The organism is Micromonospora rosaria, from assembly GCF_001567585.1.
GTDB classification, from domain to species: domain Bacteria; phylum Actinomycetota; class Actinomycetes; order Mycobacteriales; family Micromonosporaceae; genus Micromonospora; species Micromonospora rosaria.
Window position 1 is genome coordinate 1 of the sequence record NZ_LRQV01000011.1, and the last position, 56426, is coordinate 56426.

Genomic DNA, 56426 nt, shown 5'->3' on the forward strand with positions numbered 1-56426 from the left:
CGACCGGGACGACGGTGCCGCGCAACGGTGCCACTCCGGCCGGTCCGTTCGGGCACGGCCCGGTGGACGCGGGTGCACCGCGCGACGTCGGGCGGGCCCAGCCGGCGGGTCGTCCGGCCGGCTCGACGGTCCCGCCGTCGGTGGTGGTCGGTGCCGCAGCGGCACCGCCGGGCTCGCTGAACCACCCGGACGCCGACGACGAGCCGGGCGCGGAGGGCCGCCGCGGGCCGGGCCGGCGTCGCTCGTCGGAGCGCCGGGGGCGGATTCCGCTGGTGCTCGTCGGCCTGGTCGTGGTGGTGACCGGGGCCACCCTGCTCGTGCCGGCGCTCACCCAGGAGTCGGACCCGCCGCCGCAGGTGCTGCCCACCCACCAGCCGGCCGAGGAGCCGCCGCCGTCACCGCCGGCGCCGAGCAGCCCGGCGGCGTCGGCGTCGCCGTCCGCGCCGGCCGCCAGCGTCCCGCCGCCACCGGCGACGACACCCAGCCGGACGGCCACCTCCGCGCCACCGACCCGGAGCGCCCCGTCAGCACCGGCGGTGGACGCGGTCACCCTGGTCGGCCAGCTCATCGACGAGGGCGTGGCCTCCGGCGACATCCGCGACGACGTGGGCACGGACCTGCGCAACCTGATGCGCAACCTGAACTACGACAGCGATCCGGAGACGTTGGCGGCGGCGGTGAACTCGGTCCGGGGGAAGGTCGCCGAGCGCCGCCGGGAGGGCAGCATCACCCCGGCGTACGCCCGTGAGCTGGACGCCGCGATCGCCCGGCTCACCACCGCGCCCCTCTGACCGTCGTCCCCGCCGACCCCGTCGCCCGCCGCTGGCCGTCGTCCCGGTGCGGGTCGCCCGCGCTGCCGGCCGTCACCAGCCGGCGACGCGGACCGGGTCCCGGGCCGCCACCGAGGCGGCGAGGAAGCTCCGGTACACCGCCGTGTAGCCGAGCGCCATCCGGTAGGTGGAGAAGTTCTCCGCCACGTGCGCCACGCACTCCGCCGGGTCGATCCGGGTGACCGCCCGCAACGCGCCGGGCAGTTCGTCGGGCTCCGTGCAGATCAGCCCGGTCCGCCCCGGCCGGAGCAGCTCCGGTACGGCACCCCGGTCGAGCGCCACCACCGGCGTACCGGTCGCCATCGCCTCGACCATCACCATGCCGAACGGCTCCTCCCACTGGATCGGCATGATCAGGCACCGGGACTCCACCAGCAGCCGCAGCGCGGCGTCCCGGTCGGCGTTGAGCACCACCCGCACGTCCGGGCCGAGCATCGGCTCGACCACCTGCTCGTAGTACCGGCGTTCGGCCGGCTCGGTGCACTTGCCGGCGAGGATCAGCGGCAGGCCGGCCGCCCGGCACGCCCGGATCGCCAGGTCCGGACCCTTGTCCGGGCTGAACCGGGCCAGCCAGAGCACCGGCCCGGTGCTGGGCACGGACTTGCGCGGCACGTCCCGGGCCTCGAACGCGTTGTGCACCGTACCCACCCAGGGCAGTCCGGGGTTGGCCCGGCGCTGGGCGTGCGAGATGGCGACCAGGCCCACCCCGTGGTCGGTGTCGCTGAGCACCTGGCCGTACTCGCCGACCGGATTGCCGTGCACGGTCGCCACCGTGGGTACCGCCCGCCGGCCGGCGACCAGGGGGCCGATGGTGGTGTGGTCGTGGACCACGTCGAAGTCCGCCGGGCTCACCAACTGGCGTACCCGGGCCAGGTGGGCCAGCTCGGGCAGGGCCTCGCCGAGCCGGTCGAACTGGAGGTGCGTCGCCGTGGAGACGAAGTCCGCCGGCGTGCCGTGCTGCCGGCCGGCACCGAACAGCGTCACCCGGTGCCCGCCCCGGACCAGCGCGTCCACCAGGGCGGCGACCATCTGTTCCAGACCGCCGTAGCCCGGTGGCGGGACCGACAGCCACGGCGGGACCACCATCGCGATGCGCAGCGGCGCCTCCGGTGCCCCGCCGGACTGACGGTGGTCTGCGGCCACGAGCCCCTCCCCGCTGGTCCCCTGAGCGCGTGACCGGCGGCGTTCCCCGTACCACCAGGGGTAAACCGGGCGTACCGACGCAGAAGGCGGCGGGTGGCGGGCCGACCCCCTCGGCCCGTCACCCGCCGCCCGGTCGAGAGGCGGCTCCGCGTCCGCTCTCCTGGCCCTGGCGGACCAGGTCCGCCTACGACTCGGTGAGCGTGACGGTGACGGTGTTCTCGTTGCCGTCCCGCTGGTACCGCACCTCGACCCGGTCACCGACCTTGCGCGCCTGGACCGCGCCGACCAGGTCGCTGGAATCGTTGACCGTCGTGTCCCCGAACCGGGTGATCACATCGCCCTGCCGGAGACCAGCCTGCTCGGCGGCGCTGCCCGGCAGCACCGAGGCGACGAGCGCACCGCCGTTCTGGGCCTCGGCCACACTCACCCCGAGGCTGGCGTGGCTGACCTTCTCGCCGCGCTGGAGCTTCTCGGCGACGTCCTTGGCCTTGTTGCTCGGGATGGCGAAGCCGACCCCGATGTTGCCGTTGCCCTGCCCGGCCGTGAGGATCGCGGTGTTGATGCCGATCACCTCGCCCCGGGTGTTGACCAGGGCCCCGCCGGAGTTCCCCGGGTTGATCGGGGCGTCGGTCTGGAGCAGCCCGGCGATCGAGGTGGCCCCCTGCTGCTGCGGGTCCTGCTGGCCGCTGCCGGCCCGGATGGTCCGGTCCCGGGCGCTGAGGATGCCCGCGGTGACCGAGCCCTGCAGGCCCAGCGGGCTGCCCAGGGCGAGCACCTGGTCACCGACCTGCATCGCGTCGCTGTCGCCGAAGGTCGCCGCCTTCAGGCCGCTGACCCCGTTGGCCTTGAGCACCGCGAGGTCGGTCTTCGGGTCGGTGCCCACGACGCTGGCCTGGGCGTTCTTACCGTCGGCGAAGGTCACCCGGACGCTGTTGGCGGAGCCGGACGCGATCACGTGGTTGTTGGTGAGCACGTACCCGTCGGCGGTCAGGACGACGCCGGAGCCCTCACCGCTGTCGGTGGCGATGGAGACCACGCTGTCCTGCACCGACGCGGCGATCCGGGGCAGGTCGGCGCCGTTGATCACCGGCGCGGCGGAGTAGGTGCGGGTGATCCCGCCCCCGCCCACCGCGAGGGCGAGCGCGCCACCGGCGAGCCCGGAGCCGAACATCAGCGCCACCACGGCGACACCCGCGACGACGTACCGGCCGGCGCGGCTCGGCCGTGGCGTGGGCCCCTGGGCCCACGGCGGCACCGGCTGACCCGGGTGACCGGGCTGACCCGGCTGGCCGGGGTGACCCGGCTGGCCCGGCTGGCCGGGGTGACCCGGCTGGCCCGGCTGGCCGTACCCGCCGCCCGGCTGGTAGCCCGGGGTGCCGTGCTGGCCGTAGCCGGCCGTGCCCTGCTGGCCGTACGGCGCGCCGTAGGCGGGGCCGGCGTTCGACCCGGCCCAGCCGCCGCGCTGCCCCGGCGCCCAGGGGCTGGGCTGGTACGCCCCGCTCGGGCCGGAGGCCGGGTACGGCGGGGCGGACGGGGTCGCGCCACCGGGGTGGTACCCACCCGGCCGGTACCCCTGGTCGGCCCCGGTACCGGCACCGGTGGACGGGCTGGCGTCGCCGGCCGACGGGCCGGGCTGACCCGCACCGGCGGCGGTCGGGCCGGGCTGGCCGGAGCCGGCGGCCTGACCACCGTCGGCGGCGGAGCCGGCGGGCTGACCACCGTCGGCGGAGCCGGCGGGAGCGGCCGGGGTGTTGCCGAGGGGACCGGAGGACGGGGGCGGTGTACCACCGGCGGGGGTCCCGGGGGTGGACCCGGCGGCGGCCGGGTCGGAGTGCCCGTGGTCGACACGGGGCAGCTCGGCATTGTGGGGCGACGGCTCGGCGTCGGCGGGAGCCGGCCGCCGCTGCGGGTCGGACTCGTACTCGGTCATGACTACACCTTGCCCCGTCGCACTGCGACCAGCCTGGAATCGACCTGGATGTTGCCTGAAAGTCACTCCGGCTCGCGGTCGGCGTCCGGGTCCAGCGGGAGCCGGACCCGGAAGGTGGCCCCGCCACCCGGGGTCTCCGCCACCTCCACGGTGCCCTGGTGCGCCGCCACCAGCGCCGCCACGATGGCCAGGCCCAGGCCGGTGCCGGTGACCCCGCCCGCCCGGCGGGTCCGCGCGGCGTCCGCCCGGTAGAAGCGCTCGAAGACCCGTTCCGACTGCTCCGGGGAGAGCCCCGGACCGGTGTCGGCCACCTCCACCACCGCCAGGTTCCCCGGCTCGGTCCGCAGCCGCAGGGTCACCCGGGCGTCGGGCGGGGTGTGGGTGAGCGCGTTGGTCATCAGGTTGCCGATCACCTGCCGCAGCCGGGCGTCGTCGCCGAGGACCACCAGCCGCCCGGAGCCCGGCGCGATCTCCAGCTCGATCCGACGGTCGGGGGCGACCGCGTGGGCGGCCTGCACCGCCTCGCTGGCCAGCACCGGCAGCTCCACCGGCACCAGCGCGAGCGGGCGTTCCCGGTCCAGCCGGGCCAGCAGCAGCAGATCCTCCACGAGCAACCCCATCCGGGCCGCCTCGTCCTCGATCCGGCGCAGCAGGCCGGCGGTCTGCTGCGGGTTGCGGGCCGCCCCCTGCCGGTACAGCTCGGCGAAGCCCCGGATGGTGGTCAGCGGGGTCCGCAGCTCGTGCGAGGCGTCCGCGACGAACTGCCGCATCCGCTCCTCGGAGCGGCGGGCCCGGGTCTCCGACGCCTGCGCGGCCAGGGCGGCGTCCCGGGCCCCGGCCTCGGCCTCGCGGGCGGCGATCTCCGAGGCGGCCCGCGCGGTGAAGGCGGCCTCGATCTGGGCCAGCATCACGTTCAGCGCGCGGGAGAGCCGCCCCAGCTCACTGGTGGCGTACGGCTGCCCCTCCTCGGGGTCGGGCACCCGGCGGCTGAGGTCACCCCCGGCGATCGCGGCGGCGGTCTGCTCGATCTCCACCAGCGGCTTCAGGCTGGTCCGCACGATCGCCGCGCCGATCGAGGCGAGCAGCACCAGCACCGCCCCGCCGACCAGCAGGTCGATCCAGACCAGTCGGGCCACCGCCCGGTCCACGTCGGTCAGCGGCTGGCCGAGGACGACCGCCTGCTCCCCCGGCAGGTCGACCAGGATCATCATCCGCCAACGGCTGTGCCCGTTCCGGGCCGACTCGGTGAACGGCTCACCCTCCGGGTGGCCGAACCCCTCGGAGGTGGTCGGCCAGTACGGCAGGTCACTCGGCTGAAAGCTGGGCTGGTAGTAGATCGGATCGACCCGGCCGCCGCCGCGATAGATCAGCATCAGGTTGTCGCTGGGCAGGCCGACATCTGCGGACGCGCCGGGCGGCAGCTTGTCCACGATCCGCTCGATCGCGCCCCGGAAGCTGTTCAGCTCGCTGTCCACCTGGTCGACCAGGTAGCTGCGCAGGAAGAACGTGGTCGACACGCTGATCACCAGCAGCGCGGCGGCGACCAGGGTGAGGACGGAGGCGACGAGCTTGACCCGCAGCGGTACCGCGCGCAGCCGCCCCTTCGCCTGGTCGACGGCGTTCACGCCGCCGGCTTGCGCAGTACGTACCCGACCCCCCGCAGCGTGTGGATCAGCCGGGGCTGGGTGTTGTCGACCTTGCGGCGCAGGTACGAGATGTACGACTCGACGATGTTGTCGTCACCGCGGAAGTCGTAGTTCCAGACGTGGTCCAGGATCTGTGCCTTGGACAGCACCCGGTTCGCGTTGAGCATCAGGTACCGCAGCAGCTTGAACTCGGTCGGCGAGAGCTGCACCCGCTGGCCGGCCCGGTGCACCTCGTGGGTCTCCTCGTCCAACTCCAGGTCGGCGAAGGTGAGCCGGGACGGCGCGTGCTCACCGGTGCTGGTGCGCCGCAGCACCGCCCGGATCCGCGCGGTCAACTCCTCCAGGCTGAACGGCTTGGTGACGTAGTCGTCGCCGCCCAGGGTGAGCCCACGGATCTTGTCGTCGGTGGCGTCCCGGGCGGTCAGGAAGACCACCGGGGTCCGGGTACCGCCCTCGCGCATCATCCGGATGACCTCGAAGCCGTCCAGGTCGGGCAGCATCACGTCGAGCACCACCAGGTCGGGGCGGTGGTCCTTGGCGGCGGTCAGCGCCGCGCTGCCGCTGGTCGCGGTCGCCACGTCGAAGCCCGCGAACCGTAGGCTCGCGGAGAGCAGTTCGAGGATGTTGGGATCGTCCTCGACGACGAGCAGTCGCGCCTCGGTCTGGGTAGCGGCCATGGCGCCATCATGCGGGACCCGGCTTCGACCCCGCTGGGCGGTACCTGGAAACACGCTGAGAAAACCTGTGCCCCACCAGCACGGTCCCGGGCGTGGCTCACTGCGGCTGTGGCGTCCTCCTCGACCGGCTCCCCAGGCGGCCTTCTCAGGCGGCGAGGCCGAGATCCGGTGGCGCCGCGGCCGGTACCCGCGGTCGGGCGGGTGCCGGGTGCACCGCCGACTCGGCGAGGCGGGCGAGGGAGCGGCGGTCGGCGTCCCGGGCGGGGTGCAGGGCGGCGGTGACGGTCACCGTGACCGTCAGCTCCCGGGCCGCCGCCACCCGCCGGACCGACCGCCACAGGGTCTCGTCGCCGAGGAAGGCCGCCACGCTGGCCCCGGCGGCACCCCCGCCGCCGGTGGTGCCCGTCGTACTCGTGGCACCCGTCGTGCTCGTGGTGCCCGTCGTGCTCGTGGTGCCGGTGGGGCCCTGGCCGTACTCGATCCGCAGCGGCACCACCGGCGCTCCGGTCTCGATCGCCGCCTGGAACATGGCCGGTCGGAACCCGCCGGGCGGCCGGCAACCGGCCCCCGCGTCCCGCCCCGGCCGGTGGCCGGCATCCCGGCCAGGGCGGTGGCCGGCGATTCCATCGGGGTGGCCGGTGTCGCCCTGCCCGCCGCACCAGGTCGTCCCCTCCGGGAAGACCGCGACCGGGTGACCGGCCCGCAGCGTCGCGGCGACCTGGCGGACCGTCGCCGGCAGGGCGCGGGGCCGGGACCGGTCCACCGACACCGTGCCGGCGGCGACGGTGAGCAGCCCGACCAGCGGCCAGCGCCGGACCTCCCGCTTCGCCACCATCCGGGCCGGCGCGGTGGCCAGCAGGGCCACCACGTCCAGCCAGGAGATGTGGTTGGCGACCAGGAGGGCCCGCCGCCGGGGCAGCCGCCCGCTCACCGTCAGGCGCACCCCGAGCGCCCGCAGCAGCCCCCGGGCCCACCGTCGCACCGCGGTGCGGCCCGTCTCGGCCGGCAGCAGCGGCAGCACGGCGGCCAGCCCGATCCCGGCCAGCAGGGCCACCAGCGCGGCGGCGAACCGGCCGAGCCGCCGGGCCACCGGCACCGGGCCGACGCCCGTGCCCGTGCCGGCGGCGGTGCCGGTGCCCGTGCCAGTGGCGGTGCCGGTGCCCGTGCCAGTGGCGGTGCCGGTGCCGGTGACAGCGGCAGTGGCAGTGGCGGTGGATTCCGGCAGGCACCACGGCCCGCACCCGGAGCGGGGCCGCCACAGGTCGTCGGCGCGGCTCACCACGCGGCCGTCGGCGCGGCCCACCGCCTGGTCGCCGACGTCACTCACCGCTCGGTCGTCGGCGCGGCTCACCACCCGACCGTCAGCGCGGCTCACCGCGCGGCCCCACCGAGGAAGTGCCGCAGGTGACGCGGGTTCATCCGGTCGAGGGTGAACAGCACGTAGAAGTCGGCGACCCGGAAGTCCGGGTCGTACGCCGGCTCGCCGCCGATCCAGGCCCCGAGCCGGAGGTACCCACGCAGCAGCGGCGGCACCAGCGACCCGGCGCGGGCCAGCGGGGCGGCGTCGGCCGGGGCCGGGCCGGGCCGGGCCCCGGCGGCCGGCTCGGCGTACCAGGGGCGCAGCGGGCGTACCCGCAGGGCCGGCGGGGCCAGGTGACCGGCCTGTGCGCGGGCCCAGACCTCGGCGACGGCCCGACCGCCGTCGTCGACCGGCACCGAGGCGCAGCCGCCGAGCCACCGGGATCCGCGCAGGTGCAGGTACCGGGTGATGCCCGCCCACATCAGGTTGATGACCGCGCCGGAGCGGTGGTCGGGGTGCACGCAGGAGCGGCCCGCCTCGACCAGGTCGTCGCGGAGCGGGGTGAGCGGGGTCAGGTCGAACTCCGACTCGGCGTAGCGGCGGCCGGTCCGCCCCGGCGGCAGCAACCGGTAGGTGCCGACCACGTCACCGGTGCTCTCCTGGACGACGATCAGATGGTCGCAGTGGGCGTCGAGATCGTCGACGTCGAGCCCGGGGACGTCGGGGCGCAGGGTGGCGCCCAGTTCGGTGGCGAACACCTCGTGACGCAGACGTTGGGCAGCCGCGACCTGGGTCGGGTCGCCGGCGATCAGCAGGGTGTATCCGCTGGTCGTCAGGGGTGCGCCAGCGGCATGCAGGACAGCCATGAGACCTGTGTAGGTGGCCCGGATGGACAACGGCTCCGGCGATCGGTGTCGATCCGGTGAACGCCGGCGGGCGGGGTCGGTGCACCCGGACGGGACAGTCCGCCCAGGCGGGACGGGCGGCCCGGAAGGGCCCGTCCGCCGCCGCGTGACAGGCTGCGCGGACGGTCCGGCGACGGGGCCGCACCGGGACGCGACGGAGGAAGCATGATCATCGAGCGGCGGTACGTCGGCCCACCCGACTCGGGCAACGGCGGCTGGAGCGCCGCCCGGTTCGCGGCGGCGGTCGATGGTCGAGCGATCGGTGGTGAACCGGTCGGTGGTGACGCGGTCGGCGGCGGTGCGCTCGGTGGCGGTGCGGTCGAGGTGACGCTGCGGCGGCCGGTGCCGGTGGAGACCCCGCTGACCGCCGTCGACGGCGAGATCCGCGACCCGGCCGGTCTGGTGATCGCCGAGGTACGCGCGGCGGCGGAGCCGTCCCCGGTGGTCGGGCCGGTGGACCTGGCGGTGGCCCGGGCCGCCTCGGCGGCGTACCCGGGGCTGCTTCACCACCCCTTCCCGGGCTGCTACGTCTGCGGTCCGGCCCACCCGGACGGGCTGCGGATCTATCCGGGGCGGCTGCCGGACGGGCGGACCGCCGCCCCGTTCCTGGTCCCCGCCGACGTCAGCGTCGCCACGGTCTGGGCCGCGCTGGACTGCCCCGGTGGCTGGACGGTGCTCGGCCCCGGTCGCCCGTACGTGCTGGGCCGGATCACCGCGCGGGTGACCGCGCTGCCCCGTCCCGGCGACGAGTGCGTGGTGACCGGCCGGGCCGGCGACGTCGCGGGCCGCAAGGCGCAGGCGGACTCCAGCCTGTACGGCCCGACCGGCACGCTGCTCGGGCACGCGCGGGCGACCTGGATCGCCCTGCCCGCCGGGTGAGCACCGCCACGTCATCTCCTTCCTCAGGAGGACCGGGGCGGGCCTCCTCCTGCCGAAGGCGGAGATGGATCTCCCGACCGCGCCTGATTGATTCGGCCCCCCGCACCGGTCAGGCTGGTCCGGCACCCTGCCACGTGTCCCTGGAAGGATCGGGCGCGGCGGTGCGTCCAGCGGGACCATCCGGCGCAACGGTGCGCCCAGCAGGAGAGGAGCGAGATGTCTGACGGGCAGCGGAGCCCCACCACCGGTAGCGGTCAGATCGTGGTGTCCGGCCTGACGAAGCAGTACAAGAACGTTCGGGCGGTCAACGATCTGTCCTTCACCGTCGAACCGGGGCGGGTGACCGGCTTCCTGGGCCCGAACGGCGCCGGCAAGACCACCACGCTGCGGATGCTGCTGAACCTGGTCACCCCGACCGCCGGTTCGGCCACCATCGGCGGCCGGCGGTACGCCGACCTGACCGACCCGCTGCGGCACGTGGGCGCGGTGCTGGAGGCGTCCAGCGCGCACAAGGGACGTACCGGCATCAACCACCTGCGGGTGATCGCCGCCGCCGCCGGACTGCCGAAGACGCGGGCCGACGAGGTGCTGGCCATGGTCGGGCTGACCCCGGCCGCGAAGCGCAAGTTCAAGGGGTACTCCCTGGGCATGAAGCAGCGGCTGGGCATCGCCGCCGCGATGCTCGGTGACCCCCGGGTGCTGGTGCTCGACGAGCCGGCCAACGGTCTGGACCCGGAGGGCATCCGGTGGATGCGCGGGTTCCTCAAGGCGCTCGCCACCGAGGGGCGCACGGTGCTGGTCTCCAGCCACCTGCTCTCGGAGATGCAGTTGCTCGCCGACGACGTGGTCATCATCGCGGCCGGGCAGTTGATCCGCCAGGGCCCCGTCGACCAGGTGATCGGGTCGATGGCCCAGACCACCCGGGTCCGGGTCCGCACCCCCCAGGCCACCGAGCTGGCGAAGGCGCTGCGGGAGCAGTCCGCCGTCGTCGAGGTGGACCCGCACGGCGCGCTGCTGGTCGCCGGGGTGGACGCCGCGACGGTCGGGCGCGCCGCCCTCGCCGTCCAGGCGGAGCTGCACGAACTCACCACGGAACGCCCCGACCTGGAAGGGGTCTTCCTGGAGCTGACGGCCGGAAAGGCGGGCATCCGATGAACCTCGTCCGATCCGAGCTGCTCAAGATCCGTACCACCGCGGCCTGGCTGTGGATGGCCCTGGGGGCGCTGCTGGCGGTGGCCCTGGCCTTCGTCACCAACGCCTGGCTCGCGCACACCACCCTCACCGGCGACGCCGACATGCTCGGCCTGCCGCCGGAGGAGGCGGCGGCCCAGCAGGACGTGGTCGGCCAGGCCGCCAACCTCTACACCTCGGGCCAGTACTTCGGGCTGCTCTTCGTGATGCTCATCGGTGTCCTGATGGTCACCAACGAGTTCTTCCACCAGACGGCCACCACGACCTTCCTCTCCACCCCGAAGCGGACCAGCGTCATCTTCAGCAAGCTGGTCGCGGCGAGCCTGATCGGGTTCGTCTTCTGGCTGGTCACGTCGGTCATCAACCTGGTGGCCGGGGCGCTCTTCATGAGCATCAACGACTTCGGCACCCAGCTCGGCGAGTGGGAGGTGCAGCGGGCCTTCCTGTTCAACCTGCTGGCGTACGCGCTCTGGACGATCCTGGGCATCGGCGTCGGCACCCTGATCACCAACCAGATCGGGGCGGTGGTCACCTCCGCGGTGGTCTACCTGATCGGCACGCAGGTGGCCAGCCTCTTCTTCTTCCTGCTCAGCAGTTGGCTGGACAGCGAGGCCGTGCTGAAGTGGCAGGTGGTCCTCCCCTCGGTCGCCTCCTCGGTCATGGTCAACAGCATCGAGTCGCCGATGCTGCCGGCCTGGTGGGTGGGGGCCCTGGTGCTGGTCGGCTACGCGGTGGTCACCGGCACCATCGGCATCCTGATCACCCGGCGGCGGGACATCTCCTGACCGGTACCCCCGCGTGAGCGTCGCCGGCCGGGCCCTCGGGCCCGGCCGGCGACGTTTACCAGGAGTCGGCCGACCACGGAGCGTTTCGTGAACTTCTGGCATCTTCTGTGAAACCGGCCACGGGTCGGAGGCAGAAATGCCTGCGGGAGTCGTACGGCGTAGCCTGGTGACTGTCGCGTGCCCCCGATTCGGGCGGCAACGGACGCCGCGTGACATACGAACCCGCGTGAAAGAGGCGATTACCGGCCGTGTCGACCCAGCAAACCTCGCAGGAGAACCCACTGGCGGGTTTCGGCCCGAACGAGTGGATCGTCGAAGAGATGTACCACCGGTACCTCGCCGATCCCAGCAGCGTCGACCCGGCCTGGCACGAGTTCTTCGCCGACTACCGGCCCGGCGCCGACGGCAGCAAGGGTCAGCCGGAGGCGCCCGCCGGAGCCCGCCCGGCCCCGGCGAAGACCGCCCCCGGCGCCGAGCAGCAGCCGGCCCCGGCGAAGAGCGCGCCGGCCACGGAGGCCCCGGCCGCCACCCGGACCGCCCCGGCCAAGGAGGCGCCGGCCAAGGCACCGGCGAAGCAGGCCGCCCCCGCCAAGCCCGCCGCCGCCAAGACCGCCCCGGCCAAGCCGGCCCCGGCGAAGCCGACCGTGACCGGCCCGCAGACCACCCCGCTGCGCGGGGTCGCCGCGAAGATCGTCCAGAACATGGACGCCTCGCTGACCGTGCCGACCGCGACCAGCGTCCGCGCCGTCCCGGCCAAGCTCCTGGTGGACAACCGGATCGTGATCAACAACCACCTCGCCCGGGGGCGCGGTGGCAAGGTGAGCTTCACCCACCTGATCGGGTACGCGATGGTCCGGGCGCTGGTCGAGCACCCGGAGATGAACAACTCCTTCGCCGAGGTCGACGGCAAGCCGACGCTGGTCCGCCCGGCGCACGTCAACCTGGGCATCGCCATCGACCTGGCCAAGCCGGACGGCAGCCGCACCCTGGTGGTCCCCTCCATCAAGGGCTGCGAGCAGATGGACTTCCGGCAGTTCTGGCAGGCGTACGAGGACGTGGTCCGGCGCGCCCGCAAGAACGAGCTGACCATGGAGGACTACTCCGGCACCACCATCTCGCTGACCAACCCGGGCGGCATCGGCACGGTGCACTCGATCCCCCGCCTGATGACCGGGCAGAGCGCCATCATCGGCGTCGGCGCGATGGAGTACCCGGCGCCGTACCAGGGCATGAGCGAGGCGACCCTGGCCGAGCTGGCGGTCAGCAAGATCATCACGCTGACCAGCACGTACGACCACCGGATCGTGCAGGGCGCGCAGTCCGGCGAGTTCCTCAAGGTGATGCACGAGCTGATCCTGGGCGAGCGCGGGTTCTACGACCAGATCTTCACCTCGCTGCGCATCCCGTACGAGCCGGTGCGCTGGATGCGGGACGTGGCGGTCAACTCCGAGGGGCAGATCAACAAGACCGCCCGGGTGCACGAGCTGATCCACGCGTACCGGGTGCGCGGCCACCTGATGGCCGACACCGACCCGCTGGAGTTCAAGATCCGCAAGCACCCGGACCTGGACGTCCTCCAGCACGGGCTGACCCTGTGGGACCTGGACCGCGAGTTCCCGGTGAACGGCTTCGCCGGCAAGCGGCGGATGAAGCTGCGCGAGATCCTCGGCGTGCTGCGTGACTCGTACTGCCGCCGGGTCGGCGTGGAGTACATGCACATCCAGGACCCGGAGGAGCGGCGCTGGATCCAGGAGCGGATCGAGCGCAAGTACGAGAAGCCGGCGGTCGACGAGCAGAAGCACGTGCTCAACCGGCTCAACGCCGCCGAGGCGTTCGAGACCTTCCTGCAGACCAAGTACGTCGGCCAGAAGCGGTTCTCGCTGGAGGGCGGCGAGTCGCTGATCCCGCTGCTGGGTGAGGTGCTGGAGGCCGCCGCCGAGGGCGGGCTGGACGAGGTCGTCATCGGCATGGCCCACCGGGGCCGGCTCAACGTGCTGGCCAACATCGTCGGCAAGCCGTACGAGAAGATCTTCTCGGAGTTCGAGGGGCACCTGGACCCGCGCTCGACGCAGGGCTCCGGCGACGTGAAGTACCACCTCGGCCAGAACGGCAAGTTCACCACCCCGGACGGCGACAGCTCGGTCAAGGTCTCGGTGGTGGCGAACCCGTCGCACCTGGAGGCCGTCGACCCGGTGCTGGAGGGCATCGTCCGGGCCAAGCAGGACCGGATCGACCTCAAGCTGGAGGGGTACACCGTGCTGCCGCTGGCGGTGCACGGGGACGCCGCCTTCGCCGGCCAGGGCGTGGTCGCCGAGACGCTGAACCTCTCCCAGCTGCGGGGGTACCGCACCGGCGGCACCGTGCACGTCGTGGTGAACAACCAGGTCGGTTTCACCACCGCCCCGGAGTACTCGCGGTCCAGCCTCTACAGCACCGACGTGGCCCGGATGATCCAGGCGCCGATCTTCCACGTCAACGGGGACGACCCCGAGGCCGTGGTCCGGGTCGCCCGGCTGGCCTTCGAGTACCGGCAGACGTTCAACAAGGACGTCGTGATCGACATGGTCTGCTACCGGCGGCGCGGGCACAACGAGGGCGACGACCCGTCGATGTCCAACCCCCAGATGTACAAGATCATCGACTCGAAGCGCTCGGTCCGCAAGCTCTACACTGAGGAGCTGATCGGGCGGGGTGACATCACCGTGGAGGACGCCGAGGAGCTGCTGCGGGACTACCAGGCGCAGTTGGAGCGGGTCTTCAAGGCCACCCGGGACGCCGCCTCGGTGCCCAAGCAGCCGGACCGCCAGCACCCCGGGGTGCAGCCGGAGCCGGAGGTGGAGACCGCGACCAGCGCCGAGGTGATCAAGTCGATCGGCGCGGCGCACGTCAACCTGCCCGAGGGCTTCACCCCGCACAAGCGCATCCAGCAACTGCTCGACCGGCGGGCCAAGATGTCCGTCGAGGGCGCCATCGACTGGGGCTTCGGCGAGATCATCGCGTTCGGCGCGCTGCTGAACGACGGGGTCACCGTCCGGCTCGCCGGGCAGGACTCCCGCCGGGGCACCTTCGTCCAGCGGCACGCCTCGATCGTGGACGCCAAGACCGGCGACGACTACCTGCCGCTCAAGTCGCTCACCGCCGACGGCGAGCGGTCCCGGTTCTTCGTGCACGACTCGCTGCTCAGCGAGTACGCGGCGATGGGCTTCGAGTACGGCTACTCGGTCGAGAACATCAACGCGCTGGTCTGCTGGGAGGCCCAGTTCGGCGACTTCGTCAACGGCGCCCAGTCGGTCATCGACGAGTTCATCTCCTCCGGCGAGGTGAAGTGGGGCCAGCGCTCCGCCGTCACCCTGCTGCTGCCGCACGGCCACGAGGGGCAGGGCCCGGACCACACCTCCGGCCGCCCCGAGCGGTTCCTCCAGATGTGCGCCGAGGACAACATGCGGGTGGCCGTGCCGAGCACCCCGGCGAACTACTTCCACCTGCTGCGCCGCCAGGCCCTGTCGCCGAAGCGCAAGCCGCTGGTGGTGTTCACGCCGAAGTCGCTGCTGCGGCACCGGCTCTGCGTCTCCTCGGTGGAGGACTTCACCACCGGCACCTTCCAGCCGGTGCTGGCCGACACCGCCGCGCCGCCGGCCGAGCAGGTGAAGCGGGTCCTGCTCTGCTCGGGCAAGGTCTACTACGACCTGCTCCAGGCCCGCCAGGAGCGGGGCGTCACGGACACCGCGATCGTCCGGATCGAGCAGCTCTACCCGCTGCCGGTGGAGGAGATCCGGGCCGCCCTCGGCGGGTACCCGAACGCGGACGACTTCGCCTGGGTGCAGGAGGAGCCGGCCAACCAGGGCGCCTGGTCGTTCGTCGCGCTCAACCTGCTGGAGCACCTCAGCGAGGTCCGGCTGCGGCGCATCTCCCGCCCGGCCGCCGCCGCCCCGGCGGTCGGCTCGGCGAAGATGCACGAGGTCGAGCAGAATGCGCTGATCGACGCGGCGCTGCCGCGTCCCTGACCGACGAGAAACCCGCCCCTGGGGCAGACCGACCGGCGACGGTACGGTCTGCCCCAGCGGCCTGTCGAGGAGACCCACGATGTACTTCACCGACCGCGGCATCGAGGAGTTGGTCCAGCGCCGGGGCGACGAGCAGGTCACCCTGGAGTGGATCGGCGAGCGGCTGCGTGACTTCGTCGACCTGAACCCCGAGTTCGAGACCCCGGTCGAGCGCTTCGCCACCTGGCTGGCCCGCCTCGACGACGAAGACGACGAGTAGTCCGGCGGGTGTTCCCGTTCCCGGTGGCACGAGCACCGGGTACCGTGTCGGCCGTGCCCCCTCTCCGCTCCGCGCACCGACGGTCCGCCCTGCTCAGCGGCCTGGTGCTGACCCTGCTGGCGGCCGGCTGCGGCCAGGCGGCGGCGGAGGGCCCCGGCGGCACCACCCCCCGCACCCCGGCTGCCGCCGTTCCGCTGCCCCCGGTCTTCTACGTCGATCCGGAGAGCGCGGCGGCCGGCCAGGTCGCCCGGTGGGAGCGGGCGCAGCGGGCCAGCGACGCGGCGGCGCTGCGCCGGATCAGCACCCGGCCGACCGCGCGGTGGCTGGTCGGCGGCTCCGACGCGGTCGGTGACGAGGTCGCGGAGTACCTGACCGGGGCGAGCCGTGCCGGCCAGACCCCGGTGCTGGTCACCCACAACCTGCCGCAGCGGGACTGCGGCCGGCAGTGGTACGGGGGCGCCGAGAGCGCCGAGGCGTACCAGGCCTGGATCCGGGAACTGGCCAGCGGCGTACGGGGCCGCCCGGTGACGGTCATCCTCGAACCGGGCGCGGTCCCGGACGCGGTCGACAAGTGCGTCGACGACGTCGACGGTCGGTTGGCCCTGCTGCGGGACGCGGTCACGGTGCTCAAGAGCACCGGCAGCGCCCGGGTCTACCTGGACGCCGGGCACCCCGGCTGGGTGAAGGACACCACCGAGCTGGCGGCGGTGCTGCGCCGGGCCGGCGTCGCCGAGGCCGACGGCTTCGCGCTCAACGTCGCCAACTTCGTCGGCACGACCGAGAACGTGACGTACGGTCACCGGATCTCCGACGCGCTGGGCGGCGCGGCCACCTTCGTGATCGACACCAGCCGCAACGGCAACGGCGCGCACCCGGCCAGGACCGTGCGCGGCGCGCCGAGCTGGTGCAACCCGCCGGGACGGGCGCTCGGCGCGGAACCCACCGCCGAGACCGGCCTGGACCGGGTCGACGCGCTGCTCTGGATCAAGTACCCGGGCGAGTCCGACGGCGCCTGCCGTCCCGGTGAGCCGGAGATCGGCGTCTGGTGGCCCGAGTACGCCCTCGGCCTCGCCGAACGCGCCACCACCTAGCCACCCGCCCCGGCGACCGCCGGACGAGGATGCCCCCTTCGCGGCGACATACCACTGAGGAATAAAAATACCTGAGTGGTATTCCGCTCGTCAGTGATACCCGCGCCAGCCCTCGCGAGGAGCCCGGCGCGGGGCGTCAGGGCCCGCCGACCCGGGTGGCGGGGCGGCCGGCGGGACGGCCTCCCGTGCCGGTGACGCCGTCCAGGCCGGTCCGGCGCAGCTTCTGCCACCCCAGGCGGCCCCCGGTCAGCGCGGTGACCACCGACTGGAGCAGCACCAGGTACATCAGTTGCCGGTAGACGAACTGCTGCAACGGCAGCACCCAGAGGACGCCCAGTTTCTCCCGGTCCAGCCGGAACGCCACGATCGCGGTGAGGAACTGGAGGCCGAGCATCGCCAGCCAGGCCAGCGCCGTCTCGGTCCGGTCCAGGAAGATCAGGCCGTACAGGGCGAGCAGGTCGATGACCGGGGCGGTCAGCGGGAGCAGCACCCCGAACAGGGTCAGGAACGTCAGGCAGCGGCGACTGAACCGGCCCGACGCGCCCTTGTCGAGCACCGAGCGGCGGTGCTTCCACATCGCCTGCATGGTGCCGTAGCTCCAGCGGTAGCGCTGCTTCCACAGCTGCCCGAGGCTGGCCGGCGCCTCGGTCCAGGCGCGGGCCCCCTCCTCGTACACCACCTTCCAGCCGGACCGCCCGAGGGCCATGGTGATGTCGGTGTCCTCGGCCAGGGTCTCGTCGGTCATCCCCCCGGCGTACTCCAGGGCCTCCCGCCGGAACGCGCCGATCGCGCCGGGGATGGTGGGCATGCACCGCAGCGTCTCGTAGAGCCGGCGGTCGAGGTTGAAGCCGATGACGTACTCGATGTGCTGCCACTTGGCGATCATGCTGCGCCGGTTGCCCACCTTGACGTTCCCGGCGACCGCCCCCACCTGCGGGTCCCCGAAGGGCTGGACCAGGCGACGGACCGCGTCGGGCTCGAAGACGGTGTCCCCGTCGACCATGACGATCAGGTCGTGCCGGGCCAGGGCGACGCCGGTGTTCAACGCGCTCGGCTTGCCGCCGTTCGGCTTGCGTACCACCCGGACGTTCGGCAGGCCGAGGCCGGCGGCGATGTCGGCGGTACCGTCGGTCGAGCCGTCGTCGACGACGACCACCTCGATCCCGCCCGGATGGTCCCCGGTGGCCAGCGAGCGGACCGCCGCCGCGATGCCCTCCTTCTCGTTGTAGGCGGGCACGATCACCGAGACCGGCGCGGTGACCGGCGGCCCCCAGGCGAAGTCCCGGCGGCGGCGCTTGCGGGCGTGCCGCAGGGCCAGCACGAACAGCAGCAGCGTCCGGCCGATGGTGAGCACCCCGACGAGCACGAAGAGGATGCCGAAGAGGACGAAGGTGAAGTCGGCGGCGCGGACCGCCATGACGAGCATCTGCCCGCGCCAGCGCTCCCCGGCCGTCGCCGGCACCGGGCCGGCCACGGGCGCGGAGACCCCGGCCTCGGCCAGCGCCAGGTTCAGCCCGCCGCTGACCGTGGTGAAGGTGTACCCGCGTTCCTTCATCATCGGGATGTACCGGTCCAGCGCCTCGACCGTCTGGGACCGGTCGCCGCCGGAGTCGTGCCAGAGCGTGATCGCCCCGGAGTAGCCCGGCGGGACGGTCCGCTCGATCATGCCGTCCGGGCCCTGCCGCTCCCAGTCCCGGCTGTCCAGGTCGTTGACCACGGTCAGGTAGCCGAGTTCGCCGGCCTGTCGCAGCAGCGGCCAGTCCTGGTTGACGAAGGCGTCCGACCGGGACGAGTACGGGAACCGCAGCAGGTTGGTCCGGACCCCGGTGGCCCCGGCGATGGCGAGCTGGGTCTGGGTGTACTCCAGCCGGCGCTGCCAGCCGGGGATCTCGGTGAGGTGCGGGTGGGTGAACGTGTGCACGCCGAGCTCGTGACCGCTGGCCACCAGGTCACGGACCAGGTCGGGCTGCCGCACGACCTGGTTGCCGAGGACGAAGAAGGTGCCGGGCACCTGGTGCTTGTCCAGGACCCGCATCACCTCGGGGGTCCAGCGCTCGTCCGGGCCGTCGTCGAAGGTGAGCACGACGGTACGGGCCGGCAGCCGGTACGACTGGGGGCGGTCGGCGGTGGTGTTGACGATCGGCCCGCCGGTCAGGATCTCGTCCGGTACCTCGTCCTGGCCGCTGCCGGTGGTGTTCTCCGCCCGGTAGTCGGGGATGAACGACCCGTTGGCGTACGCCTCGACGAAGAGGATGCCGCCGAGCAGGACGAAGACCATCGCGTAGATGGCCCAGCTCGGACGGGGTACGTAGCGCCGGGCGCGGGCCGCCGCGCCGGGCCGGGCGTGGTGCCGGGGCCGGTCGGGGATGCGGGAGGGTGCCTGGTGTCCCGGTCGGCCGGGCGGGTACGGGTGGCTCATCAGGGGGCGGGTGCGTCGATCGGGGTGGTCGGCTCCTCCGACGGCGACAGCGTGGGCGCCGGGCTGGTCGGCGCCGGGCTGCTCGCCGGCGGGCTGGTCGCCGGGCTCCCCGACGGCGTGCCGCTGGGCCGGGCACTGGTCGGCGGGTTCGCCTGGGACGGGCTCGGGGCGGGGCTGGTCGAGGTCGCGCCGGCGGAGGGCGCGGCGGAGCGGCTGGGCGTGGGCTGCGGCGGGGGCGCGACCCGGGTGGGTGACGGGGAGGCCGTGGTGGACGGCGAGGGGCTTGCCGTCGGTGCGGCCGAGGGCGGCTGCCACTGCTCCTCGACCGGCTCGACGAAGGGAATGATCGTCTCGGGGCGGACCGGACCCCCGGCGAAGCTGACCCCGACCATCGCGGTGTACGCCACCCCCGCCAGGCCCAGGAAGTAGGCGGTACGGCGCAGCCACCGCCGCCGCCGCCCGCTCGGATCGACGAAGACGGGGGGTGGCTCAGGTGCGACAGGAATGATCTGTGTTGGTCCCTCCACCTGGGCGAGTGTAAAGGTGAATAACGTTCACCTTCTCCCCCATGTGTCCCGTCTGACAAGGGAAAACGGCTGTTACCACCCAGAGCTGGTTGCCGGCTGACAATCAACCGGACCTAGTAGGTTGGCCGGGTGGCCCGCAGCGTCTACCTCACCAGCGTCGGTTCCGGCGGAGGAAAGTCGACGATCGCGCTCGGTCTCGCCGAGCTGCTCTCCCGACAGGTCGAGCGGATCGGGGTGTTCCGGCCGCTGGTCTCGGGAAACCGCCCCGACCCCATCCTCTCCCTGCTCCGCGACCGCTACCGCGTGGACGGTACCCCCGATGACCTGGCCGGGACCACATATGCCGAGGCCACGGCCCTGGTCGCGGACGGACGGCGGGAAGAACTGATCTCCCGGGTGGTCCAGCGGTACCGAACGGTCGAGCGGCGGTGCCCGGCCGTCGTGGTGGTGGGTAGCGACTTCGCCGACTCCGGTGACGGCGCGGCCCCCCGCGAGCTGGCCTTCAACGCCCGGCTCGCCACCGAGTTCGGCAGCGTCGTGGTGCCGGTCGTCGACGGGTACGGCCAGACGCCGGAGGCGATCGCGGCGGCGGCCCGCGGGGCGTACCACGACCTGGTGGACCTGGGCGCGACGGTGCTCGCGGTGATCGCCAACCGGGTGCCCGAGACGATGGGCGCCATGCCCGAGCTGCCGGTGCCGGCGTACGCGATCCCGGAGGTGCCGACCGTGTCGGCGCCGACGGTGGCCGAGGTGGCCGCGGCGCTCGGCGCCACCCTGCTCGCCGGGGACGACGCCGCGCTCGGCCGGGACGTGCTCGACTACGTCGTCGGCGCGGCGCACGTGCCGACCCTGCTGGACCACCTCACCGACGGCTGTCTGGTGATCACCCCGGGCGACCGGGACGACCTGCTGGTGGCGGCGAGCGCCGCGCACGTGGCCGGTCAGGTCTCGGTGGCCGGGCTGGTGCTCACCCTCGGCGAGCAGCCGGACGCGCGGGCGATGCGGCTGGTCGAGCGGCTGAACACCGGCCTGGCGGTGCTCAGCGTGCCCAGCGACAGCTACGACACGGTGGCCGCGTCCAGCCGGATCGAGGGGCGGCCCAGCGCGGCCAACCCGCGCAAGGTGGAGGCCGCGCTCGGCGCCTTCGAGGCCAACGTGGACACCGACGACCTGGCCCGCCGGCTGGCGGTCAGCCGGTCGGAACGGGTCACCCCGATGATGTTCGAGTACGACCTGATCGACCGGGCCCGGACGCAGCGCCGGCACTTGGTGCTGCCGGAGGGGTCCGAGGAGCGGATCCTGCGTGCGGCGGAGATCCTGCTGCGCCGGGGCGTGGCCGACCTCACCCTGCTCGGCCGCCCCGACGACGTCGCCCGGCGCACCCGGGAACTGGGCATCGACATCGGCGGGGCCACCGTGGTCGACCCGGCGACCAGCCCGTGGCGCGAGGAGTTCACCGAGGCGTACGCGGCGCTGCGCGCCCACCGGGGCGTCACCGCCGACCTGGCCCACGACATCGTGGCCCAGCCGAACTACTTCGGCACGATGATGGTGCACGCCGGGTACGCCGACGGGATGGTCTCCGGGGCCACCCACACCACCGCCGCCACCATCCGCCCGGCGTTCGAGATCATCCGTACCGTGCCGGGGCTCTCGGTCGCCTCCAGCGTCTTCTTCATGCTGCTGGCCGACCGGGTGCTGGTCTACGGCGACTGCGCGGTCAACCCCGACCCGGACGCCGCCCAGCTCGCCGACATCGCCATCTCCTCGGCCGACACCGCCGCCCAGTTCGGCATCGAGCCCCGGGTGGCGATGCTGTCGTACTCCACCGGCAGCTCCGGGGCCGGGGCGGACGTGGAGAAGGTCGCGGCGGCCACCGCGCTGGTCCGCGAGCGCCGGCCCGACCTGCTGGTCGAGGGGCCGATCCAGTACGACGCGGCGATCGACGCGCAGGTCGCGGCGACGAAGCTGCCGGAGAGCCCGGTCGCCGGCCGGGCCACGGTCTTCATCTTCCCGGACCTGAACACCGGCAACAACACGTACAAGGCGGTGCAGCGCTCGGCCGGCGCGGTCGCCGTCGGCCCGGTCATGCAGGGCCTGAACCGCCCGGTCAACGACCTGTCCCGGGGCGCGACCGTGCCCGACATCGTCAACACGGTGGCGATCACCGCCATCCAGGCCGCCGCCAGCGGGGAGGTGCCGTCGTGAGTCGGGTGCTGGTGCTCAACTCCGGGTCGTCGTCGGTGAAGTACCGGCTGTACGACGGGGAGTCGGTGACCGACCGGGGCACCGTCGAGCGGATCGGTGAGCCGGGCGGCGGGCCGCCCGACCACGCCACGGCGGTCCGGGAGATCCTCGCCCGGCTCGACCTCACCGGCCTGGTGGCGGTCGGGCACCGGGTGGTGCACGGCGGCCGGCGGTTCAGCGCGCCGGTGCTCGTCGACGACGCGGTCCTGGCCGGCATCGAGGAACTGGTGCCGCTCGCCCCGCTGCACAACCCGGCGAACCTGGCCGGCATCGTCGAGGCGCGGCGGGTGCTGCCGGACGTGCCCCAGGTGGCGGTCTTCGACACCGCGTTCCACCACACCCTGCCCGAGGCCGCCGCCACGTACGCGATCGACCGCGAGGTCGCCCAGCGGTACGACATCCGCCGGTACGGCTTCCACGGCACCTCGCACGGGTACGTCTCCCGGCGTACCGCCGACCTGCTCGGCCGCCCGTACGCCGAGCTGAACACCATCACCCTGCACCTGGGCAACGGCGCCAGCGCGTGCGCGGTCGCCGGTGGGCGCAGCGTGGCCACCTCGATGGGCATGTCCCCGCTCGAAGGGCTGGTCATGGGTACCCGCAGCGGCGACCTGGACCCGACCGTCGTCTTCCACCTGCGCCGCGAGGGCGGGCTCGGCGTCGACGAGATCGACGACCTGCTCAACCACCGCAGCGGGCTGCTCGGCCTGACCGGCGCCAACGACATGCGGGAGGTGCTGGCCCGACGGGAGGCCGGCGACCCGGCCGCCACCCTCGCCTTCGACGTCTACTGCCGCCGGATCACCGGCTACGTCGGGGCGTACTACGCCCTGCTCGGCCGGGTCGACGCGGTCACCTTCACCGCCGGGGTGGGCGAGCACGCCGCCGAGGTCCGGGCCGCCGCGCTAACCGGGCTGGACCGGCTGGGCATCGCGGTCGACCCGGCGCGCAACGCCGGCCACGGGGACCGGGTGATCTCGCCGGCCGGCGCGGAGGTGGCGGTCTGCGTGATCGGCACCGACGAGGAGTTGGAGATCGCCCTCCAGACCCGCGCCGTGGTCGCCGCCGCCTGACCCGCCGACCCGGGTGCGGCCCGGCGGCCGGTTCCCACCGGACCGGGTCCGGGCGGCTCGGGTTCCGTCCGGGTGGCTCGGGTTCCTTCCGGGTGGCCAGTTCCGGCCGGGTGGGTGAGGGCAGCCGACCCGGAAGGTGGGAACGCGCGACCGGCCCCGGCCCTACCGTGAAACGATGGGGGTCACGCGGCTGGTCGCCGTCCTGCTGACGGCACTGCTGACGGCCGGCTGCGCAACGACCGCGACCACGGCCGGCGGGGCACCGCCGGCGTCGCGGGCGCCCGGGGGAGCGTACGCCGTCGGCGTGCGTACGCTCACCCTCGACCCCACCTCCGAACGGCCCCTGCCGCTGACCGTCTGGTACCCGGCCGACGGGGCCGAGGTGGCCGACGGGCGGTTCCCGGTGGTCGTCTACAGCCACGGCCTGCACAGCCTGCCCGAACTGCACGCCGCGCTGACCACCCGGTGGGCCGCCGCCGGGTTCGTGGTGGCCGCCCCCACCTACCCGCACACCAACCGCCACGCCGCCCGGTTCACCCGGGCCGACGTCCGGCACCAGCCGGCCGACGGGTGGCGGGTGATCCGGCACCTGGTCCGCCTGGACGCCCGCCGGGGCGACCCGCTGGCCGGGCACCTGGACACCCGGCGGATCGCCGCCGCCGGGCACTCGGCGGGCGGCTTCACCACCGCCGGCATGTTCGCCGCCGGACACCACGCCCGGCTGCGCGCCGGCATCGTCATCGCCGGGGGCGCGCTGGCCGGCAGCTTCGCCGGCCCCGACCGGCCGGTCCTGTTCGTGCACGGCACGGCGGACCCGATCGTCCCGCTCACCGCCGGTCGCGCCGCCTACCAGCGGGTACGCGGACCGTCGGCGTTCCTCGGCCTGCTCGGCCAGGGCCACGGCGAGTACCTGAACCCGGGCCGGCCGGGCTTCGTCCAGGTGCTGGCGACCACCACCGACTTCCTGCGCTGGACGCTCTACGGGGACGCGGCGGCGGGACGACGGCTCCCCGCCAACGCCCGGCTGCCCGGGGTGACCACCTTCGAGAACCGCCTCGACCCGGCCGGGCCGACCGGCTGACGCCGCGCCGAGCCGCACCGCACCGCAGCCGCGTGACGCCGCCGGGAGCGGGTACGCGACCCGAGCCGCCGTCGACGCTGCGCCGATGCCGGGCCGGCGGTCCGCGCGGGCAGGGCACAATCGGAGCCATGCTCGCCCGCCGTACCCTCGCCCTGTTGACCAGCGCCGTCCTGACCGCCGGGGTGGTGGGCTGCGCGGATGCCGAACCGCAGGGGTCACCGGCCGCCCCGGCCGGGCCGTCGACGGCGGCGGCCACCCCGAGCCCCCGGGTCTCCGCCGGTACCGCCCCCACCCGCAGTCACGCGGTCGGCGTACGCCAGCTCCGGCTGAACCGGGACGGCGACCGCGCCCTGCCGACCACGCTTTGGTACCCGGCCCGGGGTGACGCCGGCGACGCCCCGCGACGGGGGGCGACCGCTGCGGCCGGGCGGTTCCCGGTGGTGGTGTTCAGCCACGGCCTGGGCGCCCGGCCGGACGACTACGCGGCGCTGCTGACCCGCTGGGCCGCCGCCGGCTTCGTGGTCGCCGCCCCGACCTTCCCGCGCACCGGTCGCGGCGGCGACGGCAACGTGCTGGACGTGCTCAACCAGCCGGCCGACGTGTCGTACGTGCTGGACGAGGTGCTGGCGCTCGACGACGCCGACGGCGACCCGCTGCGCGGCCGGCTGGACACCGACCGGGTGGCGGCGGCCGGGCACTCCGCCGGTGGGGTGACCACCATCGGGCTCTTCACCGCCGGCCGCGACGACCGGCTCGACGCCGGGGTGGTCTTCGCCGGTACCGCCCTGGGCGTGGGTACCGCCTTCGCCGGGGCCGCCGCCCCGCAACTGTTCGTGCACGGCGAACTGGACGAGGTGGTCGAGTACGCGGCCGGCAGGGCGGCGTACGACCGGGTGCCCTGGCCGAAGGCGATGCTCAGCCTGCCGGACGGCGACCACGGGCGCGGCCTGCTCGCCGACGGCGCCACCCTGCGGGTGGTGTCGGACACCACGGTCGGGTTCCTCCGCTGGTCCCTGTACGGCGACCCGGCCGCGAAGCGCCGGATGACCGCCGACGCCACCCGAGGCGGCCTCGCCACCCTCGACGACCGCCTGTAAGGAAGGGCCCCCTCTTAACGCATACGGTAGAGAGGGGAACCCTTCTCACCCACGGGCCCCGCGCCGGGCGCGGCGTGGCGGGCGGGGTGGCGGGAGCAGCAGGGGCGGGCGCTCAGGCGGTGTGGTCGACGACCAGCTTGCCGAAGACGGTCCCGGCGTGCAGCTGGGCGAAGGCGTCCTCGATCCGGCTGAACGGGACCACGCTGTCGACCACCGGCCGGACCTTCCGCTGCGCGCAGAAGGTGAGCAGGTCACGCAGCTCGTCGCAGGTGCCCATCGAGGTACCCACGATCTCCAGCTGCATGGCGAAGACCCGGCGCAGGTTGACCGTCGGCTCGTGCCCGGCGGTGGCCCCGGAGACGACGATCCGGGCCATCGGCGCGGCCGACTTCAGCGAGTGGTCGAAGGTGGCCGCGCCGACCGTCTCGATCACCACGTCGACCCGCTCCGGCAGCCGGGCGCCGGGCTCGACCGCGGTGGCCCCCAGCTCGGCGATCCGCGCCCGCTTGGCGGCGTCACGGCTGGTCGCGTACACCCTCTTGCCCATCGCGACGGCCAGCGCCACGGCGGCGGTGGCCACCCCGCCGCCCGCGCCCTGCACCAGGACCGCGGCGGCGTCGTCCACCCGGCCCTTGGTGGTGAGCATCCGCCACGCGGTCAACCAGGCCGTGGGCAGGCACGCCGCGTCGGTCAGCGACATCCCCGCCGGCAGCGGCAGCAGGCTCGACCGGGGTACGGCGACCCGCTCGGCGAAGGTACCCGGGAAGTGCTCGGAGAGGATCGAGATCCCCCGGGGGTCGCCCGGGTCGGCGATCAGCGGGTAGACCACCACCTCGTTGCCGTCCGGGTCGATGCCGGCGGCGTCGCAGCCGAGGATCATCGGGAGCCGGTCGGCGGGCAGCCCCACGCCGCGCAGCGACCAGATGTCGTGGTGGTTCAGCGAGCTGGCCCGGACCTGCACGGTCACCCAGTCGTCGTCCGGGTGGACGGGCTCGGGCTGCTCCCCCACGGTCAGCGCGGCGAGCGGGTTGTCGGCGTCGGTCCGGGAGGCGAAGGCGGCACGCATGGTCCGGACCGTAACAAGGATGGCGGGTGTTAAGAAGGGGTCCCTCCTCTACCAAACAGGTTAAGAAGGGGCCCTTCCTTGCACCTCAGGCGCGGGCGACGCCGGCGCGGCGGGCGGCTTCGGCGACCGCCTCGGCCACCGCCGGGGCGACCCGGGGGTCCAGCGGAGAGGGGACGATGGCGTCCGGGGTCAGCTCGCCGTCGACCACGGCGGCGATCGCGTCGGCGGCGGCCACCTTCATGGTGTCGGTGATCGTGGTGGCGCGGGCGGCCAGCGCCCCCTGGAAGACGCCGGGGAAGGCCAGCACGTTGTTGATCTGGTTGGGGTGGTCGCTGCGCCCGGTGGCGACCACCGCGACGTGCCGGGCGGCCACCTCGGGGTCCACCTCGGGGGTCGGGTTGGCCAGGGCGAAGACGATGCCGCCGGGGGCCATCCCGGCCACCGCCGCCTCCGGGATCCGACCGCCGGAGACCCCGACCAGGACGTCCGCGCCACGCAGCGCCTCGGTGACGTCCCCGGTACGGCCCTCGGCGTTGGTGGTGGCGGCCAGGTCGGCCTTGGTCCCGGTGAGGCCGTCCCGGTGCCGGCCGAGGATGCCCCGCGAGTCGCAGACCACCACCCGCTGCGGGTCGACGCCCCCGGCGACCAGCATCCGGGTGACCGCGACCCCGGCCGCGCCCGCCCCGCTGACCGCCACCCGCAGGTCACCGAGCTTGCGGTTGAGCAGGGTCGCGGCGTTGCGCAGGGCGGCGAGCACGACGATCGCGGTGCCGTGCTGGTCGTCGTGGAAGACCGGGATGTCGAGCGCCTCGTCGAGCCGGCGTTCGATCTCGAAGCAGCGGGGCGCGCTGATGTCCTCCAGGTTGATCCCGCCGAAGGAGGGGGCCAACGCGGTGACCGTGGCGACGATCTCGTCCACGTCCTGGGTGTCCAGGCAGACGGGGACCGCGTCGATCCCGCCGAACTGCTTGAAGAGCACCGCCTTGCCCTCCATCACGGGCAGGGCGGCCCGGGGCCCGATGTTGCCCAGGCCGAGGACGGCGGACCCGTCGGTCACCACGGCGACGGTGTGCGACACCCAGGTGTAGTCGTCGACGAGGGCGGGGTCGGCGGCGATGGCCTCGCAGACCCGGGCCACGCCGGGGGTGTAGGCCAGGGAGAGGTCGTCCCGGCTGGTGAGGGGGACCGTCGAGGCGACGGCGAGCTTGCCGCCGGCGTGCAGGCGGAAGACGGGATCAGCGGGGTCCACGGTGGACGAAGGCATGGTGACTCCAGGATCTGTCGAGCAGATTTGGGGCGGGCCGGCGCGGGCACGAAGGTGAGGCGGCGAGCGGCGGCGCGCGGTACGGGGGTCACCCGGACACCAGCCGAGCATAGTGTCAGCAGCGGAAGCAGGTTGTGAGTAGGGTCATACCGGGGGTCGGGCGAGCCGCCCCGGGCGGGGCCAGTAGCGCAGCAGCACCCGCCCCTGGACGTCCGCCACCCCGTACGCCCGGGAGTCGTCGGTGACCAGGTCGTTGTCGCCGCGTACCCACCAGCCACCGTCCTGGGCCCGGACCGCGCGCTTGACCACCAGCAACTCGGGGCGGCTGCGGAAGACCGCCAGCACGACGTCACCGGGTCGGACCGGCCGGCCACCGCGCCGGACCAGCACCGCGTCCCCGTGGCGCAGCGTCGGGGACATGGAGGGCCCGGTCACCAGGACGGGCACCAGGAGCCCTCGCAGCCGGGGCGCGAAGTCGCCGTCGTCGGCCCGCATCCGGGTTTCACCTCCGCCCCGCCGGGGAGCATCTCCAGGAGTAATGTCGGCTTGGATCATCGCAAACGTCCCATGGAGGAACCCGATGCGACTTCCGCGCATCCTTGCGCCCCGCGTGACCGCCAGCGCCCACTGCGACCTGCCGTGCGGCGTGTACGACCCGGCGCAGGCCCGGATCGAGGCCGAGTCGGTCAAGGCGATCTGTGAGAAGTACCAGTCGAACACCGACCCCGAGTTCCGGACCCGGGCCATCCTGATCAAGGAGCAGCGGGCCGACCTGGTCAAGCACCACCTGTGGGTGCTGTGGACCGACTACTTCAAGCCCGCCCACTTCGAGAAGTACCCGCACCTGCACCAGCTCTTCAACGAGGCCACCAAGCTGGCCGGGGCGGCCGGCGCCAAGGGCGCGACCGACCCGACCAGGGCCGACGAGCTGCTGTCGAAGATCGACGAGATCTCCAAGATCTTCTGGGAGACCAAGCAGGCGTGAGCCTCGCTCGCGGCTCGGACGATCCGGCCGGCGTGCCCTCGGGCGCGCCGGCCGTCGTCGTACCGCCCCCGGTGGGCAGGCCCTCGGGGCTGCCGTCCCACCCGGCGAAACCGCCGCAGGTGACCGTCGCCACGCGGTACGGCGACCGACCGGGTAGAGTCCCCGACCGGGGGGATGAGGTGTGACTCAACTGACCGGGCAGCCAGTGACCGACGACGACATCGTGCACCTCACCGTGCCTGCGGACGGGGGCTACCTCGGGGTGCTCCGGACCGCCACCGCCGGGCTCGCGGCACGGCTCCAGTTCGCCCTCGACGAGATCGAGGACCTGCGGATCGCGGTCGACGAGGCGTGCGCCATGCTGCTCGCCATCGCCACCCGCGACGCCGAGTTGGAGTGCCGGTTCACGGTGACCGACGACGCGCTGACCGTGGAGGTCACCGTCCCGACGGTGCGCGGCGCGGCGTTGCCGTCGGAGTCGTCCTTCGCCTGGAAGGTGCTCACCGCGCTCACCACCGCCGCCGCCGCGCAGGCAGCCGACGGCCGGGCCACCATCTCGCTGCTGACCCGGCGCGGCGGCTACTGACCCCGGCGGCCGGTGCCCGCCACCGGCCGCTCTCGACCGCCGCTGACCGCCACCGGTCAAGGCGGTGCCCGCCACCGGCCGCTTCCCACCGCCGTTGGTCGGGGCGATGTCCGTGCGGCCCGCCGCCGGCCGCTGTCGACCGCCGCTGACCGCCACCGGTCAGGGCGGTGCCGGGCCGGCGCAGCGCCGGTCAGTCGAAGCCGAGGGCCCGGTTCGTGGGGGTGCTCACCAGCAGCGCGCAGACCCCGAGACCGAGGGCGATCAGCGGCACCCCGAGCCAGCCCAGCCCGCCCTGGATCATGAACCAGCCCACCGGCAGGAGCATCAACTGCAGCACGATGGCCGGCGCGCGGGCACCGGCCCGACGCCGGGCCAACGCCGAGCCCAGGGCCCAGAGCGCGACGGCGCCGCCGACCGCGAACGCGGTCACCAGCAGCGCCGTGGGCAGGTCGGCGGCGGTGGCGGTGAGATCGGCCCAGACCAGCCACGCGGCGACGAGCCCGAGCGCCACCGCCTGCCCGTGGAGCAATCGCGAGGCCCAACGGAGGGTGGCGGGCAGCGCGTCGGAGTCGATGGTCACTCGGGCCACGATACCCAAGTCGGGTCGCGGTACAGTGCCGCCCATGCGGGCCGTCCTGGTGGTCAATCCGAAGGCCACCACCACCAGCGAACGCAGCCGGGACGTCCTGGTCCGGGCGCTGCGCAGTGAGGTCGACCTCTCCGTGCGGTACACCCGCCGGCGGGGCCACGCGGCGGACATCGCCCGGGAGGCCGCCGACCAGGGGGTCGACGTCGTCGTCACCCTGGGTGGGGACGGCACGGTCAACGAGGTGGTGAACGGCCTGATGGCCGCCCGGGTCGCCGCCGCGCCGGACGGGACGACACCCGGTCCGGGCCGGCCCGACGACGCCGACCCGTCCGGGCCGACCCTCGCCGAGCGGCTGCCCGCCCTGGCCACCGTGCCGGGCGGCTCGACCAACGTCTTCGCCCGCGCCCTCGGGCTGCCCCGGGAGTGGCCGGACAGCACCAGCATGATCCTGGAGGGCCTGCGGCTCGGCCGGCAGCGCACGATCGGCCTGGGCCGCGCCGACGACCGCTACTTCACCTTCTGCGCCGGCTTCGGCTTCGACGCCGCCGTCATCCACCGGGTGGAGCAGGCCCGCCGCAAGGGCCGGGTCTCCACCCCCGGGCTCTACCTGCGCTCGATGCTCCAGCAGTACGTCGTGGGTACGGAGCGTCGCCATCCGGCGATCACCGTGGAGCGGCCGGGTGAGGAGGCCGAGGCGGATCTCGCCACCGTCATCGTGCAGAACACCGCGCCGTGGACGTACGTCGGCGACCGGGAGGTCAACCCGAACCCGGCGGCGTCGTTCGATCTGGGGCTCGACCTGCTCGCCCTGCGGCGACTACGGGTCGCCGGCACGACACGTACGGTGACGCAGTTCCTCTCCCAGCAGCCCGATCCGCACGGCCGACAGGTGCTCAGGTTGCACGATCTGGCGGAGTTCGCGCTGGTCTCGGCGCGCCCGCAGGCGTTCCAACTGGATGGGGACTACCTTGGCGAGCGGGAGAAAGTTAGATTCACATCCGTTCCGGCCGCACTGAGAGTAATCTGTTAGGTCCCGGGTACAGCCCTTGGTCGACGCGGTAACCCACCGCATCGATGCGGTGGCCGCCACACCGGGAGGGCAGGTGCCGGAAATGTCGACCATGTCACGAAGACCGTACTATATTGACCCAGTACTGTTACACGCCGGGTAATCAGGACCCCCTCAAACCCGGACATAGAGGTCGTGAGCTTGCTCACCGCCCGGAGTTTTTCCCAGCACCACCCTTGACATTGCGTGAGTTCGTGAAAGTATTCACAAGCGAACTTGAGTTACCGGGAACGCACCCGGACAGGCTCGGTACCTGAGCCGTCCCCGCAGGTCCCGGCGACCCGACAGGCTTGCTCACGCATTGCCGAATTGATGGACGCGAACCGTCACCAACGGCACTGCGGATGCATAAAGAAAAAGCACAAGCGTCACTGCCACCCATCCAGAATGAGGAGTGTTGCCGCCATGGACTGGCGTCACCATGCTGTCTGCCGCGACGAGGACCCGGAGCTGTTCTTCCCGATCGGGACGTCTGGGCCGGCTCTCCTGCAGGTCGAGCAGGCCAAGGCCGTCTGCCGGCGCTGCTCCGTGACCGACCAGTGCCTCCAGTGGGCACTGGAGTCCGGTCAGGACGCTGGCGTCTGGGGTGGAATGAGCGAGGAGGAGCGGCGCGCCGTCAAGCGTCGCGGTGGCCTCCGGGTGCTTCGCGCTCACTCCGCCTGATCCCATCGACTAAGCGCTACCACGCCCCGGCCGGATGATCCCGGCCGGGGCGTTGCGCATCCGTGGACGCCCGACCCCCGGCCCTGGTCACCGGGGCCGCCGCACCGTCGTGTCGACCCGACGCAGCACCAACCCGGCCAGTTCGGGGACGTCGGTCAACGGCTCCGCCACCGTGACCGCCCCCGCGTCGCGGGCCGCCGCGACGACCGCGTCGTGGAAGAGCCCCGGCGCCAGGAAGTACGCCGACACCGCCACCCGGCGGGCCCCCCGCGCGCGCAGCCGGGCCACCGCCCGACCGACCACGGGCGGGGCCGCCGAGGCGTACGCGACCCGGCACGGCACGCCGTACCGGTCGGCGAGGGCCGCCGCCACCCGGCCCACCGAGCCCCGCGCCGGGGCGTCCCGGGTACCCGCCGCCGCCAGCACCAGCGCGTCGAACGGGGCCGGCGCCACCGGGGCGGTCAGGAGAGCCGTCCGCGCCGCACCGGTGACCGCGCCCGGTCGCGCCGGCCCGGCGAGGGAGTCCAGCAACTCGGCGGCGACCCGGTCGGGCTGCGTCAGCCGGCGGCAGAGCGCGGCGAGCAGCGCCGGATCGACCCGGCCGTCGGCGGGGCCGAGCACGTCGGTCACCCGTACCGTCAGCGGGGGTCCGCTCTCGCGGGCCGCCGCGACCGCCGCCGGGATGTCCACCCGACGGTGGTAGGCGGCGGTGAGCAGCAGCGGGACCAGGACCGCCCGGCGGTGCCCGGCGGCGGCGAGGCTCCGCAGCGCCTCGGTCGGACCCGGCTCGGTGTGGTCCAGCCAACTGGGCACGACCGGGGTGCCCGGTCGGGCCGCCCCGACCGCCCGGGCCAGCGCCCGGGTCGCCTCGGCCGCCCGGGGGTCCCGGCTGCCGTGCGCCACCAGCAGGATCGGGTCGCCCCGCCCCGGGTCGGCGGTCGACGCGGCGCTCAGACGTGCAGCCCGCACTCGGTCTTCTCGAACATGGCCCAGCGGCCGGCGCGCGGGTCCTCCCCGGCCTTCGTCCGCCGGGTGCACGGCCAGCAGCCGATCGAGCCGTAGCCCCGCCGGAACAACTCGTTGACCGGGATGTCGTACCGGGCGACGTAGGCGTCGACGTCACCCTGGGACCACGCCGCGATCGGGTTGACCTTGACCTTGCCCCGGCGCGCGTCGAAGGTCACCACGGGGGTGTTCGCCCGGGTCGGCGACTCGTCCCGGCGCAGGCCGGCGGCCCAGGCGTCGTAGTCGCCCAGGGCCCGCTCCAGCGGCTCCACCTTGCGCAGCTGGCAGCAGTCGTCCGGCGACTTGTTGAACAGCCGGGGGCCGTACTCGCCGTCCTGCTGGCCCACGGTGAGCCGGGGCCGGATCGTCCGGACGGTCACCGGCAGCCGGCGGGCCACCTCGTCGCGGACCTTCAGCGTCTCCGGGAAGTGCAGGCCGGTGTCGAGGAAGACCACGTCCACCCCCGGGGCGACCCGGGAGACCAGGTGCGCCAGCACCGCGTCCGCCATCGAACTGGTCACGCAGAACCGGTCGCCGAAGGTCTGCGCCGCCCAGCGGGCGATCTCCAGCGCGGGCGCGCCCTCCAACTCGCGGCCGGCCGTCTCGGCCAGCGCGCGCAACTCCTCGGGGCTGCGCCGGTCCGGCTCGCGCCGGGCCGGCCCGCCGAGGCCGACCAGGCCCAGCCCGGCCGCCCGGACCAGCCCGCTCACCGGAGCACCGCCCGGGAGAGCAGGCCGCCGAACTTCACGGTGAAGACCCGGGCGCAGGCGTGGCACTCCCAGGCGCCGTGCCCGTCCTCGTTCGGCCGCAGGTCCTCCTCACCGCAGTAGGGGCAGTACAGAGGCGCGGAACGGGTTTCGCTCATCTCAGCTCCTCCTCGTCGACCCTGATCACCCAGTTGGCGAACGTCTCACCGTCGGTCCGGCCGGCCAGGTACCGGCGGGCCAGCCGCTCCACGTACTCCGGAAGCTCGTCGGCCGTGGTCTTCAGGCCGCGCAGCTTGCGGCCGAACCCGGCGGTCTGCCCCTGGGCCATGCCCAGCCCGCCGCCCAGGTGGACCTGGTAGCCCTCCACCTGCCGCCCGTCCGGGCCCACCACGATCTGCCCCTTCAGGCCGATGTCGGCGACCTGGGTCCGGGCGCAGGCGTTCGGGCAGCCGTTGATGTGGATGGAGATGTCGGCGTCGAACTCGCGCAGCCGCTCCTCCAGCCGGGCCACCAGCTCCTCGCCCCGGGCCTTGGTCTCGACGATGGCGAGCTTGCAGTACTCGATGCCGGTGCAGGCCATGGTGCCGCGCCGCCAGGCCGACGGCCGGGCCTCCAGGCCGATCCGGCGCAGCGCGCCGACCAGCGACTCGGTCCGCTCCGGCGCCACGTCCAGGACCAGGAGCTTCTGGTACGGGGTCAGGCTCACCCGGTCGCTGCCGTGCTCGGCCACCACGTCGGCCAGCTCGGCGAGCTGGGTACCGGAGACCCGCCCGACCACCGGGGCCGCCCCGACGTAGTTGCGGCCGTCACGCTGCCGGTGCACCCCGATGTGGTCGACCGGCTTGCTCGGCAGCTCCGGGGCGGGACCGTCCAGCAGCGTCCGGCCGAGGTAGTCCTTCTCCAGCACCTCGCGGAACTTCTCCACGCCCCAGTCGGCGACCAGGAACTTCAGCCGGGCCCGGTGCCGCAGCCGGCGGTACCCGTAGTCGCGGAAGATGCCGACCACCCCGGCCCAGACGTCCGGGACCTCGTCCAGCGGCACCCAGACCCCGAGCCGCTTGGCGAGCATCGGGTTGGTGGAGAGCCCACCGCCGACCCAGAGGTCGAAACCGGGGCCGTGCTCGGGGTGCTTTACCCCGAGGAAGGCGATGTCGTTGGCCTCGTACGGGGTGTCGACCAGCCACGAGATCGAGGACTTGAACTTGCGGGGCAGGTTGGAGTACTGCTTGTCGCCGACGTACCGGCGGACGATCTCGTCGATCGCCGGGGTCGGGTCGACCACCTCGCCCTCGGCCACCCCGGCGACCGGGCTGCCGAGCACGATCCGGGGGCAGTCGCCGCACGCCTCGGTGGTCTGCAGGCCGACCGCCTCCAGCCGGCGCCAGATCTCCGGCATGTCCTCGACCCGGATCCAGTGGTACTGGATGTTCTGCCGGTCGGTGATGTCGGCGGTGTCCCGGGCGAACTCGGTCGAGATCTGCGCCAGCACCCGGAGCTGGGCCACGCTGAGCTGCCCGCCGTCGATGCGGACCCGGAGCATGAAGAACTCGTCCTCCAGCTCGTGCGGCTCCAGCACGGCGGTACGCCCGCCGTCGATGCCCGCCTTGCGCTGGGTGTAGAGGCCCCACCAGCGGAACCGGCCCCGCAGGTCGGCCGGGTCGATGGAGGCGAAGCCGCCGTGGGCGTAGATGTTCTCGATCCGGGCCCGGACGTTGAGCGGGTTGTCGTCCTTCTTCGAGCGCTCGTTGGCGTTGAGCGGCTCACGGTGACCGAGCGCCCACTGACCCTCCCCGCGTGGGCGGCGGGGAGCCCGGGCCTTGGCTGCCGTCGGATCCTGGGCGCGGGCCGGGGTGCTGCTGACCGCCATCGCGGCGTCCTCCGTTGTCTGCTGTGCCTCAGTACGAGCGCGGACGCGACGGCCGGCCCTGCGAAACGGGGCCGTGGACGGCGATGTCTTTGACGGCCGGCGCGAGAGCGCGCCCGAGACAGAGTGGGGTCGGGCGTCTTCAGTAGGCCGGACAGATCGCGCTACGCACGCGCCCGTAGTCGACGTGGCGACGGGCCACGAAGCGGCGGACGACAGCGGCGGTCATGCCGCCCATGCTGCCACAACCGCTCCGGAGCAGCCAATGAATGCGTGCCGCATCCCACATCACGGGCCGCCGCCTTCCCCACACCCAGCGTTGCCAAGATCGTCTGGCCGGCGACGCCGGGATGGCCGTCGGGCGTCGCGCCGGTGACCGACATCGGGCGGCACGGGCGTCGGAGGGGTAGCCGACACCGGCGTGGGTGGCGCGCGGGGCCGGGGTAGCCGACGTGGGTGGCCGGCGGGCGGACCGCGCCTGTGCGGCGTCGGGGTGTGCGACGCTCGACTCCGTGGGCGAATTGCCGGAAGAACCGCATTCGTCCAACCCAGCGTCCGCAGCGCAGCCATCCACCGGTCTCCCGTCCACCGGTCTCCCGCCCACTCCCGCCGCCGCGCCGGGTCCGGCGACCGAACGGTACGGGTGGCTGGTGGTCACGCTGCTGACCCTGGCCGTCACCCTCACCGGGGTGGACCGGGCGCAGCCCTGGCGGGACGAACTGGCGACCTGGAGCGCGGCCACCCGCAGCCTGGGCGACCTGGCCCGGATGGTCGGCACCATCGACGCCGCCACCGGCCCCTGGTACCTGCTCCTGCACGGCTGGCTGGCGCTGGCCGGCGACTCGGTCACCGCGCTGCGGCTCCCCTCCGTCCTGGCCGTGTCGGGGGCGGCGGGGCTGACCACCGTACTCGGACAACGGCTGCTGGGGGCGCCGGCCGGGCTGCTCGCCGGGCTGCTGTTCGCGGTCCTGCCGGGCACCTCGCGGTACGGGCAGGAGGCCCGCCCGTACGCGCTGGCGGCGTTCCTCGCGGTGCTGGCCACGCTGCTGCTGGTCGACGTGCTCGGGCGCGGCGGGTGGGCCCGCTGGGCGGGGTACGCCGCCACCGTGGCCGCCCTCGGGCTCACCCACCTGGTCGCGCTCACCCTGCTGGCGGCGCACGCGGTGATCGTGCTGGCGCCGCCGCGTGGTCGGGCCGGCGGCACCGACCCGACACCGGTCGGCCGGTACGGGCGCCGGCCCGCCGGCCCGCGTCGACGACTGGGCCGCTGGGCGCTGGCCCTGGTACCGACCGCACTGGTGCTGGTACCGCTGGTGGTCCTGGCCGGGCGGCAGCGGTCCCGCCAGCTCGACTGGGTGGACCTGGCCCGGCCGACCGACCTGACCGGCCTCCCCGGTGGGCTGGCCCAGAGCGCCGCGGTCGGCGGGCTGCTGCTCGGCCTCGCCGCGCTCGGCGCGACCCGGTACGGGCGCCGCGCCCTGCCGCCCACCGCCTGCCTGGCGCTACCGGTGCTGGTGCTTTTCGCGGTCGCCCTAGCGGTGCCGATCTGGGTGCCCCGGTACCTCTTCTTCACCGTGCCCTTCGGCTGCCTGCTGGGCGGCGCGGCGCTCACCCTCACCCCACCCGCCCGGACCGACCGCGCCCTCCCGACCGGGCGGGTTCGCGCGGGGCGGGCGACGGTGCCGGGCGGGCTCGCGGTGGTGGCCGTGGCGGGGCTGCTCGGCCTGCCTGACCAGGTGGCGCTGCGCCGGACCCACGAGTGGCCGCGCGCCGCCACCGTCGACTACCGGGGCGCGGCACGGGTCGTCGCCGCCGGCCAACGGCCGGGGGACGCGGTCGTCTACTCGCCCCGGGACGGGTGGCTCTTCCTCGACCTCGGCCTGGCGTACCACCTGGGGCCGGACCGCCCCCGGGACGTGCTGGCGGTCCGGGACCAGGCCGGGCGCGGGGACCTGTGGGCCGACGAGTGCCCCCGACCCGCCGCGTGCCTGGCCGGGGTGGAGCGGGTCTGGCTGGTCGTCGCCGGACGTCGCACCGACCCGCTGGCCGCCGTCGGCGGGACGAAGGGCGAGGCACTGCGTACCGGGTTCACGGTGACCCGGGTCTGGCCCCGCTCCGGCCTGACCGTGGCCCTGCTGACCCGCTGACCGCCACCGGCCCGAGCCGAACCACCGACAGCATGCCCCGCCCCGGCCCTGTCCCGCCCAGCCCTGTCCCGCCCAGCCCTGTCCCCGCCCAGCCCAGCCCAGCCCCGGCGCAGCGTGAGCCGGGGTGTTAAGAAGGGGCCCCTGCTCTACCGAATGCGTTAACAGGGGGCCCCTCCTTACACCCGGGCGAGGGGGACGACCAGGACGGCCTCGGTGCCGCCGGCCGCGCCGGCGCGCAGGTCGATCGAGCCACGCAGTTCCCCGGTGACCAGGGCCCGGACGATCTGCAGGCCGAGTCGGCCGGCCTGCTCGGGGTCGAAGTCGGTGGGCAGGCCGCGCCCGTTGTCAGCCACGGTGACCTGGAGCTTCTTGCGGGTCCGCTGCACCGAGACGACCACCTGGGCGGCGGTGGCGGTGCCGCCGTCCTGCTCGGAGGGCGGCGGGAAGCCGTGCTCGACCGCGTTGAGCAGCAACTCGTTGAGGATCATCACCAGCGAGGTGGCGATCTCGGCGGGCAGCACGCCGAAGCTGCCGGTACGCCGCATCCGGACCGCCACCTCGGTCGCGGCCACCTCGGTCGCGGCGCTGGCCACCCGGTCGAGGATGCCGTCGAACTCCACCGCCTCGTCGCTGGACATGGAGAGGGTCTCGTGCACCAGGGCGATCGAGGCGACCCGGCGGACCGACTCCTCCAGTGCGGTCCGGGCCTCCGGGGCGGCGACCCGGCGGGCCTGCAGGCGCAGCAGCGCGGCGACGGTCTGGAGGTTGTTCTTCACCCGGTGGTGGATCTCCCGGATGGTGGCGTCCTTGGTGATCAGGGCGCGGTCCCGACGGCGTACCTCGGTGATGTCGCGGACCAGGACCAGCGCGCCGATCGGCACCCCGGCGGGCATCAGCGGCAGGGCCCGGGTGAGCATGGTCGCGCCCCGGGCGTCGATCTCCCGGCGCGGCGGGGCCTCGCCGCGCAGCGCGGCGAGCACCGCGTTGCCGGCGTCGGTGCCCTCCAGCGGGTCGCCGGCCAGCCGGCGGTGCAGCACCGCGAGGTCCTCCCCCACCAGCAGCGAGGCGTGCCCCAACCGCCGGTACGCGGACTGGGCGTTCGGGCTGGCGTAGGTGACCTTTCCGCTGGCGTCCAACCGGACCAGGCCGTCGCCGACCCGGGGCGCGGAGGTGGTCTCCCCCGGGTGCCGGGGCGGCGGGAAGGTGCCGTCGGCGATCATCTGGGCCAGGTCGTCGGCGGTGGTGAGGTAGTTCAGTTCGAGCTGGCTCGGGGTGCGCGCGGTGGAGAGGTTGGTGTCCCGGCCGACCACGGCGATCACCTCGCCGGCCTCCCCGTCGGCGGTGCGCAGCCGCACCGGGATGGCCTCGTGCCGGGCCGGCACGTCGCCGTACCAGACCGGGTCGCCCTCCCGCCAGATGCGGGCCTGCCGGTGGGCGATCTCCAGGTGGGCCACCTCGGGGCCGCCGATCGTCCGGCCCACCTGGTCGTCCTGGTACGCGGTCGGCGCGGTGGTCGGGCGGACCTGGGCCACGCAGCAGAACGAGCCGTCCCCGTCGGTCGGCACCCAGAGCAGCAGGTCGGCGAAGGAGAGGTCGGACAGGAGCTGCCAGTCCCCGGCCAGCCGGTGGAGGTGGTCGATGTCGATGGGGCGGAGCCGGGTGTGCTCCTCGGCGAGGTCGCGCAGCGTGGACACGGCACCAGCCTGCCACGTGCCCGATCACATCGTCGCGGTGACCTTGTTCAGCCCGCGCGGCGCGTCCGGGTCCTCGCCCCGGGCCAGGGCCAACGCCAGCGCCAGGCGCTGCACCGGCAGGATGTCCAGCAGCGGGGCGTACCGCTCGTCGACCTCGGGGACGACCATCCGGGCGGAGGCGGCCACGTCGGCCGAGCCGACCGCCAGCACGTCGGCGCCGCGCTCGCCGAGCCGGGGCAGCACCTCGCGCATCGACCGGCCGCCGGGGCCGGAGCCGATCACGGCCAGCACCGGCACGTCCGGGTCGGTCATGGCGAGCGGGCCGTGCAGCAGGTCGGCCCCGGAGAAGGCCAGCGCCGGCAGGTACGAGGTTTCCATCAGCTTGAGCGCCGCCTCCCGGGCGGTCGGGTACGCGTACCCCCGGCCGGTGGTGACCAGCCGGGCGGCGAACCGGTACCGGGGGGCGAGCTGGGCCGGGGTGGCGTCGTCGAGGGTGCGGGCGGCCAGCTCGGGCAGCGCGTCGAGGGCGGCCCGCTCCTCGGCGGGCAGCACCCCGTCGCCGGCCCGGATCCCCTCCACCAGCATCAGCAGGGCGAGCAGCTCGGCGGTGTAGGTCTTGGTGGCGGCCACCGCCCGCTCGTGCCCGGCGGCGACGTCGACGGCGAGTTCGGCGGCGGCGACCAGCGGGGAGTCGGGGGCGTTGGTGACGGCGAGGGTGAGCGCGCCGGAGGCACGGGCCACCCGGAGCACCTCGGCCAGGTCGGGCGAGCCGCCGCTCTGGCTGACCCCGACGACCAGGGCGTCGGAGTAGTCGGGGCGGGCGCCGAAGACGGTCAGCGCGCTCGGCGAGGCGAGCCCGGCGGGCAGCCCGAGCCGGATCTCGGTCAGGTACGCCGCGTAGAGGGCGGCGTGGTCGGAGGTGCCCCGGGCGGTGAAGACCACGTGCCGGGGGCGGCGTCGCGCGATCACCGCGGCGACCCGGGCGATCGGGTCGGCGTACTCGGCGGAGAGCAGTCGGGCGTAGCCGTCCGGCTGCTCGGTGATGTCAGCGGCCATGCCGGCTCCGGCACCCGTCACGGCGATCCCCTCCCCCTGCGCGGCGGTCCGTCCGGTCGGGGACGGGTTCCCGCGCGTCTGACAGTCATGCGCGGTTCCCGCGCGTTCGATGCTCAGTCTTGCATGATTCTGTCGATCAGAGCAATCGAACGAACAGTAATGCGCAGTGGATCACCGTTTCGGTGGGTCATCCCCTAGGCTTTGCCAGCCCTGGAAACCACGACGAGCGAGAGGGCGACGTGTCCGAGGCGGACGATGCCGCGCTGACCGCGGCGGAGGAGCTGGCCCTGGCCCGGCTGGCGCTGGACTCCGGCGAGCTGGAGCACGCGGCCGGCCACGTCGCCGGCGCCCTGGCCCAGGCGCCGACCCTGCCGGAGGTGCACGAGACGCTGGCCCGGCTCGCCGCCGTGGGCGGCGGGGGCGGGGTCGACCTCTTCCCGTTGCAGCACCACGCCTTCGTCGGCGCGGTGGTGGCCCGCGCGCACCTGCTCGCGGCGGCCGGGCGGCCGGCCGAGGGGCTGGACCTGCTGGCCGCCGCCACCGGCCACTCGCCCGCCGTCGACTGGGCCGGGGTGCCCTGGGTCACCGCCCCGGAGCTGGCCGAACGGCTCGACCCCGACCGCACGGCCCGGATCCTGATGCAGATCTGCGCCGCCGTGCCGGACCCGGTCCCCCCGGCCGGCCGGGCGGCGCTGGGCCCGTACCTGGTGCTGGCCCGCAACGCGGTCACCGTCCACCCCGAGCACGGCCTGCTGCTGGGCGCGGCCTCCGCGCTGGCCCGCCGGGTCGGCGAGACCGAGCTGGCGATCCGCTGGGCCGCCCGGGGGGTACGCGCGCAGCCGTCGAAACTCGGCGAGGTGTGGCTCGGGTACGCGTACCGCAGCGCCGGCCGCACCCGGGAGGCGCTCGCCGCGCTCACCCGCGCCGTCGCGCACGACCCGGACGACCTGGCCGTCTACGCCGACATCGCCGGCACCCTCGCCGACAGCGGGCGGCTCGACGAGGCGCTGCGCTGGACCGACCGGGCGCTGGAGCGCGACCCCTCGTTCGACTGCGCGGTGCACACCGCGCACCGGCTGCGGTTCCAGCGCGACGGCGAGGTGGCCCACCTGGTCGCGCTGGCGGACTTCGTCCGGGACCACCCCGACGACACCCACGAGCACGGCGACCTCGCCGAGTGCTGCCGGAGCCGGCCCTGGCTGGGCCAGCTCACCCCGCCCGGCGGCGCGCTGGTGCGGGCGCTGCGCCGGGCCCTGCACGACCGCCACTCCCCCGACCCGGGCGACCTCCTGGTCCGGCTGACCGCCCCGGAGCCGCCCAGCGCGCTGCGGACCGTCGCCACCGCCGCACCCGAGCTGACCGTCGAGCCGGCGACCGGGGTGCCCGGCCCCGACCCGCACGAGCCCCGGCGGCCGGTCACCCGGCGGCTCTGGCACCACGCGGACGGCACCGTCGTGCCCGCGCTGGCCCCGCCGTCGGCCGAGGCGGTCCGGCGGATCCAGCACGTGGCCCATCCGGCCTGGCCACACCCCCCGGCGGCGTACGACGCGGCGGTCGGGCTGGCCACCCTCGACCTGCCCGACCTGCTCGGCCTGCTGGTGCACCCGCCCGCCGCGCCGGACACCGCGCTGGGTCGGGTGCTGGCCGGGCAGGACCCGTCGCTCTGGGTGCGCTGCGTGCAGGTCTGGGCCTGCCTCGGGCTGCTGCACCACCGCACCGACGAGCCGTGGGAGTCCTCGGTGCGCCGCGCGGTGCTGCTGGACCTGGTCTGGGGAGTGGAGGACTGGGTCACCGAGGCGGCGCTGTTCGCCCTGGTCACGGCGGCCTGGGTGGACCCGGCGGTCCGCCCGGACGTGGCCCGGGTGATCGCCGAGCGGCTCGCCGACGTGGCCGCCGTGGGTCGGGAGCGCCCGGTGCCCATCGCCACCTCGCTGGCGTACCTGGCCCTGGCCACCCCCGACCTGGAGCGGCCGGCGGTCGAGCAGGCGTACCGGCTGCTCGGCGGGCGGCCGAGGCCACCCGGTGCCCGCCGGGCCGGGCCGCTGCGCCGACTCTGGCACCGCCTCACCGGCCGTACCGTCGCCGGCTGAGCCCACGCGGCGCGGGGCCGCGCGGGCTCAGGTCAGGCCACCGGGGTCTTGCCCAGCGCGGCCTCGGCCCGCTCCTGCGGGGTGCCGTCGGTCGGGTCGGCGGCGGAGCGCAGCGGCACCTCGCGGATGAACCAGGCCAGCACCGGGATCAACGCGGTGAACAGCACCGCCCAGGCGAAGACGTGCGAGATCCCGTCGGCGAGGCCGCCGAGCACCAGTTCACGGGCCTGTTCCGGGAGTTCCCGCAGTCGCTCCAGGTCCAGCCCGGCGCCGGCCTCCCCGCCCCCGAACGAGCCGCCGGCCGGCGACCCGGCGAGCCGGTTGGCGAAGATCGCACCGAACAGCGAGATGCCGAACGAGCCGCCGATCGACCGGAAGAAGGTGGCCGCGCCGCTGGCCGCGCCGAGGTCCCGCTGCTCGACGCTGTTTTGCGCGATCAGCATCGAGGTCTGCATGAGGAAGCCCATGCCGACGCCGAGCACGAGCAGGTAGAGCGAGGACTCGACCCGGCTGGTGGCGACGTCCAGCAGGATCAGCAGCGCCATGCCGCCGGTCATCACCACCCCGCCGACGATCGGGAAGATCCGGTACCGGCCGGTCCGGGTGATCGCCCGGCCGACCACCAGGGAGACGGTCAGCATGCCGAACATCAGCGGCAGCAGGAGCAGGCCGCTGCCGGTGGCCGAGGCGCCCTGCACGGTCTGCTGGTACAGCGGCAGGAAGTTCATCGCGCCGTACATGGCGAAGCCGAGCAGGAAACCGACCACCGAGATCAGCGCGAAGTTGCGGTTGGCGAAGAGGTGCAGCGGGAGGATCGGCTCGGCGGCCCGGCGCTCGACGACACCGAACGCCACCAGGCTCAGCACGGCCAGCGCGGTCAGGCCGAGGATCTGCGGGGAGCGCCAGGCGTACTCGTGCCCGCCCCAGGTGGTGATCAGCACGAGCGCGGTGATGCCGACGGAGAGCAGGCTGGCGCCGAGCCAGTCGATCCGGTGCTCGGTGCGGTACCGGGGCAGCTTCAGCGTGACGATCAGCAGCACCAGCGCGACCCCGCCGACCGGCAGGTTGACGTAGAACGCCCAGCGCCAGGAGAGGTGGTCGGTGACGAAGCCGCCGACCAGCGGGCCGGCGACCATGGCGACGGCCATGGTGCCGGCGATCAGCCCCTGGTAGCGGCCCCGCTCCCGGGGCGGCACCAGGTCGCCGATGATCGCCATCACGCCGACCATCAGCCCACCGGCGCCCAGCCCCTGGACCGCCCGGAACGCGATGAGCTGCATCATGCCCCCGTCGGGGCCGCCCAGCACCGCCGAACCGGCCATCCCGCAGAGCACCGAGCCGACCAGGAAGATCCCGACCGAGGCGAGGAAGACCCCCTTGCGGCCGTAGAGGTCACCCAGCTTGCCCCAGATCGGGGTGGAGACCGTGGTGCCCAGCACGTACGCGGTGACCACCCAGGTGAAGTGGTTCAGCCCGCCGAACTCGCCGACGATCCGCGGCAACGCGGTGCTGACGATCATGTTGTCGAGCATCGCGAGCATCATCGCGATCATCAGACCGACGAGGACGAGCCGCACGTTCGGACGTGCGCTGTCCCGGCTCTCCTGGGCCATGGGTAGGCTCCCCCGGGTTGAACTTACTTGCCGACCGGCTAGTCCGCCCTTACCTGCCGCACGGTAAGCTGACGACCGGGCGACGTCAAGCCGATTGGAGGACCACCGTGGCGGAGGGCACGGGCGGCACCCGCGAGCGCATCAAGGCCGTCGCCCTTGAGCTCTTCACCGAGCAGGGGTACGAGAAGACGTCGCTGCGCGAGATCGCCGAGCGGCTGAACGTGACCAAGGCCGCGCTCTACTACCACTTCAAGAGCAAGGACGAGATCGTCAGCAGCGTGGTCGACGACCGGCTGGACCGGATGGACGAGCTGGTCGCCTGGGCCCGGGAGCAGCCCGCCACCCTGGCGACCCGGCGCGCGGTCGTGGCCCGGTACGCCGAACGGATGTTCATCGACGAGCGCCCCCTGGTGATGCGGTTCTTCGAGCAGAACCAGACCGCGCTGAAGAACCTCGTCGCCGGCCAGCAGATGCGGGAACGGATGTTCCAGTTGGCCGGGGTGCTCTCCCGGGGCGACGAGAGCCCGGCCGCCCAGTTGCGCGCCGCGCTGGCCCTGTTCGCCGTGCACGCGACCTGGTTCGCGGTACGCGCCCCCGAACTCGACGAGCAGGGGCGGCTGGAGATGGCCCTGACCGTCGCCGAGGAACTCCTCACCCCCATCGGCAACGCCTGACCCCCTCCCCGCCCCCGCCCTTCTGCGCGATCTTGCAGTGGGAGGGGCGGGGTTAGGGGTTGAGGGGGAGGCGGAGGGCGAGCAGGTCGACGTCGGGCAGTGGCGACCAGTCGCGCTCGGGCAGCCGGACGAAGCCCGTCCGCCGGTAGAGCCGCTGCGCCGGGGCGGCCATCCCGGCCCGTACGCAGATCACCACCGCCGAGCTGCCCAGCTCACGGGCCCGGGTCACGCACGCCTCCACCAGCGCCACGCCGACGCCCCGGCCCTGCGCGGCCGGATCCACCGCGAGCATCCGGAACTCCGCCTCGCCGGGACCGCAGACCTCGGCGAAGGGCGTACCGGGCAGCAGGAAGGTCACCGTGCCGAGCAGCACGTCGTCGGCCTCGTCGACGGCGACCAGCACCTCGCCGGTGGCCGCCCGGGTGGCCACGTCGGCGAGTACGGTCTCGTAGCCGTTCCCGCCCTTGAGCTGACCGTCCGCCTCGTACGCGGCGATGGTCAGCCGGGCCACCGCCGGGTACTCGGCCGGCTCGGCGACGCGGACCCGCACACCGGTCAAGCGATCACCGCGATCAGGTCGCCGTCCTGCACCACGTCGCCCTCGTTCACGGCGAGCTGCTCGACGACCCCGTCGGACTCGGCGACCACCGGGATCTCCATCTTCATCGACTCCAGGATCACCAGCGTGTCCCCCTCGGACACGGTGTCCCCGGCCGACGCCACGACCTTCCAGACGTTCGCCACCATCTCCGCGCGGATCTCCTCGGCCATCTCACGGCCCTCCTCACTGCACCGGTGTGCCTGCGAACGGTATCCAATCACGTTTGTGCACCCCGGGGCCCGTCCTCCCGGCCCGGATGACCGGGACCCGTCGGGTGGGTGGCCACCCCACGACCGGCCCGGGGCCGGGACGCCAACTAGCATCAGCGGGTCGGACCCCGGCGGCGCCGGGGCCCGGTCCACGACCACCGGCGCGCCAGCCGCGCGCCCGGCCGTCACCAGCACGAGGAGGTCCCATGGCGAAGAAGGCCCGCAAGAAGAAGGCCCGCAAGAAGAGCGGCGCCAACCACGGCAAGCGCCCCAACTCCTGACCGGGGCGCGATCCACCCCGCCGCCGGTGGCCGGCGACTCGGCCCGTTCGGGGCACGACGAACCGGCCCACGAGGGGCGGCGGGGTGGGTCGGTGTGGTCAGTCAGCCAGTTCGCGGCGGTCGGCGGTCTCGAAGACGACCAGTTCGGTCAGCCGGACCCGGAGCCGCTCGCGAAGCTGTGCCGGCGCTGTCTCGTTGCCGCAGCAACGGGCGACCAGCGCCCGTACCTCCTGCTCGATGCCGTACTCCCGCAGGCACGGGCCGCACTCGTCCAGGTGGTGCCGGATCCGTTCCCGCCGCTCGTCGGCGCACTCCAGATCCAGGTAGAGGTAGACCTCGGCGAGCACCTCACGGCAGTGCGTCTCGTGCGGATCTCCACAGCTCACGTCACACCTCCCGGCCGGCGGCGGCGGTCGAGCCCCCCGCGGAACGTGCGGCGGAGAAGCCTCGCTCGGCCGCGTAGCGCTCGAGCAGCTTGCGCAGGTTGCGTCGGCCACGGTGCAGCCGCGACATCACGGTACCGATCGGCGTACCCATGATGTCGGCGACCTCCTTGTAGGAGAAGCCCTCGACGTCGGTGAGGTAGACGGCCAGGCGGAACTCCTCCGGCAACTGCTGGAGGGCCTCCTTGACGTCGCTGTCCGGGAGCCGGTCCAGCGCCTCGGTCTCCGCCGAGCGCAGCCCACTGGAGGTGTGCGACTCGGCCTCGGCGAGCTGCCAGTCGGTGATCTCCTCGGTGGGTGCCTGGATCGGCTGGCGCTGCCGCTTCCGGTACGAGTTGATGTAGGTGTTGGTCAGGATCCGGTAGAGCCACGCCTTCAGGTTCGTACCCTGCTCGAACTGGTGGAAGGCGGCGTACGCCTTCAGGTACGTCTCCTGGACCAGGTCCTCGGCATCCGCCGGATTACGGGTCATCCGCAGCCCGGCCGCGTAGAGCTGGTCGACGAAGGGCATCGCGTCCCGCTCGAATCGCGCCCTGCGTTCGTCCGTCTTCTCGGTGGTCAACCGCACATCCCCTCGCGTCGGATGCTTTCCCGCCGAGGATACGCGCCCCGAGCCGCCCACAGATCCGCTTCCGGCCGGTGTGCCTGTGCTCACCACGCCGGTACGCCGTGCGCCCGGCCCGACCGGGCTGGCCGTCGCCGGCCACTCCGGCCCCTCCAACAACTCCCTGAGCTGTCGTGCGCCCCGTTCGTCCCGTTCCCGTGTCTCGGTCGGCACCCGCTCACCCCCTCGGTGATCCGTCGTCCGAGGGCTTCAACGCGACCGGAGGGCTGCCGCATTCCTCCCGGTACCCGCTCCCGTTCCCGGCCCCTGGCTCGGCACGACCGGCGCAGGGACCAGGAAGGGCCTGGGAGGGCGGCCCCGGGTCACCCGACCGGGCGACCCGACACCAACCCGTGCAACGAGACGCGGCGGGCGACGGACACGGCCGCCCCGCGTGGTGGACCCGGCGCGGGGGCGGCGGCTCAGCGCGCCCAGCCCCGCCCGCGCAGCCAGTCGACCACCACCGCGGCCGTCCCGGTGGGGTCGCGCCGCAGGTCGTGGGTCTCGCCGGGGCGGCGGACCACCTGCACCGCCGCGGTGGGCGCGGGAATCCCGAACGGGTCCCGGTCGCCGTTGACCACCAGGGTCGGCAGGCCGGTCGCCAGCTCGCCGGCCCGGGAGCGCTCCGGCCGGCCGGGCGGATGCTCCGGAAAGGCCAACGCGACGACGCCGGCCGCGCCCACCGCCACCGCCGTCCGGCAGGCCACCCGGGCGCCGCTGGAGCGCCCGCCGACCAGGACGGCCGGCACCGCCGGGTGCCGGCCACGCACCGCCGCGAGGACCTCCGTCCAGGCCTCGTCGAGGTGCCCGGCCGGCGCGGGCGCCCGGCGACCGGCGACCCGGTACGGCTGGGTCACCCGGACGACCGCGAGGCCGGCCGCCACCGCCGCGTCCCGCAGGGCGACCAGGTCGGGCGCGTCGACCGCGCCCCCCGCCCCGTGCCCGAGCACCAGCAGCGCGGTCGGCGGGCCGGCCGGCAGGTCCGTGTCGGCGCGGGCCGGCCCGCGCGCCGTCTCGATCTCGTCCTCGTCCGTCCTGCGCACCGCCCCATTCTGCGCCGCCCGTCGGCCCCGATCCGGTGGGCCGGGGCCGACGGGCGGGCGGAACTCAGCGGCTCACCGGCACGAGCGTGAGCAGCCGGTCGCGGACCGGCGGACCGGCCTCGTCGGCGGCCTCCGGATCCGGTTGGACCTCGCTGCGCCAGGCGACCAGCATCGCCCGCCGCTCGCGCGGTGTGGTGCCGCCCCAGACCCCGTGGCAGTCACCGACGTCCAGCGCCCAGGCCAGACAGGAACCCTGCACGTCACAGCTGCGACAGAGCGACACCGCCGTGTCGGCCGGCTCGTTCGGCGCCGGAAAGAACGTCTCCGGATCCACGCTCTGGCAGGTCCCCCTGGTCCGCCAGGCATCGTCGGAACGTCGTTCGCGCAGCGCCCGCAGCAGCCGCGGGTCCCGACGCGCGGCGGCCACCTCGTGCGGACGGGGCATACGTGCCCTTGTCATCCACCCACCTCCCCCGTGGGACCGGCATGATCGATGAGCGTCGTTCGCCCCGTGCGAATCGACTCCCATACCGGCGCTGTGTTCTATCGCACTTTCGGACACGGTCACAAGCCTCTGCCGGAAAGATGGCTAAACACTCACGCCACGATTCGCCCGCAACTCTGGCAAATTAGTACGCGACAATGTGCGGACACCGCTCAGAAGAGCGCCGGGTCGGCCGCCTCGGGTCGACGGGAAATCGGAACCCGGGCGGTCAACTCCGGCCCGTTGTTGCGGACGTTGCCCACGGCGGGGCCGACCGGCCGGATCTCCAGCCCGGCGAGCCAGGCCACCGGGGGTGGGGTGAGCAGCCCGGCCGGGTCCTCCGTCGGCGCCAGCCAGGGCGCCCAGCGCTCCGGCGGCAGCAGCAGCGGCATCCGGTCGTGCACCTCGGCGAGCCCGCCCAACGCGGCGGTGGTGAGCACGCTGAACGTCTCCAGCGGGCCGTCCGGCGCGGACCAGGTGGTCCAGATGCCGGCGAGGGCGAGCACCGACCCGTCGGCCGGGGTGAGGTAGTAGGGCTGCTTGCCCCGGTCGGTGCGGGCCCACTCGTACCAGCCGTCGGCCGGCACCAGGCAGCGGCGGCGGGCGAACGGGCCCGCGTAGGCCCGGCTGGTGGCGACCGTCTCGGCCCGCGCGTTGATCATGCGCGACCCGGCGGACGGGGACTTCGCCCACGGCGGCAGCAGGCCCCACCGCAGCACCGCCAGGGCACGCCGGCCGTCGGGGTCGACCCGGACCACGGGCACCCCGTTGGTGGGCGCGACGTTGTGATCCGCCCTGATCCGGCCGTCGGTGTTGTCGTACGCCTCGAACACCGCGCTCAGGTCGGCGGCGTTCCGGGTGGTCGCGTACCTGCCGCACATGTCGCACACGCTAACCGGTCGCGCCCCGCGCCGCTGTCCCGCCAACCGGGAGCCGGGCCGACACCCGCCGGGCCGGACACCCAGCGCGGCAGAATGGACACCGTGGGGAACCCGACCGTCACCCGGCCACCGCAGCCCTGGACCGCACCGACCGCCACCGAGGCGGTCACGGCCGCCGTCCGGTTGCCCGGCTCCAAGTCGCTGACCGCCCGCGCGCTGGTGCTCAGCGCGCTGGCCACCGGGCCGTCGACGCTGGCCGGGCCGCTGCGCGCCCGGGACACCGAACTGATGGCCGGCGCCCTGCGGGCCCTGGGCACCCACGTGTCGACCAGCGACGACGCGCGCTGGCTGGTCCGCGCGCACCGGCTGGTCGGGCCGGCGCACGTCGACGTCGGCCTGGCCGGCACCGTGCTGCGCTTCGTCCCGCCGATCGCCGGCCTGGCCGAGGGGCGGATCACCTTCGACGGCGATCCGCAGGCCCGCCGCCGCCCGCTCGGCCCGCTGATCGGCGCGCTGCGTTCGCTCGGCGTCCGGGTCGACGCCCCGCCCACCGGCAGCCTGCCGCTGACCGTGCTCGGCGCCGGGCGGGTCACCGGCGGCGAGGTGGTCCTCGACGCCTCCGCCTCCAGCCAGCTCGTCTCCGGCCTGCTGCTGGTCGGCGCCCGGTTCGACCGGGGGCTGGTGGTGCGGCACGTCGGCCCGCCGGTGCCGTCCGCCCCGCACCTGCGGATGACCGTGCAGATGCTGCGGGCCGCCGGGGTGGCCGTCGACGACACCACCCCCGACGTCTGGGCCGTCGAGCCGGGCCCGCTGACCGGGCGCGGCTGGGAGATCGAGCCGGACCTCTCCGGCGCGCTGCCGTTCTTCGCCGCCGCGCTGGTCACCGGCGGCGAGGTGACCCTCCAGGGCTGGCCGCACCACAGCGCGCAGCCGATCGAGCAGCTCCGCGCCCTGCTCCAGCGGATGGGGGGCGAGGTCACCGTGACCGCCGCCGGGCTGACCGTGCGCGGCACCGGCCGGGTGCACGGGATCGACGCCGACCTCTCCGAGGTCAGCGAGCTGACCCCGGTGCTGACCGCGTTGGCGATGCTCGCCGACTCGCCGTCGCGGTTCACCGGCGTGGCCCACATCCGGGGCCACGAGACGGACCGGCTCGCCGCGCTGGCCCGGGAGTTCACCGCGCTCGGCGCGGACCTCACCGAGGCCCCCGACGGGCTGGAGATCCGGCCCCGGCCCCTGCGCGGCGGGGTCTTCCGGACCTACCACGACCACCGGATGGCGCACGCCGCCGCGGTGGCCGGGCTGGCCGTCCCCGGCGTCGAGGTCGACGACGTCGGGTGCACCTCGAAGACCATGCCCGAGTTCCCGGCACTATGGTCGGAGCTGGTGACCAACAAGAGCTGACGCGACAGGGGGCGGGTCCTGGCGACCAGGCGACGCGAGTACGACGAGGACGACGTCCGGGTACGACCCGGGAAGTCGTCGCGCCCCCGTACCCGTACCCGCCCCCGGCACGCCGACGCCGTGGACGGCTTCGTGATCGCGGTGGACCGGGGCCGGTACACCTGCGTCCGGGACGGGGCCGACCCCGACGCGCCGACGGTCACCGCGATGCGGGCCCGGGAACTGGGCCGCAAGTCGGTGGTGGTCGGCGACCGGGTGGGCCTGGTCGGGGACGTCTCCGGGGCGGACGGGGCGCTGGCCCGGATCGTCCGGATCGCCGACCGGCGCTCGGTGCTGCGGCGCACCGCCGACGACGACGAGACCACCGCCGAGGGCCGGCTGGAACGGGTGGTGGTGGCCAACGCCGACCAGCTCGTGATCGTCAGCGCGCTGGCCGACCCGCCGCCGCGGACCGGGTTCGTCGACCGTTGCCTGGTGGCCGCGTACGACGCCGACATCGAGCCGCTGCTCTGCCTGACCAAGGCCGACCTGGCCGGGCCGGAGCAGGTGCTCGACTACTACGCCGAGCTGGAGCTGCCGTACGTGCTGATCCGCCCCGACGCCGACCTGGCCGCGCTGCGGGCGCTGCTCGCCGGCCGGGTGTCGGTGCTGGTCGGGCACTCCGGGGTGGGCAAGTCGACGCTGGTCAACCGGCTGGTGCCGGAGGCCGACCGGGCGGTCGGCGTGGTCAGCGCGATCGGGCGGGGCCGGCACACCTCGACCAGCGCGGTGGCGCTGCGGCTGCCGGCCGGTCCCGGGGCCGACGGCGACCCGGGCTGGATCGTCGACACCCCCGGGGTCCGCAGTTTCGGGCTGGCCCACGTCTCCGCCGACAGCCTGCTGCACGGCTTCCCCGACCTGGTGGAGGGGACCGTCGACTGCCCGCCGAACTGCCCGCACACCGCCGACGAGGCGGACTGCGCGCTGGACGCCTGGGTGGCCGCCGGCCGGGCCGACGGGCGGCGGCTGGCGTCGTACCGCCGGCTGCTGGCCTCCCGGGCCGGCGAGCCGGACCCGCGCGCGGCCGAGCCCGACCGCACGGGCGAGCCGGGCGACCCACCCGCCCGGGGCTGACCGGGCGTCGCTACCGTCAGCGGCATGACCCGGTACGCCGACGACATCGCCCTCGCCCACCTGCTCGCCGACCGGGCCGACGCCGTCTCGACGGCCCGGTTCCGCGCGCTCGACCTGCGGGTCGAGGCCAAGCCGGACCTGACCCCGGTCTCCGACGCGGACACCGCCGTGGAGCGGGAGATCCGGGCCCTGCTGGCCGAGCACCGCCCCGGGGACGGCCTGCTCGGCGAGGAGTACGGCGAGCAGCCGGCGGCCGGCCCGGACGGACGGCGCTGGGTGGTGGACCCGGTCGACGGCACCAAGAACTTCATCCGGGGCGTGCCGATCTGGGCCACCCTGATCGCCCTGCTGGAGGGGGACCGCCCGGTGCTGGGGCTGGTCTCCGCCCCGGCGCTGGGCCGCCGCTGGTGGGCGGCGACGGGCGCCGGCGCGTACGCCGGGCCGGACGCCGCCGGTGGCGCCCCGATCCGGGTCTCCGGTGTGGGCCGGCTCGCCGACGCGAGCTTCTGCTACTCCTCCCTGGACGGCTGGATCGCCGGCGGGCGGCTGGACGGGATGCTCGGCCTGATGCGCGAGACCTGGCGCAGCCGGGCGTACGGCGACTTCTACGGCTACATGCTGCTGGCCGAGGGGGCACTGGACGTGATGGTGGAGCCGGAGCTGTCGCTGTGGGACGTCGCCGCGCTGGTGCCGATCGTCACCGAGGCCGGGGGCGCCTTCACCGACCTGACCGGCCAACTCGCGCCCGGCGACGGCAGCGCGGTGGCCAGCAACGGCCCGCTGCACGCCGACGTGCTGGCCCGGCTCACCCGGCCAGCCGCGCACTGACCGACGGCAGCCACTATCCTCGCCAGGTGTCCGCAACCGGTTGGTGTTTCCTCGCGGCGATGATCGTCGCGTACGGCGTCGCCAACCTCCTCCAGTCGGTCGCCGCCGCCCGGACCACGGTGCACCACACCTTCGACCCGGGGCTGCTGCTGCGGCTGGCCAGCCACCGCACGTACCTGCTCGGGCTGGGTTGCCAGATGGCCGCCTTCGTCCTGGCCTTCCTGGCCCGGCGCGACCTGCCGTTGTTCCTGGTGCAGGCGAGCGTGGCCGCCGGGCTCGGGGTGACCGCGATCCTCGGCGTGGCGGTGCTGAAGTGGCGACTACCCGCCGCCGAGGTGGCCCTGCTGGTGCTGCTCTTCGTCGGGATCGCCGCGCTGGTGCTCTCCGCCCGGCCGGCCACCTCGAAGCAGCTCGGCGCCGCCGGCACCGTCGCGTTGCTGGTCACCCTGGTCGTGGTCGGGGTGGTGGGCGTCTTCGCGGTCCGGCTGCACGGCGCGCCCGGGTCGGTGGCGCTGGGCTCCCTGGCCGGGTTGGCGTTCTCCGCCGCCGCGGTGGCGGCCCGGCCGCTGGCCGCGGTGCACTCGGTGGAGGCGTTCCTCCGCCACCCGCTGCTCTACCTGCTGGTCGCCCACTCGGTCGTCGGTCAGCTCCTGCTCGGCCTGGCCATGCAGCGCGGGTCGACCACCGCCGCCGTGGCCGCCATGGACGCCGCCGGGGCGGTGCCCGCCGCGATCGTCGGCCTGCTGCTGCTCAACGACAAGATCTGGCCGGGCCGGGAGTGGCTGGCCGGCCTCGGGTTCCTGGCCACGCTCGTCGCGGTCATCGGCCTGACCCGGTACGCCGAGCCGCAGCACCAGCACGCCGTCGCCGACCGGCGGGCCCGCGCCGAGGTGGGCATCCCCACACCGGCCCGCCGCCCCGGCTGACCCGGCCCGCCCGCACCCACAGCCGTCCCCGGGGCGGTGCGGTCACGCCGCCCCGGGACCCGGTCCGGTCACGCCTCCACGGGGCGGCGGCGGCCGACCACCCGTTCGTAGAGCCGCTCCAGCGCGCTCGCCGTCCGTTCCCAGGTGTAGCTGCACCGGACCCGGTCCACGGCGGCGTGCCCGTACGCGAACCGGCCGGCGTTGTCGGCGAGCAGCCGGCGCAGGGTCACCCCCAGGGTCCGGACGTCGCCCGGCGGGACCAGCTTGCCGGTGACCTCGTCCACCACCGCGTCGGCGATGCCGCCCATGGCGTAGCCGACCACCGGTACGCCGCACGCCATCGCCTCCAGCGACACCCGGCCCGCCGAGGAGTAGTGCGGGGTGCAGGCCACCACGTCGGCGGAGCGGTACCAGGTGGCCATCTGGTCGTGCGGCACCGCGCCGACCAGGCGGACCTGCTCGGCGACCCCGTGCCGTTCGGCCAGTTCCCGCAGGCGGCGTGCCTCGGCGTGCTGGGCGAGCTGCTCGGCGGGGGGTCCACCGGCGATCACGAGTTCGGCGTCGCCCACCAGCCGCATCGCCCGGATCAGGTCGTCCTGGCCGTGGCCGGCGGCGAGCCCGCCCACGGAGAGGATCCGGGACCGCTGGTCGCGGGGGGCCGCCTCCCCGTCGGGGTGGAAGTGCGCGGTGTCGACGCCGGCCGGCACCATCGCCACCGAGGCCCGGTGCAGCCCCATCCGGGTGAGTTCGTCGACCTCGTCGTTGCACTGGGCGACCGCGATGTCCACCGCCCGGGTCAGGGCCCGTTCCAGCGGGATCCGCTCCCCCGGCCCGTCGTAGCCCCGGCCGAGGTGGCGCAGTTGCTCGACGCCGAGCGAGTGGAACGTCTGCACGACCGGGATGTCGGTCTCCCGCACCGCCGTGGCGGCGGCGAGGCCACCCACCCAGTAGTGCCCGTGCACCACGTCCGGCCGCCAGTCGCCGGACCAGCGCTCGCTGAGCCAGCGGCCGAACTCGGGGACGTACGGCACCAGCGCGGCGGTGGGCGCCGGGGCGGTCGGACCGACCGGGACCCGCTCCAGCAGGTACCCCCCGACCTCGGTCACCTCGGCCAGGCCCGCGTCCTCGCGGCGCTCGTACACCCGGACGTCGTGCCCGCGTCCGGCCAGTTCGGCGGCGACCCGGGCGATGTGCTGGTGGGTGCCGACGACGAGACCGTCGGCGTACGGGGACGGGCCGGCGTGGGCACAGACGAGGCCGACGCGCATGGGTCACCTCCATGCGTTCTACGAGTGGTGGGTCTCCGGTCAGAGCGTCCCATTAACCGGCCCCGGAGAAGACCAAACCTGACAGATCGGGATCGGTCAGACGGGCCGTGACCACCCGGACCGGTCCGGGCCACCCGACGCGGCCCCGGTCCCCGCCGATCCGGCGCGCTCGCACCGGCCCACGGTGCGAGCCGAGGGCCCGGCTGCACGCTCCGTACCCGACGTGCACAATGACAGGGTTATGCCGACGGACGTGCAATGCCTGGTGGAGACGGACGGATCAACCACGGTCGTCCGGCTGTCCGGGCTGCTCACCCCCGCCGGAGCCGACACGGTGCGTGACATTTTGCTCACCCGGCTCTGCGCCCGACCGGGTCCGCTGGTGGTCGACCTCAGCGCGCTGCGGTCGGCCGCGCCCGGTACCGGTCGGCTCTTCGCCGAGGTCCACCGGGCGGTCGCCGACTGGCCGGCGGCGGGGCTGCTGATCCTCGACCCGGGCCGGCTGACCCTGGCAGCCGGGTCGACGCCGCCGGGGCCGGACGCGCCACCGGTCTGCGCCACCCCGGCCGAGGCGTTGGCCGTGCTCGCCGGGGCACCGGCCGCCGCGCCGGTGCACACCGATCTCGCCCCGGTCGTCGGCGCGGCCCGGGAGGCCCGCGTGACGGTGACCGAGAGCTGCGCCCGGTGGGGACTGCCGGAGCTGGCCGAGCCGGGCTGCATCGCGGTGACCGAGATGGTCAACAACGCGGTGGCGCACGCCCGCACCGGGATGACCCTGCGGCTGGCCCCCCGCGCGGGCGCGCTGCACCTGGCGGTACGCGACTACTCCCGGCGTCAGCCGGCGTTCGCCGGGCTCGCCCCGCCGACCTCGACCGGCGGACGCGGGCTGCTGCTGATCGACACCGTCGCCCGCCGCTGGGGCAGCACGGACGTACCGGACGGCAAGGTCGTCTGGTGCGTCCTGTACGCCGAGGACGAGGCCGCCTTCCGGCACTGAGCGGGCGGGCCGGGCGACGGGCGGGCGGTCGGGGACCACCGGGTCGGTTACGCCGTACTGGTATCGGGTAGTGCTCCACCATGCGCGACGACGAGTACCCGACTCCCGTGTCCGACCCCGAGGCGGAGGGCCTGCCCGACACCGCCGACGACGACTCGACCGCCAACGACGACGTGGCGACCGGTCGGGAGGCGGACGGGCCGGAGCCGGCACAGCTCCCCGGCGACCGGGCCCCGGTGGCCGTCGACCGGTACGGCACCACGGCCGAGGAGCAGCTCGACGGGGAGTCGCTGGACTACAAGCTCGACCGGGAACAGTACGAGCGTCCGGCGGACGACCCGCTGGCCGGCCCGGTGGACCCGGACATCGCCGCCGAGGCGGACAGCGAGGAGGCCGCCGCGCAGGCCCAGCTCGACGCGGACGTGATCGAGCCGGGCCCGACCTCCGACCCGCGCTCGCCGGTCTCGCTGTACGACCACGGCCAGCTCGGCACGGTGGCCGACGCCCAGGTGGGTCGCCTGGTCGAACCGGACGAGGGGGTCCGTTCCGACTCGGAGAGCGACTCGGTGGCGTACGACGCGGGGGCCGCCGGTGGTGGCGCGAGCGCCGAGGAGCTGGCGATCCACGAGACCCGGCCGCCCGGGTCGTCCTGACCCGGCCCGCCGGGACCGCTCACTCGTCCAGGCCCTGCTCGATGGCGTACCGGGTCAGCTCGACCCGGTTGTGCAGGTGCAACTTGCCCAGCGTGTTCTGGACGTGGTTCTGCACGGTCCGGTGGGACAGCCCGAGCCGCTGGGCGATCTGCTTGTAGGACATCCCCTTCGCCACCAGGCGCAGCACCTCGGTCTCCCGGTCGGTGAGCCGGGGGGCCGTGCCGTCGCGGGCCGCCGCGTCCCCGTTCGGTCCCCCGGCGGCGAGCCGGCGGTACTCGCCGAGGACCAGCCCGGCCAGGCCGGGGGTGAAGACCGGCTCACCGGCGGCGGCCCGGCGCACCGCGTCCAGGAACTCCGCCGGGGCGGCGGACTTCACCAGGTAGCCGGTGGCCCCGGCCTTCACCGCGTCGAGGACGCTCTGCTGCTCCCCGCTCGCCGACAACATCAGCACCCGGACGTCGGGCAGCGCCGCCCGCAGCCCGTGGATCACCTCCACCCCGGAGATGTCCGGCAGTTGCAGGTCCAGCACGACCAC

The 56426-nt window shown here is 74.3% G+C and carries 52 protein-coding genes and 1 pseudogene (1 of these 53 running past the window's edge); 26 read left to right on the forward strand and 27 right to left on the reverse strand.

Annotated elements, in window-relative coordinates; genetic code table 11:
• A pseudogene (locus AWW66_RS33420) lies at window positions 1-791 on the forward strand (serine/threonine-protein kinase); the annotation flags it as partial.
• A 72-nt stretch (window positions 792-863) separates the two neighbouring features.
• On the opposite strand, the gene AWW66_RS05365 reads toward AWW66_RS33420, so the two are convergent.
• From AWW66_RS05365 to AWW66_RS05390, 6 genes are all read right to left on the reverse strand, one after another.
• Window positions 864-1916, reverse strand: a complete 1053-nt coding sequence (locus AWW66_RS05365) for a glycosyltransferase family 4 protein (RefSeq protein ID WP_083978249.1) — start codon at window positions 1914-1916, stop codon at window positions 864-866.
• Window positions 1917-2157: 241 nt separating this feature from the next.
• The gene (locus AWW66_RS05370; protein ID WP_067360581.1) at window positions 2158-3903 is read right to left on the reverse strand and encodes a trypsin-like peptidase domain-containing protein; all 1746 of its coding nucleotides are present in this window, start codon (window positions 3901-3903) and stop codon (window positions 2158-2160) included.
• 62 nt (window positions 3904-3965) lie between these two features.
• The gene (locus AWW66_RS05375; protein ID WP_067360584.1) at window positions 3966-5528 is read right to left on the reverse strand and encodes a sensor histidine kinase; all 1563 of its coding nucleotides are present in this window, start codon (window positions 5526-5528) and stop codon (window positions 3966-3968) included.
• A complete protein-coding gene (locus AWW66_RS05380) occupies window positions 5525-6226 on the reverse strand; it encodes a response regulator transcription factor (RefSeq protein ID WP_067360587.1) in 702 nt (233 codons plus the stop codon). The genes AWW66_RS05375 and AWW66_RS05380 overlap by 4 nt, the downstream gene beginning before the upstream one ends.
• Before the next feature lie 145 nt (window positions 6227-6371).
• Window positions 6372-7508, reverse strand: coding sequence for a lysophospholipid acyltransferase family protein (locus tag AWW66_RS05385; RefSeq protein WP_425413269.1), 1137 nt, complete (start codon window positions 7506-7508; stop codon window positions 6372-6374).
• Window positions 7509-7597: 89 nt separating this feature from the next.
• Window positions 7598-8392: a GNAT family N-acetyltransferase gene (locus AWW66_RS05390; protein WP_067360593.1), complete on the reverse strand. Its 795-nt coding sequence runs from the start codon at window positions 8390-8392 to the stop codon at window positions 7598-7600.
• Between the two features lie 204 nt (window positions 8393-8596).
• On the opposite strand from AWW66_RS05390, the gene AWW66_RS05395 reads away from it, so the two are divergent.
• From AWW66_RS05395 to AWW66_RS05420, 6 genes are all read left to right on the forward strand, one after another.
• On the forward strand, window positions 8597-9310 hold the full coding sequence (locus AWW66_RS05395) for a hypothetical protein (protein ID WP_067360596.1): 714 nt from the start codon (window positions 8597-8599) through the stop codon (window positions 9308-9310).
• Between the two features lie 216 nt (window positions 9311-9526).
• Window positions 9527-10465 (forward strand): ABC transporter ATP-binding protein, encoded by a 939-nt coding sequence (locus tag AWW66_RS05400; protein ID WP_067360599.1) that lies wholly within the window; start codon window positions 9527-9529, stop codon window positions 10463-10465.
• A complete protein-coding gene (locus AWW66_RS05405; protein ID WP_067360601.1) occupies window positions 10462-11286 on the forward strand; it encodes an ABC transporter permease in 825 nt (274 codons plus the stop codon). Before AWW66_RS05400 ends, AWW66_RS05405 begins: the two co-directional genes overlap by 4 nt.
• Before the next feature lie 248 nt (window positions 11287-11534).
• Window positions 11535-15290, forward strand: coding sequence for a multifunctional oxoglutarate decarboxylase/oxoglutarate dehydrogenase thiamine pyrophosphate-binding subunit/dihydrolipoyllysine-residue succinyltransferase subunit (locus AWW66_RS05410; RefSeq protein ID WP_067360604.1), 3756 nt, complete (start codon window positions 11535-11537; stop codon window positions 15288-15290).
• Window positions 15291-15369: 79 nt separating this feature from the next.
• Complete coding sequence (locus tag AWW66_RS05415) at window positions 15370-15549, forward strand: DUF6104 family protein (RefSeq protein ID WP_067360607.1); 180 nt, start codon at window positions 15370-15372, stop codon at window positions 15547-15549.
• 53 nt (window positions 15550-15602) lie between these two features.
• The gene (locus AWW66_RS05420) at window positions 15603-16640 is read left to right on the forward strand and encodes a glycoside hydrolase family 6 protein (protein WP_067360776.1); all 1038 of its coding nucleotides are present in this window, start codon (window positions 15603-15605) and stop codon (window positions 16638-16640) included.
• A gap of 136 nt (window positions 16641-16776) precedes the next feature.
• On the opposite strand, the gene AWW66_RS05425 is transcribed toward AWW66_RS05420, so the two are convergent.
• On the reverse strand, window positions 16777-19059 hold the full coding sequence (locus AWW66_RS05425; RefSeq protein ID WP_067360610.1) for a bifunctional polysaccharide deacetylase/glycosyltransferase family 2 protein: 2283 nt from the start codon (window positions 19057-19059) through the stop codon (window positions 16777-16779).
• On the opposite strand from AWW66_RS05425, the gene AWW66_RS33425 reads away from it, so the two are divergent.
• From AWW66_RS33425 to AWW66_RS05450, 5 genes are all read left to right on the forward strand, one after another.
• Entirely contained in the window at window positions 19024-19488 is a 465-nt protein-coding gene (locus AWW66_RS33425; protein ID WP_157527181.1) for a hypothetical protein, read from the forward strand. The genes AWW66_RS05425 and AWW66_RS33425 overlap by 36 nt on opposite strands.
• Window positions 19489-19715: 227 nt before the next feature.
• Window positions 19716-21794: a phosphate acetyltransferase gene (gene pta, locus AWW66_RS05435; RefSeq protein WP_067360613.1), complete on the forward strand. Its 2079-nt coding sequence runs from the start codon at window positions 19716-19718 to the stop codon at window positions 21792-21794.
• Entirely contained in the window at window positions 21791-22906 is a 1116-nt protein-coding gene (locus tag AWW66_RS05440) for an acetate/propionate family kinase (protein ID WP_067360616.1), read from the forward strand. Before pta ends, AWW66_RS05440 begins: the two co-directional genes overlap by 4 nt.
• A 175-nt stretch (window positions 22907-23081) precedes the next feature.
• On the forward strand, window positions 23082-23987 hold the full coding sequence (locus AWW66_RS05445; protein ID WP_067360619.1) for an alpha/beta hydrolase family protein: 906 nt from the start codon (window positions 23082-23084) through the stop codon (window positions 23985-23987).
• 128 nt (window positions 23988-24115) lie between these two features.
• Window positions 24116-25084: an alpha/beta hydrolase family protein gene (locus AWW66_RS05450; protein ID WP_067360621.1), complete on the forward strand. Its 969-nt coding sequence runs from the start codon at window positions 24116-24118 to the stop codon at window positions 25082-25084.
• Window positions 25085-25196: 112 nt separating this feature from the next.
• Here AWW66_RS05450 and AWW66_RS05455 read toward each other — a convergent pair whose 3' ends face one another.
• From AWW66_RS05455 to AWW66_RS05465, 3 genes are all read right to left on the reverse strand, one after another.
• Window positions 25197-26150 (reverse strand): zinc-binding dehydrogenase, encoded by a 954-nt coding sequence (locus AWW66_RS05455; protein WP_067360622.1) that lies wholly within the window; start codon window positions 26148-26150, stop codon window positions 25197-25199.
• A gap of 85 nt (window positions 26151-26235) precedes the next feature.
• Entirely contained in the window at window positions 26236-27414 is a 1179-nt protein-coding gene (locus AWW66_RS05460) for an NAD(P)-dependent malic enzyme (RefSeq protein WP_067360623.1), read from the reverse strand.
• A 144-nt stretch (window positions 27415-27558) separates the two neighbouring features.
• On the reverse strand, window positions 27559-27909 hold the full coding sequence (locus AWW66_RS05465; protein ID WP_067360624.1) for a S26 family signal peptidase: 351 nt from the start codon (window positions 27907-27909) through the stop codon (window positions 27559-27561).
• A gap of 85 nt (window positions 27910-27994) precedes the next feature.
• Here AWW66_RS05465 and sodN point away from each other — a divergent pair, with 85 nt between their 5' ends.
• Both sodN and AWW66_RS05475 read left to right on the forward strand, forming a co-directional pair.
• Complete coding sequence (gene sodN, locus AWW66_RS05470) at window positions 27995-28399, forward strand: superoxide dismutase, Ni (protein ID WP_067360625.1); 405 nt, start codon at window positions 27995-27997, stop codon at window positions 28397-28399.
• Window positions 28400-28580: 181 nt separating this feature from the next.
• Window positions 28581-28985, forward strand: coding sequence for an ATP-binding protein (locus AWW66_RS05475; RefSeq protein ID WP_067360628.1), 405 nt, complete (start codon window positions 28581-28583; stop codon window positions 28983-28985).
• A gap of 190 nt (window positions 28986-29175) precedes the next feature.
• Here the strand turns inward: AWW66_RS05475 and AWW66_RS05480 are convergent, their stop codons facing one another.
• Window positions 29176-29565, reverse strand: a complete 390-nt coding sequence (locus AWW66_RS05480) for a hypothetical protein (protein WP_067360631.1) — start codon at window positions 29563-29565, stop codon at window positions 29176-29178.
• A gap of 43 nt (window positions 29566-29608) precedes the next feature.
• On the opposite strand from AWW66_RS05480, the gene AWW66_RS05485 reads away from it, so the two are divergent.
• Window positions 29609-30604, forward strand: coding sequence for a diacylglycerol/lipid kinase family protein (locus AWW66_RS05485; protein WP_067360634.1), 996 nt, complete (start codon window positions 29609-29611; stop codon window positions 30602-30604).
• Window positions 30605-31048: 444 nt separating this feature from the next.
• Window positions 31049-31306: a WhiB family transcriptional regulator gene (locus tag AWW66_RS05490; protein ID WP_007072794.1), complete on the forward strand. Its 258-nt coding sequence runs from the start codon at window positions 31049-31051 to the stop codon at window positions 31304-31306.
• An 87-nt stretch (window positions 31307-31393) separates the two neighbouring features.
• Here AWW66_RS05490 and AWW66_RS05495 read toward each other — a convergent pair whose 3' ends face one another.
• From AWW66_RS05495 to AWW66_RS05505, 4 genes are read right to left on the reverse strand one after another with little or no spacing between them, the layout of a single operon-like run.
• Window positions 31394-32275, reverse strand: a complete 882-nt coding sequence (locus tag AWW66_RS05495; RefSeq protein ID WP_067360637.1) for a sirohydrochlorin chelatase — start codon at window positions 32273-32275, stop codon at window positions 31394-31396.
• Window positions 32257-33021 (reverse strand): phosphoadenylyl-sulfate reductase, encoded by a 765-nt coding sequence (locus tag AWW66_RS05500; protein ID WP_067360640.1) that lies wholly within the window; start codon window positions 33019-33021, stop codon window positions 32257-32259. The genes AWW66_RS05495 and AWW66_RS05500 overlap by 19 nt, the downstream gene beginning before the upstream one ends.
• Window positions 33018-33176 (reverse strand): IS1 family transposase, encoded by a 159-nt coding sequence (locus tag AWW66_RS34230; protein ID WP_169807059.1) that lies wholly within the window; start codon window positions 33174-33176, stop codon window positions 33018-33020. The genes AWW66_RS05500 and AWW66_RS34230 overlap by 4 nt, the downstream gene beginning before the upstream one ends.
• A complete protein-coding gene (locus AWW66_RS05505; RefSeq protein ID WP_067360643.1) occupies window positions 33173-34885 on the reverse strand; it encodes a nitrite/sulfite reductase in 1713 nt (570 codons plus the stop codon). The genes AWW66_RS34230 and AWW66_RS05505 overlap by 4 nt, the downstream gene beginning before the upstream one ends.
• Before the next feature lie 647 nt (window positions 34886-35532).
• Here AWW66_RS05505 and AWW66_RS05510 point away from each other — a divergent pair.
• A complete protein-coding gene (locus AWW66_RS05510) occupies window positions 35533-37029 on the forward strand; it encodes a glycosyltransferase family 39 protein (RefSeq protein ID WP_342671911.1) in 1497 nt (498 codons plus the stop codon).
• 176 nt (window positions 37030-37205) lie between these two features.
• Here the strand turns inward: AWW66_RS05510 and AWW66_RS05515 are convergent, their stop codons facing one another.
• Complete coding sequence (locus tag AWW66_RS05515) at window positions 37206-38723, reverse strand: sensor histidine kinase (RefSeq protein ID WP_067360646.1); 1518 nt, start codon at window positions 38721-38723, stop codon at window positions 37206-37208.
• 24 nt (window positions 38724-38747) lie between these two features.
• Window positions 38748-39779: an SIS domain-containing protein gene (locus tag AWW66_RS05520; protein ID WP_067360649.1), complete on the reverse strand. Its 1032-nt coding sequence runs from the start codon at window positions 39777-39779 to the stop codon at window positions 38748-38750.
• Between the two features lie 239 nt (window positions 39780-40018).
• On the opposite strand from AWW66_RS05520, the gene AWW66_RS05525 reads away from it, so the two are divergent.
• The gene (locus AWW66_RS05525; protein WP_067360652.1) at window positions 40019-41869 is read left to right on the forward strand and encodes a tetratricopeptide repeat protein; all 1851 of its coding nucleotides are present in this window, start codon (window positions 40019-40021) and stop codon (window positions 41867-41869) included.
• A gap of 32 nt (window positions 41870-41901) precedes the next feature.
• On the opposite strand, the gene AWW66_RS05530 is transcribed toward AWW66_RS05525, so the two are convergent.
• Window positions 41902-43482 carry an MDR family MFS transporter gene (locus AWW66_RS05530; protein ID WP_067360655.1) on the reverse strand — a complete coding sequence of 527 codons (1581 nt, stop codon included), beginning with the start codon at window positions 43480-43482 and terminating at the stop codon, window positions 41902-41904.
• A gap of 107 nt (window positions 43483-43589) precedes the next feature.
• On the opposite strand from AWW66_RS05530, the gene AWW66_RS05535 reads away from it, so the two are divergent.
• Window positions 43590-44156 carry a TetR/AcrR family transcriptional regulator gene (locus AWW66_RS05535; protein ID WP_067360658.1) on the forward strand — a complete coding sequence of 189 codons (567 nt, stop codon included), beginning with the start codon at window positions 43590-43592 and terminating at the stop codon, window positions 44154-44156.
• Window positions 44157-44208: 52 nt separating this feature from the next.
• Here AWW66_RS05535 and AWW66_RS05540 read toward each other — a convergent pair whose 3' ends face one another.
• Together AWW66_RS05540 and AWW66_RS05545 are read right to left on the reverse strand one after the other, a co-directional pair.
• Complete coding sequence (locus tag AWW66_RS05540; protein WP_067360661.1) at window positions 44209-44715, reverse strand: GNAT family N-acetyltransferase; 507 nt, start codon at window positions 44713-44715, stop codon at window positions 44209-44211.
• Window positions 44712-44927 (reverse strand): biotin/lipoyl-binding carrier protein, encoded by a 216-nt coding sequence (locus AWW66_RS05545; protein WP_067360664.1) that lies wholly within the window; start codon window positions 44925-44927, stop codon window positions 44712-44714. Before AWW66_RS05545 ends, AWW66_RS05540 begins: the two co-directional genes overlap by 4 nt.
• A gap of 245 nt (window positions 44928-45172) precedes the next feature.
• On the opposite strand from AWW66_RS05545, the gene AWW66_RS36315 reads away from it, so the two are divergent.
• Complete coding sequence (locus tag AWW66_RS36315) at window positions 45173-45247, forward strand: 50S ribosomal protein bL37 (protein WP_369700219.1); 75 nt, start codon at window positions 45173-45175, stop codon at window positions 45245-45247.
• A 98-nt stretch (window positions 45248-45345) separates the two neighbouring features.
• Here the strand turns inward: AWW66_RS36315 and rsrA are convergent, their stop codons facing one another.
• The 5 genes from rsrA to AWW66_RS05570 form a co-directional block, all read right to left on the reverse strand.
• Window positions 45346-45633, reverse strand: a complete 288-nt coding sequence (gene rsrA / locus AWW66_RS05550; protein ID WP_067360667.1) for a mycothiol system anti-sigma-R factor — start codon at window positions 45631-45633, stop codon at window positions 45346-45348.
• A 1-nt stretch (window position 45634) separates the two neighbouring features.
• Entirely contained in the window at window positions 45635-46468 is an 834-nt protein-coding gene (locus tag AWW66_RS05555) for a sigma-70 family RNA polymerase sigma factor (RefSeq protein WP_067360671.1), read from the reverse strand.
• Window positions 46469-46716: 248 nt separating this feature from the next.
• On the reverse strand, window positions 46717-47337 hold the full coding sequence (locus AWW66_RS05560; protein ID WP_067360675.1) for an alpha/beta hydrolase family protein: 621 nt from the start codon (window positions 47335-47337) through the stop codon (window positions 46717-46719).
• A 64-nt stretch (window positions 47338-47401) separates the two neighbouring features.
• Entirely contained in the window at window positions 47402-47797 is a 396-nt protein-coding gene (locus AWW66_RS05565; RefSeq protein ID WP_067360678.1) for a WhiB family transcriptional regulator, read from the reverse strand.
• Window positions 47798-47994: 197 nt separating this feature from the next.
• Window positions 47995-48702 (reverse strand): SOS response-associated peptidase, encoded by a 708-nt coding sequence (locus AWW66_RS05570; protein ID WP_067360681.1) that lies wholly within the window; start codon window positions 48700-48702, stop codon window positions 47995-47997.
• Window positions 48703-48804: 102 nt separating this feature from the next.
• On the opposite strand from AWW66_RS05570, the gene aroA reads away from it, so the two are divergent.
• The 4 genes from aroA to AWW66_RS05590 all read left to right on the forward strand — a co-directional run bounded on the left by aroA (window position 48805) and on the right by AWW66_RS05590 (window position 52973).
• Window positions 48805-50106 (forward strand): 3-phosphoshikimate 1-carboxyvinyltransferase, encoded by a 1302-nt coding sequence (gene aroA, locus AWW66_RS05575; protein ID WP_067360786.1) that lies wholly within the window; start codon window positions 48805-48807, stop codon window positions 50104-50106.
• A gap of 120 nt (window positions 50107-50226) precedes the next feature.
• Complete coding sequence (gene rsgA / locus AWW66_RS05580) at window positions 50227-51219, forward strand: ribosome small subunit-dependent GTPase A (RefSeq protein ID WP_067360684.1); 993 nt, start codon at window positions 50227-50229, stop codon at window positions 51217-51219.
• 24 nt (window positions 51220-51243) lie between these two features.
• Complete coding sequence (hisN, locus tag AWW66_RS05585) at window positions 51244-52047, forward strand: histidinol-phosphatase (protein ID WP_067360686.1); 804 nt, start codon at window positions 51244-51246, stop codon at window positions 52045-52047.
• A 59-nt stretch (window positions 52048-52106) separates the two neighbouring features.
• Entirely contained in the window at window positions 52107-52973 is an 867-nt protein-coding gene (locus tag AWW66_RS05590) for a hypothetical protein (RefSeq protein WP_211271842.1), read from the forward strand.
• Between the two features lie 68 nt (window positions 52974-53041).
• On the opposite strand, the gene AWW66_RS05595 is transcribed toward AWW66_RS05590, so the two are convergent.
• The gene (locus AWW66_RS05595; RefSeq protein WP_067360691.1) at window positions 53042-54241 is read right to left on the reverse strand and encodes a glycosyltransferase; all 1200 of its coding nucleotides are present in this window, start codon (window positions 54239-54241) and stop codon (window positions 53042-53044) included.
• A gap of 241 nt (window positions 54242-54482) precedes the next feature.
• On the opposite strand from AWW66_RS05595, the gene AWW66_RS05600 reads away from it, so the two are divergent.
• The gene (locus AWW66_RS05600) at window positions 54483-55238 is read left to right on the forward strand and encodes an ATP-binding protein (protein WP_067360694.1); all 756 of its coding nucleotides are present in this window, start codon (window positions 54483-54485) and stop codon (window positions 55236-55238) included.
• 80 nt (window positions 55239-55318) lie between these two features.
• Window positions 55319-55891: a DUF5709 domain-containing protein gene (locus AWW66_RS05605; RefSeq protein ID WP_067360698.1), complete on the forward strand. Its 573-nt coding sequence runs from the start codon at window positions 55319-55321 to the stop codon at window positions 55889-55891.
• A 19-nt stretch (window positions 55892-55910) separates the two neighbouring features.
• On the opposite strand, the gene AWW66_RS05610 is transcribed toward AWW66_RS05605, so the two are convergent.
• Window positions 55911-56426: the 3' portion of a response regulator gene (locus tag AWW66_RS05610; protein ID WP_067360701.1), read on the reverse strand. It continues 147 nt past the right edge of the window; 516 of the gene's 663 nt are visible here — the last part of the coding sequence; its start codon lies off the right edge, out of view; the stop codon is at window positions 55911-55913.

Excerpts from the sequence above, each read along its gene's own strand:
- AWW66_RS05365 (WP_083978249.1), bottom strand. The coding sequence starts at position 1,916 with ATGGTGGTCCCGCCGTGGCTGTCGGTCCCGCCACCGGGCTACGGCGGT.
- AWW66_RS05370 (WP_067360581.1), bottom strand. The coding sequence starts at position 3,903 with ATGACCGAGTACGAGTCCGACCCGCAGCGGCGGCCGGCTCCCGCCGAC.
- AWW66_RS05380 (WP_067360587.1), bottom strand. The coding sequence starts at position 6,226 with ATGGCCGCTACCCAGACCGAGGCGCGACTGCTCGTCGTCGAGGACGAT.
- AWW66_RS05390 (WP_067360593.1), bottom strand. The coding sequence starts at position 8,392 with ATGGCTGTCCTGCATGCCGCTGGCGCACCCCTGACGACCAGCGGATAC.
- AWW66_RS05395 (WP_067360596.1), top strand. The coding sequence starts at position 8,597 with ATGATCATCGAGCGGCGGTACGTCGGCCCACCCGACTCGGGCAACGGC.
- AWW66_RS05400 (WP_067360599.1), top strand. The coding sequence starts at position 9,527 with ATGTCTGACGGGCAGCGGAGCCCCACCACCGGTAGCGGTCAGATCGTG.
- AWW66_RS05405 (WP_067360601.1), top strand. The coding sequence starts at position 10,462 with ATGAACCTCGTCCGATCCGAGCTGCTCAAGATCCGTACCACCGCGGCC.
- AWW66_RS05415 (WP_067360607.1), top strand. The coding sequence starts at position 15,370 with ATGTACTTCACCGACCGCGGCATCGAGGAGTTGGTCCAGCGCCGGGGC.
- AWW66_RS05425 (WP_067360610.1), bottom strand. The coding sequence starts at position 19,059 with ATGAGCCACCCGTACCCGCCCGGCCGACCGGGACACCAGGCACCCTCC.
- AWW66_RS05445 (WP_067360619.1), top strand. The coding sequence starts at position 23,082 with ATGGGGGTCACGCGGCTGGTCGCCGTCCTGCTGACGGCACTGCTGACG.
- AWW66_RS05450 (WP_067360621.1), top strand. The coding sequence starts at position 24,116 with ATGCTCGCCCGCCGTACCCTCGCCCTGTTGACCAGCGCCGTCCTGACC.
- AWW66_RS05455 (WP_067360622.1), bottom strand. The coding sequence starts at position 26,150 with ATGCGTGCCGCCTTCGCCTCCCGGACCGACGCCGACAACCCGCTCGCC.
- AWW66_RS05460 (WP_067360623.1), bottom strand. The coding sequence starts at position 27,414 with ATGCCTTCGTCCACCGTGGACCCCGCTGATCCCGTCTTCCGCCTGCAC.
- AWW66_RS05465 (WP_067360624.1), bottom strand. The coding sequence starts at position 27,909 with ATGCGGGCCGACGACGGCGACTTCGCGCCCCGGCTGCGAGGGCTCCTG.
- sodN (WP_067360625.1), top strand. The coding sequence starts at position 27,995 with ATGCGACTTCCGCGCATCCTTGCGCCCCGCGTGACCGCCAGCGCCCAC.
- AWW66_RS05485 (WP_067360634.1), top strand. The coding sequence starts at position 29,609 with ATGCGGGCCGTCCTGGTGGTCAATCCGAAGGCCACCACCACCAGCGAA.
- AWW66_RS05490 (WP_007072794.1), top strand. The coding sequence starts at position 31,049 with ATGGACTGGCGTCACCATGCTGTCTGCCGCGACGAGGACCCGGAGCTG.
- AWW66_RS34230 (WP_169807059.1), bottom strand. The coding sequence starts at position 33,176 with ATGAGCGAAACCCGTTCCGCGCCTCTGTACTGCCCCTACTGCGGTGAG.
- AWW66_RS05505 (WP_067360643.1), bottom strand. The coding sequence starts at position 34,885 with ATGGCGGTCAGCAGCACCCCGGCCCGCGCCCAGGATCCGACGGCAGCC.
- AWW66_RS05520 (WP_067360649.1), bottom strand. The coding sequence starts at position 39,779 with ATGGCCGCTGACATCACCGAGCAGCCGGACGGCTACGCCCGACTGCTC.
- AWW66_RS05530 (WP_067360655.1), bottom strand. The coding sequence starts at position 43,482 with ATGGCCCAGGAGAGCCGGGACAGCGCACGTCCGAACGTGCGGCTCGTC.
- AWW66_RS05545 (WP_067360664.1), bottom strand. The coding sequence starts at position 44,927 with ATGGCCGAGGAGATCCGCGCGGAGATGGTGGCGAACGTCTGGAAGGTC.
- AWW66_RS05565 (WP_067360678.1), bottom strand. The coding sequence starts at position 47,797 with ATGACAAGGGCACGTATGCCCCGTCCGCACGAGGTGGCCGCCGCGCGT.
- AWW66_RS05570 (WP_067360681.1), bottom strand. The coding sequence starts at position 48,702 with ATGTGCGGCAGGTACGCGACCACCCGGAACGCCGCCGACCTGAGCGCG.
- hisN (WP_067360686.1), top strand. The coding sequence starts at position 51,244 with ATGACCCGGTACGCCGACGACATCGCCCTCGCCCACCTGCTCGCCGAC.
- AWW66_RS05590 (WP_211271842.1), top strand. The coding sequence starts at position 52,107 with ATGATCGTCGCGTACGGCGTCGCCAACCTCCTCCAGTCGGTCGCCGCC.
- AWW66_RS05595 (WP_067360691.1), bottom strand. The coding sequence starts at position 54,241 with ATGCGCGTCGGCCTCGTCTGTGCCCACGCCGGCCCGTCCCCGTACGCC.
- AWW66_RS05600 (WP_067360694.1), top strand. The coding sequence starts at position 54,483 with ATGCCGACGGACGTGCAATGCCTGGTGGAGACGGACGGATCAACCACG.
- AWW66_RS05605 (WP_067360698.1), top strand. The coding sequence starts at position 55,319 with ATGCGCGACGACGAGTACCCGACTCCCGTGTCCGACCCCGAGGCGGAG.